55 protein-coding genes and 1 tRNA gene (2 of these 56 cut by a window edge) are annotated in these 57,671 nt (G+C 33.5%); 31 read left to right on the top strand and 25 right to left on the bottom strand.

The features are described from left to right. From ACE01P_RS06620 to ACE01P_RS06610, 3 genes are all read left to right on the top strand, one after another. Positions 1-206 carry the final stretch of a TatD family hydrolase gene (locus ACE01P_RS06620; protein ID WP_379695525.1) on the top strand. It extends 574 nt beyond the left edge of the window, so 206 of the gene's 780 nt are visible here — the last part of the coding sequence; its start codon lies beyond the left edge, outside the window; its stop codon occupies positions 204-206. A 63-nt stretch (positions 207-269) separates the two neighbouring features. Then, complete coding sequence (locus tag ACE01P_RS06615) at positions 270-1,406, top strand: 1-acyl-sn-glycerol-3-phosphate acyltransferase (protein WP_379695523.1); 1,137 nt, start codon at positions 270-272, stop codon at positions 1,404-1,406. Next, positions 1,396-2,424: an asparaginase gene (locus tag ACE01P_RS06610; RefSeq protein WP_379695521.1), complete on the top strand. Its 1,029-nt coding sequence runs from the start codon at positions 1,396-1,398 to the stop codon at positions 2,422-2,424. The genes ACE01P_RS06615 and ACE01P_RS06610 overlap by 11 nt, the downstream gene beginning before the upstream one ends. A 214-nt stretch (positions 2,425-2,638) precedes the next feature. Here the strand turns inward: ACE01P_RS06610 and ACE01P_RS06605 are convergent, their stop codons facing one another. After that, positions 2,639-3,880: an MFS transporter gene (locus ACE01P_RS06605; RefSeq protein WP_379695519.1), complete on the bottom strand. Its 1,242-nt coding sequence runs from the start codon at positions 3,878-3,880 to the stop codon at positions 2,639-2,641. A 90-nt stretch (positions 3,881-3,970) separates the two neighbouring features. Here ACE01P_RS06605 and ACE01P_RS06600 point away from each other — a divergent pair, with 90 nt between their 5' ends. Both ACE01P_RS06600 and ACE01P_RS06595 read left to right on the top strand, forming a co-directional pair. Further along, on the top strand, positions 3,971-4,840 hold the full coding sequence (locus ACE01P_RS06600; protein WP_379695517.1) for a LysR substrate-binding domain-containing protein: 870 nt from the start codon (positions 3,971-3,973) through the stop codon (positions 4,838-4,840). 61 nt (positions 4,841-4,901) lie between these two features. After that, positions 4,902-4,988 (top strand) — tRNA-Ser (locus tag ACE01P_RS06595). Positions 4,989-5,053: 65 nt separating this feature from the next. Here the strand turns inward: ACE01P_RS06595 and ACE01P_RS06590 are convergent. Continuing rightward, the gene (locus tag ACE01P_RS06590; RefSeq protein WP_379695515.1) at positions 5,054-5,431 is read right to left on the bottom strand and encodes a hypothetical protein; all 378 of its coding nucleotides are present in this window, start codon (positions 5,429-5,431) and stop codon (positions 5,054-5,056) included. 194 nt (positions 5,432-5,625) lie between these two features. On the opposite strand from ACE01P_RS06590, the gene ACE01P_RS06585 reads away from it, so the two are divergent. From ACE01P_RS06585 to ACE01P_RS06575, 3 genes are all read left to right on the top strand, one after another. Beyond that, positions 5,626-6,414: a hypothetical protein gene (locus tag ACE01P_RS06585; RefSeq protein ID WP_379695513.1), complete on the top strand. Its 789-nt coding sequence runs from the start codon at positions 5,626-5,628 to the stop codon at positions 6,412-6,414. A gap of 260 nt (positions 6,415-6,674) precedes the next feature. Further along, positions 6,675-8,114, top strand: coding sequence for a hypothetical protein (locus ACE01P_RS06580; protein WP_379695511.1), 1,440 nt, complete (start codon positions 6,675-6,677; stop codon positions 8,112-8,114). Between the two features lie 6 nt (positions 8,115-8,120). Then, positions 8,121-8,384, top strand: coding sequence for a hypothetical protein (locus ACE01P_RS06575; RefSeq protein WP_379695509.1), 264 nt, complete (start codon positions 8,121-8,123; stop codon positions 8,382-8,384). A 90-nt stretch (positions 8,385-8,474) separates the two neighbouring features. Here the strand turns inward: ACE01P_RS06575 and ACE01P_RS06570 are convergent, their stop codons facing one another. After that, a complete protein-coding gene (locus ACE01P_RS06570) occupies positions 8,475-8,861 on the bottom strand; it encodes a helix-turn-helix domain-containing protein (RefSeq protein ID WP_379695507.1) in 387 nt (128 codons plus the stop codon). Between the two features lie 157 nt (positions 8,862-9,018). Here ACE01P_RS06570 and ACE01P_RS06565 point away from each other — a divergent pair, with 157 nt between their 5' ends. Together ACE01P_RS06565 and ACE01P_RS06560 are read left to right on the top strand one after the other, a co-directional pair. After that, positions 9,019-9,594, top strand: a complete 576-nt coding sequence (locus ACE01P_RS06565) for a hypothetical protein (RefSeq protein ID WP_379695505.1) — start codon at positions 9,019-9,021, stop codon at positions 9,592-9,594. Continuing rightward, on the top strand, positions 9,594-9,929 hold the full coding sequence (locus tag ACE01P_RS06560; RefSeq protein WP_379695503.1) for a hypothetical protein: 336 nt from the start codon (positions 9,594-9,596) through the stop codon (positions 9,927-9,929). Before ACE01P_RS06565 ends, ACE01P_RS06560 begins: the two co-directional genes overlap by 1 nt. 11 nt (positions 9,930-9,940) lie before the next feature. On the opposite strand, the gene ACE01P_RS06555 is transcribed toward ACE01P_RS06560, so the two are convergent. The 3 genes from ACE01P_RS06555 to ACE01P_RS06545 all read right to left on the bottom strand — a co-directional run bounded on the left by ACE01P_RS06555 (position 9,941) and on the right by ACE01P_RS06545 (position 12,375). Beyond that, the gene (locus tag ACE01P_RS06555; RefSeq protein ID WP_379695501.1) at positions 9,941-10,447 is read right to left on the bottom strand and encodes a GNAT family N-acetyltransferase; all 507 of its coding nucleotides are present in this window, start codon (positions 10,445-10,447) and stop codon (positions 9,941-9,943) included. Between the two features lie 79 nt (positions 10,448-10,526). Further along, positions 10,527-11,486 (bottom strand): nitrilase family protein, encoded by a 960-nt coding sequence (locus ACE01P_RS06550; RefSeq protein ID WP_379695499.1) that lies wholly within the window; start codon positions 11,484-11,486, stop codon positions 10,527-10,529. 67 nt (positions 11,487-11,553) lie between these two features. Continuing rightward, positions 11,554-12,375, bottom strand: a complete 822-nt coding sequence (locus tag ACE01P_RS06545) for a DUF6597 domain-containing transcriptional factor (RefSeq protein ID WP_379695498.1) — start codon at positions 12,373-12,375, stop codon at positions 11,554-11,556. Between the two features lie 169 nt (positions 12,376-12,544). Between ACE01P_RS06545 and ACE01P_RS06540 the strand changes: the two genes are divergently transcribed. The 7 genes from ACE01P_RS06540 to ACE01P_RS06510 are packed head-to-tail and all read left to right on the top strand — an operon-like array spanning position 12,545 to position 18,672. Beyond that, entirely contained in the window at positions 12,545-12,907 is a 363-nt protein-coding gene (locus ACE01P_RS06540; RefSeq protein ID WP_379695496.1) for an S-adenosylmethionine decarboxylase family protein, read from the top strand. Between the two features lie 3 nt (positions 12,908-12,910). After that, positions 12,911-14,137, top strand: coding sequence for a DUF4178 domain-containing protein (locus ACE01P_RS06535; protein ID WP_379695494.1), 1,227 nt, complete (start codon positions 12,911-12,913; stop codon positions 14,135-14,137). A 6-nt stretch (positions 14,138-14,143) separates the two neighbouring features. After that, the gene (locus ACE01P_RS06530; RefSeq protein ID WP_379695492.1) at positions 14,144-14,329 is read left to right on the top strand and encodes a hypothetical protein; all 186 of its coding nucleotides are present in this window, start codon (positions 14,144-14,146) and stop codon (positions 14,327-14,329) included. A gap of 14 nt (positions 14,330-14,343) precedes the next feature. Then, entirely contained in the window at positions 14,344-14,559 is a 216-nt protein-coding gene (locus ACE01P_RS06525) for a DUF350 domain-containing protein (RefSeq protein ID WP_223707051.1), read from the top strand. Continuing rightward, positions 14,552-16,072, top strand: a complete 1,521-nt coding sequence (locus ACE01P_RS06520) for a polyamine aminopropyltransferase (RefSeq protein ID WP_379695490.1) — start codon at positions 14,552-14,554, stop codon at positions 16,070-16,072. Before ACE01P_RS06525 ends, ACE01P_RS06520 begins: the two co-directional genes overlap by 8 nt. Next, the gene (locus ACE01P_RS06515) at positions 16,047-17,675 is read left to right on the top strand and encodes an NAD(P)-binding protein (RefSeq protein WP_379695488.1); all 1,629 of its coding nucleotides are present in this window, start codon (positions 16,047-16,049) and stop codon (positions 17,673-17,675) included. Before ACE01P_RS06520 ends, ACE01P_RS06515 begins: the two co-directional genes overlap by 26 nt. Beyond that, positions 17,653-18,672 (top strand): hypothetical protein, encoded by a 1,020-nt coding sequence (locus tag ACE01P_RS06510; protein WP_379695486.1) that lies wholly within the window; start codon positions 17,653-17,655, stop codon positions 18,670-18,672. Before ACE01P_RS06515 ends, ACE01P_RS06510 begins: the two co-directional genes overlap by 23 nt. Positions 18,673-18,819: 147 nt before the next feature. On the opposite strand, the gene ACE01P_RS06505 is transcribed toward ACE01P_RS06510, so the two are convergent. The 3 genes from ACE01P_RS06505 to ACE01P_RS06495 all read right to left on the bottom strand — a co-directional run bounded on the left by ACE01P_RS06505 (position 18,820) and on the right by ACE01P_RS06495 (position 21,692). Further along, positions 18,820-19,575: an SGNH/GDSL hydrolase family protein gene (locus ACE01P_RS06505; RefSeq protein ID WP_379695484.1), complete on the bottom strand. Its 756-nt coding sequence runs from the start codon at positions 19,573-19,575 to the stop codon at positions 18,820-18,822. A 66-nt stretch (positions 19,576-19,641) separates the two neighbouring features. Continuing rightward, the gene (locus ACE01P_RS06500) at positions 19,642-20,424 is read right to left on the bottom strand and encodes a DUF3050 domain-containing protein (protein ID WP_379695482.1); all 783 of its coding nucleotides are present in this window, start codon (positions 20,422-20,424) and stop codon (positions 19,642-19,644) included. Positions 20,425-20,513: 89 nt separating this feature from the next. After that, entirely contained in the window at positions 20,514-21,692 is a 1,179-nt protein-coding gene (locus tag ACE01P_RS06495; protein WP_379695480.1) for an acyl-CoA dehydrogenase family protein, read from the bottom strand. Between the two features lie 166 nt (positions 21,693-21,858). On the opposite strand from ACE01P_RS06495, the gene ACE01P_RS06490 reads away from it, so the two are divergent. Then, entirely contained in the window at positions 21,859-23,634 is a 1,776-nt protein-coding gene (locus ACE01P_RS06490) for a helix-turn-helix domain-containing protein (RefSeq protein WP_379695478.1), read from the top strand. A 20-nt stretch (positions 23,635-23,654) separates the two neighbouring features. Here the strand turns inward: ACE01P_RS06490 and ACE01P_RS06485 are convergent, their stop codons facing one another. Next, positions 23,655-23,798: an rSAM-modified peptide gene (locus tag ACE01P_RS06485; RefSeq protein ID WP_379695476.1), complete on the bottom strand. Its 144-nt coding sequence runs from the start codon at positions 23,796-23,798 to the stop codon at positions 23,655-23,657. Between the two features lie 49 nt (positions 23,799-23,847). Next, a complete protein-coding gene (locus ACE01P_RS06480) occupies positions 23,848-23,982 on the bottom strand; it encodes a hypothetical protein (protein WP_379695474.1) in 135 nt (44 codons plus the stop codon). A gap of 585 nt (positions 23,983-24,567) precedes the next feature. On the opposite strand from ACE01P_RS06480, the gene ACE01P_RS06475 reads away from it, so the two are divergent. The 8 genes from ACE01P_RS06475 to ACE01P_RS06440 all read left to right on the top strand — a co-directional run bounded on the left by ACE01P_RS06475 (position 24,568) and on the right by ACE01P_RS06440 (position 32,731). After that, positions 24,568-26,124: a vitamin K epoxide reductase family protein gene (locus ACE01P_RS06475; protein ID WP_379695472.1), complete on the top strand. Its 1,557-nt coding sequence runs from the start codon at positions 24,568-24,570 to the stop codon at positions 26,122-26,124. Positions 26,125-26,192: 68 nt separating this feature from the next. Further along, positions 26,193-26,375 (top strand): hypothetical protein, encoded by a 183-nt coding sequence (locus ACE01P_RS06470; RefSeq protein ID WP_379695470.1) that lies wholly within the window; start codon positions 26,193-26,195, stop codon positions 26,373-26,375. A 69-nt stretch (positions 26,376-26,444) separates the two neighbouring features. Continuing rightward, positions 26,445-26,579, top strand: coding sequence for a hypothetical protein (locus tag ACE01P_RS06465; RefSeq protein WP_379695468.1), 135 nt, complete (start codon positions 26,445-26,447; stop codon positions 26,577-26,579). Between the two features lie 67 nt (positions 26,580-26,646). Next, positions 26,647-26,838, top strand: coding sequence for a hypothetical protein (locus tag ACE01P_RS06460; protein WP_379695466.1), 192 nt, complete (start codon positions 26,647-26,649; stop codon positions 26,836-26,838). Between the two features lie 311 nt (positions 26,839-27,149). Then, positions 27,150-29,342, top strand: a complete 2,193-nt coding sequence (locus ACE01P_RS06455; RefSeq protein ID WP_379695463.1) for a peptidase domain-containing ABC transporter — start codon at positions 27,150-27,152, stop codon at positions 29,340-29,342. 2 nt (positions 29,343-29,344) lie between these two features. Beyond that, positions 29,345-30,634, top strand: a complete 1,290-nt coding sequence (locus ACE01P_RS06450) for an HlyD family secretion protein (RefSeq protein ID WP_379695460.1) — start codon at positions 29,345-29,347, stop codon at positions 30,632-30,634. A gap of 34 nt (positions 30,635-30,668) precedes the next feature. Next, on the top strand, positions 30,669-32,321 hold the full coding sequence (locus ACE01P_RS06445) for a S41 family peptidase (protein ID WP_379695458.1): 1,653 nt from the start codon (positions 30,669-30,671) through the stop codon (positions 32,319-32,321). 26 nt (positions 32,322-32,347) lie between these two features. Then, positions 32,348-32,731, top strand: a complete 384-nt coding sequence (locus ACE01P_RS06440; RefSeq protein WP_379695456.1) for a hypothetical protein — start codon at positions 32,348-32,350, stop codon at positions 32,729-32,731. Between the two features lie 50 nt (positions 32,732-32,781). On the opposite strand, the gene ACE01P_RS06435 is transcribed toward ACE01P_RS06440, so the two are convergent. Genes ACE01P_RS06435 through ACE01P_RS06425 form a run of 3 tightly spaced genes read right to left on the bottom strand, consistent with a single transcriptional unit; the run spans position 32,782 to position 34,650 of the window. Continuing rightward, the gene (locus ACE01P_RS06435) at positions 32,782-33,489 is read right to left on the bottom strand and encodes a tRNA1(Val) (adenine(37)-N6)-methyltransferase (protein ID WP_379695454.1); all 708 of its coding nucleotides are present in this window, start codon (positions 33,487-33,489) and stop codon (positions 32,782-32,784) included. A 60-nt stretch (positions 33,490-33,549) separates the two neighbouring features. Continuing rightward, positions 33,550-34,074: a ribosome maturation factor RimM gene (gene rimM / locus ACE01P_RS06430; RefSeq protein ID WP_379695452.1), complete on the bottom strand. Its 525-nt coding sequence runs from the start codon at positions 34,072-34,074 to the stop codon at positions 33,550-33,552. A gap of 15 nt (positions 34,075-34,089) precedes the next feature. Further along, on the bottom strand, positions 34,090-34,650 hold the full coding sequence (locus ACE01P_RS06425) for a 30S ribosomal protein S16 (protein ID WP_144215896.1): 561 nt from the start codon (positions 34,648-34,650) through the stop codon (positions 34,090-34,092). Positions 34,651-34,841: 191 nt separating this feature from the next. Here ACE01P_RS06425 and ACE01P_RS06420 point away from each other — a divergent pair, with 191 nt between their 5' ends. Next, the gene (locus ACE01P_RS06420) at positions 34,842-35,339 is read left to right on the top strand and encodes a DUF6252 family protein (protein WP_379695450.1); all 498 of its coding nucleotides are present in this window, start codon (positions 34,842-34,844) and stop codon (positions 35,337-35,339) included. A 98-nt stretch (positions 35,340-35,437) separates the two neighbouring features. Here ACE01P_RS06420 and leuB read toward each other — a convergent pair whose 3' ends face one another. The 6 genes from leuB to ACE01P_RS06390 form a co-directional block, all read right to left on the bottom strand. After that, entirely contained in the window at positions 35,438-36,493 is a 1,056-nt protein-coding gene (gene leuB, locus ACE01P_RS06415) for a 3-isopropylmalate dehydrogenase (RefSeq protein ID WP_379695447.1), read from the bottom strand. Positions 36,494-36,609: 116 nt separating this feature from the next. Beyond that, positions 36,610-38,130: an alpha-isopropylmalate synthase regulatory domain-containing protein gene (locus ACE01P_RS06410; RefSeq protein ID WP_379695445.1), complete on the bottom strand. Its 1,521-nt coding sequence runs from the start codon at positions 38,128-38,130 to the stop codon at positions 36,610-36,612. A 115-nt stretch (positions 38,131-38,245) separates the two neighbouring features. After that, positions 38,246-38,842 (bottom strand): 3-isopropylmalate dehydratase small subunit, encoded by a 597-nt coding sequence (gene leuD, locus ACE01P_RS06405; protein ID WP_144215886.1) that lies wholly within the window; start codon positions 38,840-38,842, stop codon positions 38,246-38,248. Positions 38,843-39,031: 189 nt separating this feature from the next. Next, the gene (gene leuC, locus ACE01P_RS06400) at positions 39,032-40,426 is read right to left on the bottom strand and encodes a 3-isopropylmalate dehydratase large subunit (RefSeq protein ID WP_379695443.1); all 1,395 of its coding nucleotides are present in this window, start codon (positions 40,424-40,426) and stop codon (positions 39,032-39,034) included. Between the two features lie 529 nt (positions 40,427-40,955). Then, complete coding sequence (locus tag ACE01P_RS06395) at positions 40,956-41,876, bottom strand: helix-turn-helix domain-containing protein (RefSeq protein ID WP_379695441.1); 921 nt, start codon at positions 41,874-41,876, stop codon at positions 40,956-40,958. A 256-nt stretch (positions 41,877-42,132) separates the two neighbouring features. Then, positions 42,133-42,936, bottom strand: coding sequence for an SDR family oxidoreductase (locus tag ACE01P_RS06390; RefSeq protein ID WP_379695439.1), 804 nt, complete (start codon positions 42,934-42,936; stop codon positions 42,133-42,135). 344 nt (positions 42,937-43,280) lie between these two features. On the opposite strand from ACE01P_RS06390, the gene dnaE reads away from it, so the two are divergent. Together dnaE and ACE01P_RS06380 are read left to right on the top strand one after the other, a co-directional pair. After that, positions 43,281-47,819 carry a DNA polymerase III subunit alpha gene (gene dnaE, locus ACE01P_RS06385; protein WP_379695437.1) on the top strand — a complete coding sequence of 1,513 codons (4,539 nt, stop codon included), beginning with the start codon at positions 43,281-43,283 and terminating at the stop codon, positions 47,817-47,819. Between the two features lie 177 nt (positions 47,820-47,996). Continuing rightward, the gene (locus ACE01P_RS06380) at positions 47,997-48,962 is read left to right on the top strand and encodes an outer membrane beta-barrel protein (RefSeq protein WP_379695435.1); all 966 of its coding nucleotides are present in this window, start codon (positions 47,997-47,999) and stop codon (positions 48,960-48,962) included. Positions 48,963-49,068: 106 nt separating this feature from the next. Here ACE01P_RS06380 and ACE01P_RS06375 read toward each other — a convergent pair whose 3' ends face one another. From ACE01P_RS06375 to ACE01P_RS06360, 4 genes are all read right to left on the bottom strand, one after another. Beyond that, positions 49,069-50,064, bottom strand: a complete 996-nt coding sequence (locus ACE01P_RS06375; protein WP_379695433.1) for a Gfo/Idh/MocA family protein — start codon at positions 50,062-50,064, stop codon at positions 49,069-49,071. A gap of 320 nt (positions 50,065-50,384) precedes the next feature. Continuing rightward, positions 50,385-52,493 (bottom strand): prolyl oligopeptidase family protein, encoded by a 2,109-nt coding sequence (locus ACE01P_RS06370; RefSeq protein WP_379695431.1) that lies wholly within the window; start codon positions 52,491-52,493, stop codon positions 50,385-50,387. Between the two features lie 145 nt (positions 52,494-52,638). Continuing rightward, the gene (locus ACE01P_RS06365) at positions 52,639-54,846 is read right to left on the bottom strand and encodes a TonB-dependent receptor domain-containing protein (RefSeq protein ID WP_379695429.1); all 2,208 of its coding nucleotides are present in this window, start codon (positions 54,844-54,846) and stop codon (positions 52,639-52,641) included. Positions 54,847-55,006: 160 nt separating this feature from the next. Continuing rightward, positions 55,007-55,360, bottom strand: a complete 354-nt coding sequence (locus ACE01P_RS06360; RefSeq protein WP_379695427.1) for a hypothetical protein — start codon at positions 55,358-55,360, stop codon at positions 55,007-55,009. Positions 55,361-55,585: 225 nt separating this feature from the next. Here ACE01P_RS06360 and ACE01P_RS06355 point away from each other — a divergent pair, with 225 nt between their 5' ends. Continuing rightward, positions 55,586-56,290 (top strand): porin family protein, encoded by a 705-nt coding sequence (locus ACE01P_RS06355; RefSeq protein ID WP_379695425.1) that lies wholly within the window; start codon positions 55,586-55,588, stop codon positions 56,288-56,290. Here ACE01P_RS06355 and ACE01P_RS06350 read toward each other — a convergent pair. Further along, a complete protein-coding gene (locus ACE01P_RS06350) occupies positions 56,285-56,719 on the bottom strand; it encodes a hypothetical protein (protein ID WP_379695423.1) in 435 nt (144 codons plus the stop codon). The two genes, ACE01P_RS06355 and ACE01P_RS06350, sit on opposite strands and share 6 nt — an antisense overlap. A gap of 496 nt (positions 56,720-57,215) precedes the next feature. Here ACE01P_RS06350 and ACE01P_RS06345 point away from each other — a divergent pair, with 496 nt between their 5' ends. Continuing rightward, a protein-coding gene (locus tag ACE01P_RS06345; protein WP_379695421.1) for a bifunctional UDP-N-acetylmuramoyl-tripeptide:D-alanyl-D-alanine ligase/alanine racemase crosses the window boundary here: on the top strand, positions 57,216-57,671 show its 5' end (the start). It continues 2,016 nt past the right edge of the window; only the first 456 of its 2,472 coding nucleotides appear in the window; the start codon lies at positions 57,216-57,218; its stop codon lies off the right edge, out of view.

Below are 57,671 nucleotides of genomic sequence, written 5' to 3'. Positions count from 1 at the left end.
ATCAGTTTTTAAATCAAATCGATTTGAAACATATCGTTTTGGAAACAGATTCGCCGTATTTAGCACCAATTCCTTATAGAGGAAAAAGAAACGAAAGCAGTTATTTGGTCAACGTTATTGCTAAATTAAGCGATGTATATGGTGTTTCTGCAGAAGAAATTGCAGCAATTACAACCCAGAATTCCAAAGACGTTTTCGGGATTTAACCGTTACCTTACAAAACTTTAATTTTTTTTTTGTTCTTTTGCCCACTTAAACCCAAATAAATAATGCAGAGATTTGATGCCATTCGACCGTTTTATGATTCCGAAATAAATGAAGCACTTCATGGTGTTGTCAATCATCCGATGATGAAAACCATGATGAACTTTACTTTTCCGGACGTGGAAGATGAGGTTTGGAAGGAACAATTGAAGAAAACACATTCTATTCGTGATTTTCAATGCAACTTTATTTATAATACAATTCAGAAAGTTCTAGAAAAAAGCTCTGAAGGTTTAACAACTTCAGGTTTTGAAAAACTGGAACCTAATACTTCATATTTGTTTATCTCAAATCATAGAGATATTCTTTTAGACACGACTTTATTAAATGTATGTTTGTTCGAACATGGTTTGGTAATGACAGCTTCTGCAATTGGTGACAATTTGGTTAAGAAAGCTTTCTTGGCAACTTTAGCAAAATTAAATAGAAACTTTTTGGTTTTAAGAGGATTAACGCCTCGTGAAATGTTGCAAAGTTCAAAATTATTGGCAGAATATATGGGGCAATTATTGCTTCGCGAAAACCGTTCGGTTTGGATTGCACAAAGAGAAGGAAGAACAAAAGACGGAAACGACGAAACCAATCCAGGAGTTCTAAAAATGATCGGAATGGGTTCTGACGAAGAGAACTTAATGGATTATTTCAAGAAATTAAAAATCGTTCCAGTTTCTATTTCGTATGAATATGATCCAACCGATGTTTTGAAAATGCCACAATTAATGGCAGAAGCAAACAACGAAGTTTACGTAAAAGATAAAAACGAAGATTTCATGACCATTTTAAGTGGTATCATGGGAACTAAAAAAAGAATACACATTTCTGTTGGCGATGTTCTAGATACAGAAATCGATCAGATTGTGGCGGAGAATGACAATGCAAACAAACAAGTTCAAGCTTTGGCACAAACAATTGATGATGTGATTTTGAAAAACTACCAATTATGGCCGACTAACTTTATTGCTTACGATATTTTAAACGAAACAGACAAATTTGCTCACAAGTACAAAGAGAGCGAAAAACAGCTTTTTGAGCGTCGTTTAGAAATGAGAATCGGAAGCGATAATCCTGTGACAAGACAAGGGTTTTTAGCAATGTACGCTAATCCTGTTGTCAATAAATTAAAATACCAAGATGTCATCTAAAGCAAAAATATTATTGATTTATACCGGAGGAACCATCGGTATGAGCAAAGACTTTGAAACTGGAGCGCTTAAGGCTTTCAATTTTGGTAAATTAATTCAGAAAATTCCAGAAATTAAACAATTGGATTGTGAAATCGAATCAATTTCATTCGAACATCCAATTGATTCTTCAAATATGAATCCTGAAATGTGGACTAAAATTGCCACAATCATTGAAGAAAGTTACGCTTCTTTTGATGGATTTGTAGTTCTTCACGGATCAGATACGATGTCGTATTCGGCTTCGGCATTGAGTTTCATGTTGGAAAATTTAGCAAAACCAGTTGTATTTACAGGTTCGCAATTGCCAATTGGAGATTTGCGTACCGATGCTAAAGAAAACTTGATTACAGCGATTCAGATTGCATCACTTTTAGAAAACGGAAAACCAGTTATCACAGAAGTTTGTTTGTATTTTGAATACAAATTATACCGTGGAAACCGAACTTCTAAAGTAAATGCAGAACATTTTAGAGCTTTTACGGCACCAAATTATCCAGAATTGGTAGAATCTGGAGTTCACTTAAAATTGAACAGACATTTATTTCTTCCTGTAAATAAAAACGCAAAACTAATCGTTCACAAAAACTTAGACAATCACGTTGCGATCATTAAAATGTTTCCTGGAATGAGCGAGATTGTTCTAGCTTCAATTCTTGCAACTTCTGGTTTACGCGGAATTGTTCTGGAAACTTACGGTTCAGGAAACGCACCAACCGAAGATTGGTTTTTAAATCTAATCGAAAAAGCCATCAAATCGGGAATGTACATCGTAAACGTAACACAATGTTCAGGTGGAAGCGTGAATATGGGACAATACGAAACCAGTACAGCGCTTAAATCTCTAGGAGTTATTTCTGGAAAAGACATTACTACAGAAGCAGCAATTACCAAATTGATGTATTTGCTTGGACATGATATTCCGCAAAAAGAGTTCAAAGATATTTTTGAGACTGCTCTTCGCGGGGAGATTTCGTAAATTAAAAATTCCAATATTAAAAAAATCCAAATTCCAAACTTTGTTTAATGCAAAATTGGAATTTTTCTTTTTTAATGAATTAACGTTCAGTTTGTCATTTCGACGAAGGAGAAATCTCCACAAGTAACTCCGCTCCAATAAATCAATTCTTTGTCAAGCTCCACGTGAAGATTTCTCCTTCGTCGAAATGACAAGATTGTGAAGAATTCGAATTTTAATTTTTGGAATTTGTATAAGTTACCGGACAAGTTTCCAAATCGTCAATTGCTTTATTTTTTTTGTAATACAAATAAACAACTACAGAAATAATACATATAATTCCCTGAATCGCAACGGTAGCTCTTACGCCTAAAAAGTGAGAAACATAACCTATAATTAAACTTCCCACAGGAATCATTCCCTGATACGCCATCATATAATAGCTGATACTTCTTGAACGCATATTGACTGCGCTATGAGTCTGAATATAAATGTTGATCGAAGAAGTTTGTCCCATCATACCGATTCCGCTCAGAGTCATACAGATAAGAGCAATGGTAATACTGCTTGAAACTGCTAGAATAATTACGCTGAAACCAAGAAGTAAACTTGCTGAAATCATTAATTTGCCCATGTTTTCAGCGGATTTTAGATTGGCTAAATAAATGGCAGATAAAACAGAACCAATTCCGGCAGCACTTTCGAACCAACTGAAAGTTTGTGCGTTTCCGTTAAAAATATCTTTGGCAAAAACAGGCATCAAAGTATTAAAAGAAATGACAAATAAACTGCTGCAAGTTAACATCATAAGCATTCTGGCCATCTCTGTTTCTTTCTTTACATAATCCAAACCTTCCATAAGATCGTCCATCATATTCAGCTTGTTTTCTGCTTTAATATGCGGAGTGATTTTCATCATCATTAATGAAATCAAAACAGGAACATAACTCACGAAATTTCCAATAAAACAGATATCTTCTCCATATTGGTGCAAAATAATCCCCGCAAGGGCTGGACCTGCAATACGTGCAAAGTTGTTTAAAGTAGAGTTAAGCGCTACAGCATTTGGAAGATCTTCTTTATTGTCGACAATATCGATCATCATCGTTTGACGACATGTCATATCAAAAGCATTAATAATTCCTTGAATAAGGCTCAAGGCCAATATGAAGTTGATATTGTATATTTTAAGATAAATTAGCAAAGCCAAAGTTCCTGCCTGAAGCATTGCTAAAGATTGCAAGAAAAGCATTGTTTTGTGTCTGTCATAACGGCCAATAATACTTCCTGCCAAAGGCGCTAGAAACAAAGACGGAATCATACTTAAGAAAGTCGCCAAACCTAATAAAAAAACAGATCCTGTGATGCTGTAAACCATCCAGCTTACGGCTGTTTTTTGCATCCAAGTTCCGATAACGGATACGGATTGACCGTAGAAAAATAATTTGAAATTTTTTGATTTTAAGGCTTTAAACATGACTCTAAATATTTAATACAAAGGTCGGGATTATGATAGCATTAGAAAAATTAATAATTTTACTGATAATAAGTACTAAAACTTATCAATATGGAGATTTATCAACTGCAGTATTTCATTAAAACAGCTGAGGTTTTGCACTTTACTAAAGCTGCAGAGTTGTGTTTTGTGACACAATCGGGTCTTTCGCAGCAAATTAAAAAACTCGAAGAAGAGCTTGGTTTGCCTTTGTTTAAGCGAATCGGAAAAAAAGTTCAATTGACAGAAGCGGGTTCTGTTTTTTTAATTCATGCCAAAAGAGTAGTAGAAAATGTAGAAAACGGAAAACAGGCAATTGAGGATTTAAACGAAATGATCGGCGGAGAATTACGCATTGGTGTGACCTATATTTTTGGTTTATTGATTCTGCCTGTCGTAAATGCATTTGCAAAGCAATACCAAAACCTTAAGATTATTGTAGAATACGGAACGACAGAAGTTTTAGAAGAAAAATTACTCGACAACGAATTGGATTTAGTGTTCGTTATTTCGTCACACGAAATTGAAATGCCGATTCAGAAAGTGCCTTTGTTTACTTCAAATATGGTTATGGTTGTTTCTAAAAATCATGCTTTGGCAAATCTGGATAAAATTGCTTTTAAGAAAATTGAAGATATTCCGCTGATATTGCCAGGAAAAGGATCCAATTCGAGAGAATATGTCGAACAGTTGTTTAAGAAGTTTAATATGAAACCTAAAATTTCGATAGAACTTCAATCTATTCATGCCTTATTGCAAATGGTAGAAAATAGCGATTGGGCTACAATTGTTGCCGAAATGGCTTTGAAAGACTGGGGAAACTTAAGAGCTATTCAAATTACGGGAGTTTCCACAAAAAGAGAGTCGTACATGCTGACGATGGGAGGTTACCAGAAAAAAGCGGTAAAATTGTTTATGGAAGAATTTAAGAAAAGCATCTAAAAGGAACTTAGATTTTACTTTTGTAAAGTCAGATTTTTTTGTGTTATTTGCAGACCAAAATAGAAAGGTGTCCGAGTGGTTTAAGGAGCTAGCCTGGAAAGCTAGTATATGGGTAACTGTATCGAGGGTTCGAATCCCTTCCTTTCTGCGAATAAAATTAGAAACCGCAATTTCTTGAAAAATGAAATTACGGTTTTTTTTATTGTAGAGTTGTTATTTTTTTACTGCAGGAACTTTTACACTTTTGACCAAAGCGCACTTTATTAATGTGGCTGTATCCCCACCATTATTATTCCATACGCATTTGTCTGATTGCCAATATAACTTATGAATGAAACATGATTTATCTGTGCTTTGTACCTTTTGATACTTGCCATTACCAGTAAATAATTGTACCCAATCGTTTTTTTCAACGACAAGATTAGGAAAGAAAAAAATATGACGAAATTCGTTAGAAACATTTTCTTTAGAATCAAAGGTTCTGTCTACCAAGGCATATCCTTTTAGATTAATTTTTTCAGTAGCTTGAAGCCAAACTAATTCATTATTAGTATTTTCTGAGTTTATAACACTGTGTAAATTTAAGCTCATATATTCTGTAGTATTAAAATTATTTTTTGAAAATTATGTAAATTCATTTATCTATGGTAACGTAAAAACACCTTTTTTTCTTGTAAATTTTAATAACCTGTTTTTAGTAAAAATGTATGATTTTTTATGACAGAAGTCTAAGGTTATTAATTTTATATTTGAATTCATTTTAAATATTTAACCTAATAAAGAGTATGAATAAATTATTACGCAAAATACCACTACTAGTTTGGGCTGTTCTTTTGTCCATAATTTCATTTTATGTTGTAAAAGAGAACCTTATAACAGGATTTAACTCAGAACAAACAAAAATTTTTTCAGGTTTGTTATCCTTTATCGGTCTAATACTTGTTGCTGTTAATATCCAAAAGCAATGGAAAAATGAACGTATTAAGACCGAATACTTAAATCAGCCTAATTTTATTCTCAAAGGATTTGGTGGTGAGGAATTTAATGAAAGTGGTCCTGTATTGTGCCCCAATTCTGATCAATGTACGGAAGATCATTGGGTTGATATTATACAAACAGGAAATTTAGCAGCAAGGGATCTAAAAGTTGCATTATTCCATATTGATGAAGCAAAAGTAAGTATTGATATATCAGAGCGTTGGCTTTCAGAGGAACGACTTGGAAAAGATGATGATTTTCAGTATAAACTTCCACAATTTAAAATCCCTATCTCTTTTTTTAATAAATCTAAAACAACATGTTTTTTATTGTTAATGGATTATCGATCAGAATACTCAGGAATTAGATATAAAAGAATATATCAATTATGTTCAATATCAGTTATGAATGAAAAAAATTTAAAAGCGAATGACTGGAAAGGGCGAATTAGTTTTTATAGTAATTCTTTGATTTCAACTACTGATACTGATAGTATAACATTAAAGGAAATATTGCTAAACTACTGGTTTAAGTTTGCTAGATGGTCCAAATTAAAAAAAGATTACCCGCATGAGGAGTGGTTAATCAACATATAATAATTGAATTTTATCTTTTTTAATAAGTGCCCACTCAATTTCATTAATTGAAATTGAGTTTTTTTTGTCATAAAAACAGGTGTTTTTACTTGCTTAAATCTTATGTTAAGATTTATATATTGGCTTATTATTTAATGGTTGGTTTTATTGATTACGAAAAACCATAGCGCAAGTATTTGTGCCTTTTTTATATTTGAATCTAAAAAATATATTGAAACAGAAAAAAGCATTTGATAATTTTAATACTTAAATTACAAGTAATGGCTAAAAATGAGAATGAATTACAATATTTGAATAATGAGAGATTGAAACTTTGGGAAAGATTAACCCAATTAGAAGAAGAGATTAATAAAAAAACATCAGATTTTGAAAAAGAAGCTAAGCAGTCCTCCAAAATGGCTTCAGAATATAAAAATAAAAGTAATGATGCTAAAAATACTGCAGTAAAAAATGTAGAAATAATAAATGATAAATTACAAGAGGCTAAGGACTGTCTTGTAAATATTGAGTTAATCAAAACGCAATCAGAGGATAGGTTTAAAAAAATTGACGAATTTAGCGCAAATTTGGATCTTAGATCTCAAAATATCGAGGATAATCTGAAATTATTAGAAGAGAATTTTGAGAATAATGATGAGTTTGTTGAACATTTAGAGACTTTTCAAGAGCATTTTGATAAGGGAAATGAAATTCGTAGCAAAATTGAAACTCTTCAAAAATCTATTCAGTCAAAGAAAAAAGAAATTGATAATGTTTACAGACAAATATTTGGATTCTCTGACATAGAGACAAATGAGGAGGGAGAAGAAATTGAAACAAAATTTGAAGGTTTAAAAGAGCAACTTGACAGTACTTATGAGAATTTAGAAGAAAATTTTTCTAAACTAGAAAAGGAGATTAACAATATTAGAAAAGAGACGTTGATTAGTTATAATTCTTTTGTGGAAGAAAAAGAGGCTAATTATAAGGAGAAAATGGTTACTTGGGATAAAGATTATGGTTCCGTTTTAGAAAAGATAAATAAACTACTTCCAAATGCTCTAACCACTGGTTTATCGTATGCTTATTCTGAAAAAAAAGAAAGCGAAGTGGAAGATAGTGAAAGATTCGCTAAAAATTTTAAGTATGCTACTTTTGGGTTAATAGGGATGTCATTTATACCATTTATATTAAGTATATTTTTTATATATGAAGGTAAAACTTTGGCACAGGTAATTGAGTACAGTCCAAGATTTGTTTTAGCAATTATACCTATGTATATACCAATTTTATGGATGGCATATTCATCAAATAAAAAACTCAATCTTTCAAAAAGATTAATTGAAGAGTATACTCATAAAGAGGTTTTGGGCAAAACTTTTGAAGGTCTTTCGCATCAAATAAATAATATTGAAGACAAAAATGTTCATGCAGATTTAAAAGTAAAATTATTGTACAATATATTGAGTATCAGTTCTGAAAATCCAGGAAAATTAATTTCAGATTATAATAAATCAGATCATCCATTAATGGACGCATTAGATAAAAGTGCAAGTTTATCTGATGCGGTTGAGAAACTTGAAAATATTCCAGGGTTATCTAAAATAGCTAAAATTCTTGATAAAAAAGCGAGGCGAATATTAAAAGAACAAGCAGATAAAGTGGATGATACTTTAGGAGAAGTGGTAGGAGAAGTACTGGAAAAACCAGATTTAAATTAATAGATTATGGCTAATTTAATTTCTATAATTTACGAAAGACCTATCGAAAAATTAATCGAAAAACTTAATGTTTTATTGCTAAACGAAGATGGTTATTTAAAAGGTGACAAAACAATGGGAAGTTTTCAAGTAAACTCAACGATTGGCTTATTTAAAGGGACATATCAAGTTAAAGATAAAACTATAAATATTTTACTTCAAAAAAAACCATTCTTTATTAGCAGTAAACTTATTGAAATTGAAGTAAAAAAATATTTGGATAAAAATTAATATAAAATTACTTAATCAAGCAAGCAAAAAAGAGACCTCTATTATAAGATCTCTTTTTTGTTTTGTGTAAACATATATTTTATAAAACTTTTATTTCCCTTTCAACAACTTCTCCAAATATTCATTTTTATCTTTTTCAGCTTGCACTAAACGTTCATAAAGTTCTACAACTTTATCTAAAGGATTAAATGTACAATCATTATAGTGCTTGTTGAAAGCTCCATGATCGTAAATATTATTAAAATAATTAATCACATTTTCTTCAGAAAAATTTTGAATTGCTTCTACAGTTACGCCAAGTGCTTTTGCAACTTCTTTCAGTTTTTCTTCGTCAATGGTTTCGCTGTTTTCCATTATCGAAACGGCTTGCTGATTTGTTCCTAAAGCTTGTGCCAACGCTTCTTGCTTCATGTCTTTAAGTTCACGAATTCGGCTAATTTTGCGTCCTATATGATTTGGTTTTATTGCTGTACTCATAAATCAAAGGTATTTAAAATTCTTGTAGAACATAGATTTTAGTAAAAAACAGGCTCTTTTTTGTAAGATACGGTTTTCATTTTTTTAACAAAAGTACAGCTTTTTGAATGAGTTTTTATAGATAAACCTTATCTTTAAAATAGTAAACGAATGATTTATGAGATTAGTAATAGGTTTTACAATAGTTTTACTTTTGTCATCCTGTGCATCATTTTCTGATAAAATAGTGAAGGAAAATAAACAGGCATTGTCAGAAAATGATTTATCGAAAATGGAAGGCAAATTTGAACTGTTTCCCGATTTAAAATACGATGAAAGAGGAAATGAGCAGACAATAGATTCTCAAGAATCTAAAGCACGATACAATCTCAATTATTTTGTGAAATCTCAAAAAAAAGAATATGTTTTTTCTAATTCTTATATTGTTGAGGTAAAGCTTTTGGATAAAAAACGACTGCAATTTATTACCAAAAAAGAAGATTCAATAATTGAAAATATTGAATTGGGCGGAAAACTAAAAAATGGATTTTTCTATTTGGATAATAAATACTTGAAACGCAATGGGATTCCATATCTTGCTGGAGGTTATGATAATCATAAAACTAGAATCGGACTTTCAAAAGACGACGGTCTTTTAGTCAATTATGCTTACGACAATTCTGGAGCCATATTATTTATGTTTTGGGCAGGCTCTTCATATAATTTAGGATATCATTATAAAAGAATAGAATAATGTACAAATACTATTTTCGTCCTGGATATCAATCCAAAGATCTTTTGATTGAAGTTTTTGATGGTGCAGAAAATGAAACGTTTGTTTCTGATTTTTTTTCCGCTATAAGCGAAATAAAACCTGAAATGGCAGAGGTTTCAGATTTATGGATGAATGATGAAATTCTAATAACGTATGATTCTGAAATAGGACAATTTACACTTTCAAAAGATATTTGGGGTTTTGCTTTTGTGATGGCCGAAAATAATCAGAATGGTTTAAATCTTCTGAATTCGATTTTAGAAAAAGCCACACTTTTTGAAAAAGTTGAGGTTGATTTTGAAAAGTATAAATAACAGAGTTTTTGCTACAATTTGATTTCAAATAAACTAAAAGAACCTTCTTTATAATGTTCTGGTAATTCTGGTGTCCATTCAATTGTACTTATGCCTTTGTATTCGAAACCGCAACTGGTGTAGTATTTGTTTATTCTTTCGTTACCGCTGTGTGTATCTAAACGAATGTATTGTTTACCATTTTCTATAGCATAAATTTTTGCCCATTCCACAATTTTTTTGACATAAGATTGTCCTCTAAATTTTGGATTTGTAGCAATGCGATGCAAATAAACTGCTGGATCTGAAGCGGCTTCTTTCCAGATAATTTTATCATTAAAAGTAAGAACAAAAGTGCAGACAACTTCATTTTCTTCTTTGATAATAAAATGGCGGTTTTCTGCAATTTCTTTTTCAATTAGAGATTTTTCAAAACCTCTCCAGCTTTTATTATTGACTGTTTTTTGGTAAGAAGTAGCTTCGTTATAAATATCGAAAACAGCATCGATATCATTATTTGTTGTTTTAAGGAATTGCATTTTAGGATATTTTATTCTGTAAATTATGCTATAGCAAAGGTAGATTTTTAAGAAGTAAAAGTTTTCTTATTTCTTGGTTTTAACTTTTCTCATCGATGTTTAACCAAACGACATTTTGCTCCGATTGATGATCTTGCCCTATAATATTTTTGTATAAAACAGGTCTTCTAGCTTTTATGTAGCGACTTCCTCCAGCCTTTACACATTTCTCGGGAGTAAGTATTGCGGTTGCAAAAGAATCTTCAAAAGAACGGCATTCGGCAACGATATCTCCAAAAGGATCAATAATCATTGAACATCCATTTTTTAACTGATCGTCATCCATGCCAATTGGATTTGAAAATATTGCATAAATGGCATTGTCATAAGCTCTTGCAGGCAGCCATTTCATTAACCAGTCGCGGCCTTTCATTCCATCAAATTCTAATCGTAAAGGAGTGGGATCGGTTTCTCGGTTTTCCCAAAGCTGAGACGAAACAAAACCAGCGCCAGGGCGGGTAGAAGGAGTGCACATTGTAACATGTGGCATAAAAATAATGTCAGCACCTAGAAGTTTTGTAGCGCGTACATTTTCAATAATATTATTGTCGTAACAGATTAAAATACCACATTTCCAACCATCAATTTCAAAAATACAATATTCATTTCCAGGAGTTAGATAAGGATTTATAAACGGATGAAGTTTTCTGTATTTTGCTACCAAACCATTTTTGTCCACACAGACATAGGCTTTAAATAAATTGTCATTTTTATCTTTTTCGAAAAGTCCGGCGAGTATTACGATGTTGTTTTTCTTAGCAATTTCGATCAATTTTTGAGTACTTTCTCCGTTCGGAATTAATTCTGCGAAGTCTAACATTTGTTCTTTTGATAGATTTCTTGCAAAAGTATACCCAGTAATAGAACATTCATGAAACGAAATCACATCACATCCTTCTAAAGATGCTTTTTGAGAAAGTTTTTCAATTACTGATAGATTATAACTTTTATCGCCACTTTTATTTTCAAATTGGGCCGTGGCTATTTTTAGATTTTTCATTTTTGTAGAATTATTAGAAGCCAAAAATAGGATGAGCAGTATTCTAAAAATTGTACAAAACCGACATTTAGAGCATAGCAGGAGAAAATCTTTCGATCAGATTATTGGTTAATTTTTTGGTGCTATACAAATATTCTCTAGGAGTTATTCCAGTATGTTTTCTAAATTCTTTTATTAGATGTGATTGATCTGAAAATCCAGCATCATAAACAATTGAAGTTAAATTGGTATCAGAAGGTTTGTTTTTTAGCAGTTTCAAAAAATGATGTAATCTCACAATACCCCCAAATTTCTTTGGATTTAATCCAACGCATTCTTTAAATTTTCTCTCCAATTGTCTTTCTGAAAAGCCTGTATATTCAACCAATTGTTTTACAGAAAAATGCCCCTGATTAGAAATAATGAAATGTAGCGAATTATTTATTATCAATTGATTATAAGTTGTATTTGCGACAATCAGCGAACTGAAAAAATGATTTAAAAATGCTAGTCGTTCTTGATTATTTTGTTCTGATAATTTTTCTTGAAGTTCTGCTGCTTTTTTTCCAAATAGGTCTTCAACAGGAACAATTGAATTACGAAGTTCATTTGCAGGAATTCCTAATAGCTGATTTATTCCGTTAGGTTGAAAAACAACAATTATAAGCGTTATCTGGTTTTCCGAATAAAGATCTTTAAAAGTGTCAAGCTGTCCGTATAAAAATGAGGCTGGCAAATATTCTTTTACTTCATCTTTAATTTCAGAAATTAATCTGTTTTTTATAGAGAAAACGATCCCATTATTACCGTCAGAAAACAAACGGAATTTTTGCACAGCAGTTTTAACATTATCTAAAAAAAGATAATGTTTAATATAAGGAGCTAATTCTTTTGATGGTAAAACCTGCATGATTCCAAAATTAGCTGTTTTTCTTGATAAAACTAAAGAGGTAGCTCTTTAAAACGATAAAAAATCATAAATATATAGTCGTGAAAAGTTGTTTTTAAAATACGGTTTTCCACATTATTTTGTTCTAGAAATATTATATATTTGGCTCCTGCGTAATATAAATAACTTGATGGATTTACCTCCTTATTCGCCAGGATTGCATAAACTGGTTACTCTACATGTCGGCCAAATTTCGAAGCTTACCGATAGCAAAGGTTTTGTTGCAGTTACCAATTCTATTTTGGAAAAATACGAACTTGAGAAGGTTGGGGCGGTTGTTCACGATTTTGAAAATGATAGTTTTACGATTTCGTACTGCCTGAAAGAATCGCACATTTGTATACACACTTGGCCAGAATACAATCAGCTTACTTTAGACGTTTATTTATGTAATTATCTTCAGGATAATGCAGCAAAAGTACGCGCAGTAATGGCCGATTATGTGGCTTATTTTGAAGCAGAAATTATTAAGGATTTTGAAATTAACCGATAAAATATGAAGATTCCTTGTTACGATTGTAATACAGAAACCGAATTAGAGGTTGGTTTTGAGGCAGTAAATTTTGTTTGTCCTACATGTTTCAGCGTTTATAGCGTTGATGATGAAGGGAGATTTCGAAGAAAATCGCAGTATAAAGCGCCTTTCAATGATTGTCCTCTGGAAATTGGCGATACTGGTTTCTTAAAAGGAAGCGAGTATATGGTAACAGGTATTTTAAGGAAAAATGTATATCCTAATTATGCTTGGACAGAGTTTATTTTGCAAAACAAAGAAAAAGAATTTCTTTATCTATCGCTTTCAAATGGGCATTGGATGATGCTTACCGAAATGGAAAAGATTGACGACATCAAAAAAGGAGTTAAAGTTCTGAAGTATGATGGAAGAGATTACGACTTATTTGAACATTCAGACGCTGACATAATAAATGCAAAAGGTTTTTTTGATTTTCAGCTTCCGAATAAAAGGATTCATTTGGCCGAATTTATAAACCCGCCCTATATTGTTTCGGTAGAACGAATGAACAATGTTCAAACCGCTTTTCATGGAGAATATGTTCGCAAAGCTACAATTCAAAGAGCATTTAAAGAAGCGGATTTGCCGTATCAGTCGGGTATTAGCATGATTCAGCCCACTCGTTTCGATCTTAGAAATACAGCAGTTATTTTCTGTCTTTTTGCTTTGCTGATTATAACGGCAAACTGGTATATTTATAAAGATCAAGTTGAGCAGAATGTCTTTAATAGCAGAATTAAATTCAGCGAATTTGACAATAAAGAAATGACAAGTCCGTCGTTTGTCTTAAATGGCGCATCGGCACCTATGACGATTAAGGTTTCGACTGGAGTTAACAATTCTTGGGCAAACTTAAATGTTGCTTTAATAAACGAAGATACCAACGACGAAATTTACGCCAACAAAGATATTGAATACTATTACGGATATTCTGATGGAGAATCTTGGACCGAAGGAAGTCAGTCTGAGAAGTTTAATATTTGTGGAGTCGAAGGCGGAAAATATCATCTTTTAATAACGCCAATGAAAGCTCCAGAAGATCTTGGCAATAGCGAAATGGAAGTTAGCGTTGTTTGGAACGAACCTTCAAACAGAAATGCTTGGCTGGTTATTATCGGAATGATCGTAATTTATTTTATAGTGCGTTATTACAGAAATCAATTTGAAAAAAAGAGATGGGCAGACAGCTCCTACTCGAATTACGAATAAATTTATATGAAAAGAATTTTTGATTTCTTCAGCTATAATTGGGTTCCATTGGCAATTGGGTTCTTTTGCTTTGGAGTTTATATGTATTTTACTCTTGCAGGAAACCGAATCTGCGATTGTGAAACGACAGAAAATTATAAATCGACAACAACGGGAAACCGTTCATCAATTAACCGTTTTTATCATAAATAAAAAAATCAATTAATATGGAATTAATTCACGCTCAACCAATAGTAAATTCAATTATTTATTCTCTTTTAGGAATTGTTATTTTGCTAATCGGTTATTTTATTATTGAAAAACTGACTCCAGAAAACACTTGGAAAGAAGTTGTAGAAAAAAATAATGTTGCTGTTGCGATTGTCTTGGCAGCGTTTATCATTGGAATTTCCATGATTATTAGTGCCGCAATTCATGGGTAAAAAGTTTCTTAGGTTTGAATTTCTTTTACTTTTTGCCGTATTTATAATTGCCACTTGCGGACTAATTTACGAATTGGTTGCAGGAACTTTGGCAAGTTATTTATTGGGCGATTCGGTAAAACAATTTTCGTTTATTATTGGGGTATACCTGTTTTCGATGGGTATAGGCTCATTTTTTTCAAAGTTTTTTCATAAAAATCTACTCAACACTTTTGTAGAAATCGAAATCTTGGTCGGCCTTATTGGAGGTCTGAGCTCTGTGGTTTTATTTCTATTGTTCGAAAATGTCGGGTCTTTTCAGTTCATTTTATATTTATTCGTTTTCGTAACGGGTTTCTTGGTCGGATTGGAGATTCCGCTTTTAATGAACATTTTAAAAGACAGAGTCGAATTTAAAGATCTCGTTTCGAATGTTTTTACGTTCGATTACATCGGAGCTTTGTTGGCTTCAATTCTGTTTCCGTTAGTTCTAGTTCCGAAACTAGGAATCATGGGAACTTCTCTATTCTTCGGAATGATCAATGTAAGTATTGCGATTGTTTTGTGCTTTTTGCTGAAGAGAGAATTAAAAAACGTTTATTTTCTAAAAGCGAAAGCCGTTTTCTCATTTGTATTATTATTGGCTGTTTTTGTTTTTTCGAATGATATTCTCGCCTATTCTGAAGGAAAATTGTACGGAGAAAATATCATTTATACCAATTCAACACCTTATCAGCGTATCGTTTTAACGCATAATAAGAGCGATTACAGGCTTTATTTGAATAATAACCTACAATTTAGTTCTGCTGACGAATATCGTTATCACGAGGCTTTGGTGCATCCCGTAATGTCGATGGCAAAAAACGTTAAACATGTTTTGGTTTTGGGAGGAGGCGATGGATTGGCAGTTCGTGAAATCCTAAAATACAAAGACGTTGAAAAAGTAACGTTGGTCGATTTAGACGAAGGAATGACGAAGTTGTTTAAAACCAATACAGTTTTAACCAATTTCAATCAAAATTCGCTGAACAATCCAAAAGTTACTGTAATCAACACAGACGCCTATATTTGGGCAAAAAACTGTAAAGAGCAATTTGATGTTGTAATAATTGACTTTCCAGATCCGTCCAATTATAGTTTGGGGAAATTGTATTCGCTGAATTTTTATCAGACCATAAAAACCATTTTAAAACCCGATGCTGCGGTAGTGATTCAAACTACTTCGCCATATTTTGCGCCGAAATCTTTTTGGTGTATCAATAAAACCGTAATGCAAGTTTTTCCGCAGGTCGATGCGTATCATGCGTACGTTCCTTCATTTGGAGAATGGGGTTATACAATCGCGATAAACGGTTTTGGAACCACTTTTAACTCCGTAAACCGAAAAGCAGACAAATTGAAATTCTACAATTATCAATTTGACCGTTTCAATTATTTTACAAACGATATGATTTCGAATGAAATTGAAATTAATCGTTTAGACAACCAGATTTTAGTACGCTATTTTGATGAAGAGTGGGGAAAACTGCAATAAATCCAGAAGGAATTTCATAAAAGGAGTTGGCGCTTCTTTGCTTTTAATTCCGTTTCTGCAGTTTTGTTCAGATAAAATTGCGGTGCTGATGATTCGTTTATCTGGAACCAAACATTTACTCGGACATCGTTTGTGGATTAAAGATTTTCCGAAACCGACCAAACAAATCCAAATTCCATATTTGATTGTTGGTGGTGGAATTTCGGGTTTGAGTGCTGCGCGACAATTTCAAAAAAGAGGAATTTCAGATTTTTTAATTTTGGAATTAGAAAACCATTTAGGAGGAAATTCTTCAAATGGAGAAAACAAATATTCTAAATATCCTTTAGGAGCGCATTATCTGCCTTTGCCAAATTTTCAAGATAAAGAATTGCTTCAGTTTTTAGAAGAAGAAAAAATAATTCTGGGTTATACCGAAAAAGGTTTCCCTATTTTTGACGAATTGCAATTGACTTTCGCGCCAGACGAACGTTTGTTTTATAAAAATAATTGGCAGGAAGGCGTAGTTCCAAAAAGCGGAAATTTAGTCTCTGATGATTTAGAATTTGATCAATTTTTCAAAAAAATGGATGTTTTTAGAACGGGAAAAGGAGAAGATCAAAAGTATTTATTTGACATTCCGATTTACCTTTCTTCTAAAGATGAAAAAACGAGAAGTCTAGATAAAATCACAATGAAACAATGGTTTAAGGAAAACAATTTTACTTCAGAACCTTTGTTTAATTATATCGATTATTGCTGTAAAGACGATTTCGGATTGGGAATTGAATACGTTTCAGCTTGGGCTGGAATTCATTATTTTGCAGGAAGAAAACAAGACAGCACGCCTGAAAAACACGACAGCGTTTTAACTTGGCCAGAAGGAAATGCTCGTCTTGCTAATCATTTAAAAAAATATACTCAGGATAAATTTCTGAAAAATCATTTGGTTTATGAAGTGAAAATCGAGAACCAAAAAGTTGTTGCAAAAGCGTTTGACGATGCAACGAAAGCTTCAGTTGAAATTATTGCTGACAAAGTAATTATGTCGTCTCCGCAATTTGTAAATCAGTATTTAATTCCAAATCGAAAGGCATTTACAAAAGATTTCCATTACACGCCATGGCTTTTGGCAACTTTAATTGTGGATGAACTTCCTGATAATAATAGTTTCCCATTGTCTTGGGATAATGTCATTTACGGTTCTAAAGGTTTGGGTTATGTTTACGATCAGCATCAGACTTTGAATCAAGTTCAGGATAAAAAGGTGATTACGTATTATTTCAGTTTTTCTTCGGCAGATCTGAAAAAGACTAGAAAAGAACTTTATAAAAAAGACAAAGAATACTGGAAACAGTTTGTTTTGAATGACTTGAAAATTGCTCATCCCGATATTGAAGAATATACAGAAGATATAGAAGTTTTTCTTTTAGGTCACGGAATGATTTCGCCTGCGCCAGGATTTATTTTTGGTGAAGCGAAAATGCAAGCCAAGCAAAATATTGAAAAGAAGATTTATTTCGCACACACGGATTTGTCTGGAATTTCGATTTTTGAAGAAGCTTTTCATCAAGGAATTAATGTTGTAAATGAGATTTTAGATGGAACAACCGTGGATTCATAAAGCCAAAACTGATTTAACTTTTATTATCGGACCATCTTTTTTTGTGTTGGCGATAATCTTCATTTTTCAAGATTATATTACTGAAATTGAAGAGAATTATTCTTTCTACACTTGGCTTTTTCTGATTGTTTTTATAGACGTAGCACACGTTTACGCGACTTTATTTAAAACGTATTTTGTTGCCGATGAATTTCAGAAACAGAAACGCAGACTGATTCTTTTGCCTCTTTTTTGTTTGGTTACCGGAATTATGCTTTTCTCTTTCGGGAGTTTAGTTTTTTGGTCGTTTTTGGCTTATGTAGCTGTTTTTCATTTCATCAGACAGCAATATGGCTTTATGCGATTGTATGCGAGAAAAGAAATTAAAACTAAAATTTCGGTTTGGATTGATAATTTAGCGATTTATGCTTCAACGGGATATCCAATGTTGTATTGGTTTTTTTCGTCTAAGCGAAAGTTCAACTGGTTCGTAGAAAATGAATTTTTCAGGTTTGAAAATCAATTGATTCTACAAATTCTGTTTTGGATTTATATTGGAATTTTGATTTTATATATTGTTTATACTGCTGTAAAATCAATTCAAAATCAGTTTTTTAATATTCCAAAGAACAGCATTATTCTAGGAACAGCACTTTCTTGGTATTTCGGAATTGTTTATTTTAATGACGATTTGATTTTTACTTTATTGAATGTCGTTTCGCACGGAATTCCATATATGGCTTTGGTTTATTTTAAAGAAATTGATGGAAAATCGGAATCTGAATTGGGAAATTTGTCTTTTTTAAAACAATACAAAGGTCTTTTGATTTACATTGGAATCCTTTTAATAATTGCCTTTTCGGAAGAATTTCTTTGGGAACTTTTTGTTTGGAATGAAAATATCAGCGTAACCAATTTTGACTTTTCGAGTTGGCAGATTTTATTGGTTCCATTACTGACGGTTCCTCAGTTTACGCATTATTTATTGGATGGTTTCATTTGGAAATCGAAGAAGTAGGTTTGGATTTTTAGTTCTAATGAAAACAAAAACTCCTAATCTAGCCCCGATAGGAGTGATATCCTTTTATGGCGGGGTTCGCCATAAAAGATATAACGGATAGCGGGACTAAATTTGTTTTGAAAACGAATGTTCTGCTGCTAAAAACTAATCATTCAAAGCGCTTTTTATTTTCGGCATCATCTTGTAAACAAACATTTTATAAGCAGCTTCTGAAGGATGCAAACCATCTGAAGCAACCAAACTTGGATTGTTAAGTCCTTCGCGCGTGATTTCTGTAATCGATACAAAAGCAATTTGATTGTTGCTGCAATAGTTCTCTGCAAAAGTATTGTATTGGTTAATTTCTGTTGAAATCGTACTGCTTTGGTTTCCTGCAATTGCTTGCCCGAATGGCGTGTACGCATAATCAGGAATAGAAATTACGACAACATTTTTTCGGTCGCCTTTTGCCAGCATTATCGCTTTGTTGACCAATTCTGGGAATTCTTTTTCGTAAACCGAGAAACTTTTGTGCTGATATTGATTGTTGACACCAATTAAAAGCGTTACCAAATCATAATTGGCTTCTAGATTTTGAGAATCAATTGCCGAAATTAAATTGGTTGTTGTCCAGCCCGTTGTAGCAATAATTTTGAGCGAAACCGTGCTGGAATACATGGCATTTAAACTTGTTTTGAGCTGTTCAGGAAAACGGCAAGTCGCACAAACGCTTTGACCAATAGTATAACTGTCGCCTAAAGCTAAATAATTTACTTTGCTGGCAACTGGAGGTTCTGGTGTTTTGGGAGGAGTTACAACTGGTGGAGTTGTAGTAGGAGTGGAGTTGTTTTCTTCGGCGTTGCAGCTCAAAAGAAAAACTGAAAATATAACGGTAACTATTTGTTTAAAATGTGGTTTCATAATTTGTTCAAATTAGATTTAGTCGCTTTAAACAAATAGTTACGTTAAATATATGGGTTTGGATTTTTAAACCATTTCGGTTTTCATCACGATTTCTTCTTCGATGGCGTTCCAAAGTGCGATGCGTCTTTCTAGAGCAAGAATCGAAACTTCTTCAACTTCTTTCCATTTTTGAGCATCATCCTCACATAATTCTGTAATCATTTGCATAGCCATTGGACCGTGTTCGTCGGCATCCAATTCGATGTGTCTTTCAAAATAGTAAAGCAATTTTGCTAGATCTGTATCTGGAAGATTTTTTTGGAAATTCTTCAAAATCTGAGTAAACATACTTGGGATCAAATCCTCTCTTCCAAAAGTAAAGGCGGCAGCAATTTCGTGTGGTTTTCCTTCTTCGATAACTCTAAAAGTAAAGTCTAAGAATGATTTTACGTTTGGATGCAATGAACTTTGTTTGATGGCAACAAATATATTATGAAGCGAATGTACTTCTGATAAAAAGCTTAAAACTCCTGTTGTATTGGCTCCACAAGCTTCCATTGCTTCTAGATACATTTCGTAGTGGCTTTGTCTTCTTCCGTCAATTGTTAAATCGGTTTCTTCAGCAAGAACAATTTCGTTAATTAAATATCGAGTTTCTGGATTTTTAGTAGCAAACCAAGGCGTTGTTGTGCAAGTAAGTTTGGCTTGTAAGGCTTTTAAAAGTGACATAAAATCCCAAACAGCATAAACGTGCGTTTCTAGAAAGCTGTGCAAGTCATCTATGTTTTGAATCTTATTGTATAAAGAATGGTTTAATAGTTGGTCTTTTTGGGTTTGTATGCTTTTGTTTATCGTTTCGATATTCATTTTAAAAAAATTTTGATGCAAAGATAAAAAGCTTCTCTGTTAGAAGAAGCTTTTTAGATTGTTTTTGTATATATTTTAATAATTATCAATTATTTAAACGCTGGAATTCCGGTTACATCCATTCCAGTAATCAATAAATGGATATCGTGAGTGCCTTCATAAGTAATAACACTTTCTAGGTTCATCATATGACGCATAATTGAGTATTCGCCAGTGATTCCCATACCTCCAAGCATTTGTCTTGCTTCGCGTGCAATGGTAAGCGCCATGTTTACGTTATTGCGTTTTGCCATAGAAATTTGTGCAGTTGTAGCTTTTCCTTCGTTTCTTAAAACACCTAAACGCCAAGTTAATAATTGTGCTTTTGTGATTTCGGTAATCATTTCAGCAAGCTTTTTTTGTTGCAATTGAGTTCCTCCAATTGGTTTTCCGAACTGAATTCTCTCTTTTGCATATCTTAAAGCTGTATCATAACAATCCATTGCTGCTCCGATTGCTCCCCAAGCAATTCCGTAACGAGCTGAATCTAAGCATCCAAGCGGAGCGCCTAAACCAGATTTGTTTGGCAAAAGGTTTTCTTTTGGAACTTTAACATTATCAAAAATTAATTCTCCTGTTGCAGATGCACGAAGCGACCATTTGTTGTGAGTTTCTGGAGTTGTAAAACCTTCCATGCCACGTTCTACGATTAAACCATGAATTCGGCCTTCTTCATTTTTAGCCCAAACAATAGCAATATCTGCAAAAGGCGCATTTGAAATCCACATTTTTGCACCATTTAAAAGATAGTGATCGCCCATATCTTTAAAATTGGTGATCATACTTCCTGGATCTGAACCGTGATCTGGTTCTGTCAAACCAAAACAACCGATAAATTCTCCTGTAGCCAGTTTTGGCAGGTATTTCATTCGTTGTTCTTCATTTCCGTATTTCCAAATTGGGTACATTACCAATGAAGATTGAACAGATGAGGTAGATCTTACACCAGAATCACCTCTTTCAATTTCTTGCATAATCAAGCCGTACGAGATTTGATCTAGCCCTGCGCCTCCATATTCTACTGGAATATAAGGACCGAAACCACCAATTTCGCCAAGACCTTTTATAATTTGTTTAGGAAATTCTGCTTTTTGAGCATATTCTTCTATAATAGGAGAGACTTCTCTTTTAACCCATGCACGCGCTGATTCGCGAACTAATTTGTGCTCGTCTGTTAACAAATCGTCTAAGTTATAGTAATCTGGAGATTGAAATAAGTCTGGTTTCATGTTATCTAATTTTAGCAAAGCAAATTTAAGCAATAAAAATATAACAAATAACGACTAAATTGTTATATTTTTATTTAGCAAAAATAAAATTAATAGGAATTTGGCAAATTAATTGTAGTTTATTGATAATTTATAGACTATTTTTGAATTCCAAAAACAAACTTTAATGAGGCTGATCATCTCTTTTTTCTTTTTACTACTCACGCTTGCCAATGGAGTCGCACAGACGAACGGAAAGCTTACAGAAGAAAAGTACTTAGAATTACAGAATAAAATCCGTTTTAGCGCAAACGGAAGTTATGATGAAGGTTTGACTTATGTTGATCAGATGCTTAAGTCTAAAAATGATATCCATATGGCTTTTGCTTATGGAGCAGGGTCTTATTTGTATCAATTAAAAGGAAATGCAGATAAGTCCGAAAAAATGTATAGAGAGTCAGTCAAGCATTTAAATAAGATTCCAGACTCAAATGATAAAACAAAACTTCACGCTTATTTATGCAATTATAGAGGGTTAACTTATTGGAAAAGATCTAATTATGGTAAAGCTCTCAGCAGTTATCAAGAAGGAGTTAAACTTTCTTCTAAGATAAATGATGTTGTTCAAATTGTAAAATTTAAGGCAAACATCGCTTTATTAAATGAAAGTGTTGGTAATTATCAGTTATCGATAAAAATCTTAAGACAGAATGAAATATTTCTAGATAAAAATGAGAGTTTATACGAAAAAGAACAGTTTCAGAATGCTAAAAGTAATACCTATACCAATCTTGGAAATTCTTATGAAGGATATTACAATAAAAACCGTGAAAAGACTTATTTATTAGATTCTGCTGAATATTATTACAAGAAAAGTATCGCCTATTCTGATAAATTCATCGACAATAAGATGACTTCTAAACTTAGTTTAGGAAATATTTATCTATTTAAAAAGGACTTTACCAATGCAGAAAAGATTTATTATGATATCTCTTTTTACGCTAAGCAGACTAATAATGAAGCAGTATATCAAGTTGCTAGTTATAATTTAGGAGATCTTTATTACTCCATTAAAAAATATGATAGAGCCCTTATATTTTTAAAGAAGGTAGATTCTATTAGTCAAAAAAATAAAACGATCGATCTTAGTTTTTTTAAGTCGAACTATATTCAAGCCAAAATTTACAGCATTAAAAATGAGCCGGAATTGGCTTATAAGCACTCTAAGCTATATTTGGATTCTTATGAGAAATATGAAGGGAATCTAAGAGAAGAAACTTTAGAAGTTAACTATAAACTAGGCACTGCAGATCTTAGCCAAGAAATGGTTAGTGTTCAGGAGAAATATAAATATGAGGTTTTTTGGAATAAAGCCTTGAAAATATTTTACGTAATTCTGGTTGTCGGAATTGTATTTTTCCTCATCAAAAATATTAGGGATAAAAATAAAGCCCAAAAGAAAATGAATGCTTTAATTGAAGAGTTTAAAGCTAATCTGGAAAGAAAAGAACTTGAAAAAACAGAAATAGAAAATGTTCCTGCTGAAGAAATTGCGGTTGAAGTTGTAGAAAATGAAGATGTTACTCTGAAAAAGGAAAACGCAAACTTAAGTATTGATGAGGCTAAGGAAAATAAAATTGTAGAAAAACTACTTGCCCTAGAAGAAAAACTAGAATACTTAAATGCTGATTTTACACTTTCGTACGCAGCTAAAAAAATCAAAACCAATACAACTTATTTGTCTTATGTCGTGAATAAAAGATTCGGAAAATCTTTTAGCGAATATTCGAATGAGTTAAAAATTAATTACGTTATTAATCAGATGATTACCAATCATTTATATCGTAAATATTCTACGCAGGCAATTGCAGAAAGCGTGGGGTTTAAAAATGCAGTTTCTTTTGCAAAATCATTTCGCAAAAGAACTGGAGTGTCTCCAGCTCAGTTTGCGAATAATATTTAGTAAACGTAGTTTCTACCTTATTATGTGTTTCCACCACCACCCAATTTTTTTGGATCGTTTGGATCAATAGGTCCTTCTTCATCTCCTCCTTTAATTGTTTTTTGTGCTTTTCTAGAAATTGTATCTAGTTGAAAATCTTCTAATGTTAATGTGCTATTTTTCATGATTTTAAATTTTTTGGATTAGTTTTTAAAATGTTTAATTGAGCTTTAGTTACATATTGCCACCACCACCACTTTTACCAGGATCAACATCTGGCTCTTGAGAACCTCCTTTGATTGCTTTTTGGTCTTTTTTAGAAATTGTATCTAGTTGAAAATCGTTGAATGTTAATTTTGAATCTTTCATGATATTTTATTTAAATTAAAAAAAATTAGTACTATAAATCTTTCATAAATATTTTCGGCAGTTTTATCAAATGCGACAAAAAAGCGGCGCTCAAATTGGTTTATGTAAAAAAAATTAGGTTTATGTTGGTTTAAAAAAGCAGTATGGATAAAGGGCTTTTTGTAAGTTAATTCTGTTTTTTAAAATTATACTGCTAAGCTTTTTTTGGAAGTTTTTTGCTGTTTTTGAGGGGCAATTTTCGGACTATTTTATGTCAGTTTTGGAGCCTCTTTTTATGATTTTTTTCTTGTAAAATCATTCGTTTTTATTGACCTATTTTTCATGTTTATTAATGTTTAGATTATTAACTATTCAAAACTAGATAAAAAGCAAAACCGTTAATCGAAAATACACTTTCTGAGCTTTTTAATGGAAAAATAAACACGTAAAGTATTGTAAAACAATATATTGTGATGGGTACTATACTTGGTATAATTTATAAATTGTATGTGGTATAATTAATAAAATGTATGTGTTCATGTGATTTTTATCAATAAAAACCCCAATCTTTGCAGTGTAATTATGATTTAAAAACGATCAAAAACGATGTTAAAACTGGTCCAAAAATTTCTGCAAATCAATCGCTACTCAGACATCAAAAATGAGTTCAAGGATCTGTTTTTGTCTCATCCAAATTATCCGAGTTTGTTTGCCATTACAGATTCGTTTGATTTGCTTTCTGTGGAGAATGCAGCAGTAAGAGTTTCGAAAGAGCAGATTGAAGATTTGCCTTCAAACTTTTTGGCGTATTTTAAGGACGAATTAATTTTGGTCGAAAAGATTAAAAGCGGTGTTAGAATCACAACCACAAAAAAAGGAACGCAAAAATTATCTTATGATAAATTCCTTTTGGACTGGAATGGTGTTATTGTTGCCATTGAGCCAAACAATGTAGTAGCAAGAGAGAATCTAAAAGTGGAATATAATTGGTTGAAATATTTTATGCCACTTGGACTTGTAGCAGGATTGTCTTTTTTCTATAATCGTTTTGATCTTTTTAGCGCTTCGTTTTTGGTAACATCGGTTCTTGGTTTAGTTGTAAGTATATTTATTGTGCAAGAGAAATGGGGAGTTAAAAACACAGTAATTTCTAAATTTTGTAATTTAAGTTCTAATTCTTCTTGTCACGCTGTAATAAGTTTCAATGATGATATTGCCAATAGATGGTTGAGTTTTTCAGATTTGCCTTTGCTTTTCTTTAGTTCAAGTATCGTTGCAATATTAGTTCAGCCTTTAAGCTCATCTATTTTTGTTGGATTTTTAAGTCTGTTGGCTATTCCAATAATAGTATGTTCTATCTGGATTCAAAAATTTGAGATTCAAAAATGGTGCATCATGTGCCTAGCAATATCATTTTTAATATTGGTTCAGAGTATTGTTTGGTTTTCATCAGATCTTTTTACGTTGAGTTTTAGTTTCAATGAAATTTTTCCTTACGTATTTTCTTTATTGCTTTTAATCCCAATTTGGGCAGCAGTTAAAGTGATGATCAGAAAAATGCTTGACAATGAAAGTTCTTTAAAAGAGCTGAAAAAATTTAAAAGAAATTATTCGTTATTAAACTTCTTATCTAAAAAGGTAAAATATACAAAAGGATTTGAAGATTTAAGAGGTTTGACATTTGGGAATAAAAATGCAGGAGTAAAACTTTCTGTAATTCTTAGCCCAAGCTGCGGACATTGTTATAAAACTTTTCAAGAAGCTTTTGATCTAGTATTGAAGTTTCCAGACAAAATATTTTTGAACGTTCTTTTTAATATTAATCCAGAAAACAACGACAATCCTTATAAAGCTGTTGTTGAAAGACTTCTAACTATAAACAGAACAACACCTGGAAAAACAGTTGAAGCAATTTCAGATTGGTATATAAAAAGAATGCCACACAAAAAATGGCTTAAAAAATGGAATGTTGATTCTGTAAGCATGATGATAAATCAGGAAATTCAGAAACAATACGATTGGTGCTCTATGAACAATTTTAATTATACACCGATTAAAATTGTAAACGAAAGGCTGTTTCCAAATGAATATGAATTGAACGAGTTGAAATATTTCTTAAATGATTTTGTAGAGGAAGTTCAAGTTTTGGAAAAAATAGCTTAAGAAGAATAAACAGAAGTTTCGACTGTTAAAAATAGAAACGGTTAACCCAAATTAAAAAACCTGCAGACATGTTAAAGAACATTTTGAAATTGAAAGGTGCAGTAGAATTGACTGCGAGTGAGCTAAAAACAATAAATGGAGATCATGCTCCAATTTGTGAGGACGGATTTAAAGCTAAAAGATGTACAGAATTTGGGACTGTGCCAGCATACTGGAACTGCATACCAAATAATTACGTTGGAAGCTGCTAAAGAAGATTTTTTGAGCATCAAGTTGTTGAATATTTGAGGCTTAATCCCAGAAAACGTAAATAACTAGTTATGTTAGAAAAAATTTTAAAAAGCAAAGAAACAAGAAAGCTGACAAAAAAAGAGCAGAAAAACATTTTGGGTAGTGAATATTCACAAGAGCTCAATTGTAATGATGCCGGTGTCGAGAAATATTATGCTTGCTAATTTTAATTTTAAAATAGTAACAGAGAAAAACGACTCTATTGCTATCTAAAAAGAATGGTACTAAATTATGCTAAAAAAGATTTTAAACCTAGAAGGTGTTCAGTTCATTAACAAAAGTGATCAGAAAACCATAAAAGGAGGAATTCCAGAATGCTGGGTTTATGCTTTGCAAGCAGGATGCATTTTAATACCGCCAGGCGAAACTTGTCCGCTAAATACATCATCAGGTATTTGTGATACAAGTCGTCTTTGTTGTTGATTTTTAACTTTTTTAAAAGTAACCGATATAGCCTTATTTAGAATTTAGTCATGTTTTTTTTGAATGTATAGGCGCTCGATCGTGGAACATTGAGCATATTCTCAGTATTGATGATTGGTACTGAGATTCTTAGGAGTTGGCCGCTGGGTTAGTTTTATTTGGTTAGGGTAACCGCGGCCATGTCCTAAAGAAATTGTGTTGCTAAAATTTGTTTTTAAATATGAAACAGAGAAGATTTATATCTTCTCTGTTTTTTTATGGATTAACAAGAATTTTTTTTCTTAAATTGGTCGGGAATAAATCAAACTAAATTGAAAAAATTCACTCATTATAGACAAGCAGATCGCAAAGATTGTGGCCCTACATGTTTAAAAATTATTGCTAAATATTACGGTAAAACAATCAATATTCAGGAGTTGAGAGATTTTAGCGAAACAACTCGTGAAGGAAGCAATTTGCTTTTTCTTAGTGACGCTGCCGAGAAAATCGGATTTAGAACTCTAGGTGTAAAATTGTCTATAAAAAGAATTGAAGAAGCTCCGCTGCCTTGCATTCTGCATTGGAATAAAGACCATTATGTGGTGCTTTATAAAATTAAAAAAGGCAAATATTATATTTCAGATCCTGCTTTTGGCCTTTTAGAATACAATAAAGAAGAGTTTGCGAAGTTTTGGATCGGTAATAATGCTGATGAAGAAACAAAAGAAGGAATCGCATTATTGATAGAAGCAACACCTAAGTTTTTTCAATCTGATTTTGATAAAGAAGAGAATTCAGGACTCGGTTTTAAATTTCTTTCCCAATATCTATTTCAATACAAATCATTTCTTATTCAGCTTGCTATCGGACTATTTGCGAGCAGTTTACTCAATCTGATTTTTCCGTTTTTGACTCAAAGTATTGTCGATGTCGGAATCCAAAATCAGAATATACATTTTATTTATTTAATTCTCTTTGCAATGCTTTTCGTTTTTGCAGGAAGAACAGGATTAGAGCTCATTAGAAGCTGGATTTTACTTCATTTATCGACTCGGATTAATATTTCTCTTATTTCAGATTTCTTCATCAAATTGATGAATTTGCCTATTTCTTTTTTTGACGTAAGAATGACAGGAGATATTATGCAGCGCATAAACGATCATCGGCGTATCGAAAAAATATTAACCACATCTTCGCTTAATGTTCTCTTTTCTGTGATTAATATGTTTGTTATGGGAGCTGTTTTAGCCTATTTCAATCTGCAAATTTTTTTAGTCTTTTTTGCGGGAAGTTTACTTTATTTTGGCTGGATCGTTCTGTTTTTAAAAAGAAGAGAAGTATTAGATTATAAGCGATTTGCGGAAGTTTCAAACGAACAGAGCAAGGTGATGGAACTCATAAACGGAATGCAGGAAATTAAGCTTCATAACGCCGAAAAACAAAAGCGTTGGGGTTGGGAATATGTTCAGGCAAGACTTTTTAGAGTTTCGATAAAAGGACTGGTTTTAGAACAGACGCAGACCATTGGTTCTTCAATTATAAATGAATTAAAAAATATATTTATCATTTTTCTATCGGCCAAATTGGTAATCGATGGTTCTATAACTCTCGGTATGATGCTTGCCATAAGCGCCATTGTAGGGAGTTTAAATGGCCCGATTACGCAATTAATCGAATTTGTAAGAGAATTGCAGGATGCAAAAATTTCGTTGGCCAGATTGTCTGAAATTCATGAAAAAGAAGATGAAGTGCAACAGGAAATTAGCCAGACCAATGATGTTCCGCAAAATGTAGATATCGAAATTAAAAATCTTTCTTTTAGGTATTTAGGTTCAGATACTCCGGTTTTAGATAATTTAAGTTTGTTAATTCCGTGCAATAAAGTGACTGCGATAGTCGGCGTTAGCGGAAGCGGAAAAACAACTTTAATGAAACTGCTTTTGAAGTTCTATGAACCCGAAAAAGGAGAAGTTCTTATTGGAAATGCACAGCTAAAAAATATATCGCAAAGTGCCTGGAGATCTAATGTTGGCGCGGTAATGCAAGAAGGTTTTATTTTTAGCGATACCATTGCCAACAATATTGCTTTTGGAGTGGATAAAGTTGATAAAGAGAAATTGCTCTATGCAGTAGATGTGGCAAATATTAAAGAATATGTCAGTGAATTGCCTTTGGGTTTTAATACCAAAATAGGAGCAGAAGGGCTGGGAATGAGCACCGGACAAAAGCAGCGTTTATTAATCGCAAGAGCGGTTTATAAAAATCCTGAAGTTTTATTTTTTGATGAAGCGACTTCGGCATTAGATGCCAATAATGAAAAGGAAATTATGAAAAAGCTCGATGTTTTTTTCAAAGATAAAACCGTGGTTGTAATTGCGCATCGACTGAGTACGGTTATGAATGCAGATCAGATTGTGGTTTTAGACAAAGGAAAAATCATCGAAATCGGAAGCCATTCAGCATTGGTGGAACAAAAAGGGAATTATTTCGAATTGGTAAAAAATCAACTTCAATTAGGAAATTAATCATGAACGAAGATACATTTGAATTAAGAAGCGAAGAGGTTCAGGATATCTTGACCAAAGTGCCACATTGGATGATACGATGGGGAACTGTTTTGATATTTGCCATTATTATCATGCTGTTTTTTGTTTCTTGGTTTGTCAAATATCCCGATGTTGTGAAAACTGAAATTGTAATTACAACTAATATTCCGCCAGAGAAAATAGTGTCAAAATCTTCTGGACGCATTGAAGCCATTTTAGTTAAAAACAAAACACTGGTTTCTAAAAACAGCACATTAGCTATTATTGAAAACACGGCCAATTACAAAGATGTTTTTCTTTTAAAAAGTATTGTAGACGGTTATAATATTAATAATCCAAAAAAAGAATTTCCTTTCGATGTTTTAAAAAATACACAATTGGGAGAGATTGAAAGCGCTTTTGCTATTTTTCAAAAAGATTATCAGGCGCAGGAACTGAATAAAGATCTGCATCCTTTTCAAGTCGAAAGGAGCGCGCAGCAATCTGAAAAAATTCAAATAACAGAAAGATTAGAGATTCTGCAGCAGCAGAAAGGAATTAACGAAAGAGAATTGGAACTTCAAAAAAATGAAGTTGCCCGTTTTGAAACCTTATTCAATAAAGGTATTGTTTCGGCTCAGGAAATGGAAGTTAAAAAACTAACTTTTCTTCAAGCGCAAAAGAATTATAGAAGCTTATTGTCGTCAATTTCCCAATTAAGGTCTTCTTTGATTGACAACACAAAATCGAGTCAGAATTCGCAAATAAATAGCACTAAAGAAGAAGCTAATCTTGGGCGCAGTGTTTCACAATCTTTTTATCAGTTAAAAAAAGTAATACGCGATTGGGAATTGGCCTATGCGCTGAAATCTTCAATCAGCGGTAAGGTTACTTTTCTGCAGGTTTGGAATGAAAATCAGACCATAAATGTTGGCGATAATGTATTTTCTATTATTCCAGACGCAAAAAATAGTTTTATTGGAAAAGTGAAAGCTCCAGCTTTGAATTCTGGAAAAATAAAAGTAGGGCAAAGAGTCAACATTCGTTTGGCAAATTACCCGGATCGCGAATTTGGCGTGCTGAAAGGCGAAATCAAAAATATTTCTCTAGTACCAGATAAAGATGGAAATCTACTGATTGATGTTGCACTTCCAAAAGGACTAAAAACATCTTACGATAAACAGATCACTTTTCAGCAGGAAATGAAAGGAAGCGCAGAAATTGTAACCGAAGATTTGCGCCTTATTGAACGAATTTTATATCAATTTAAAAACATTTTTGAACAAGTTTAACCAATAACGATAACTAACCAGCCACAAATTTTAAATGAAAAAAACACTACTCATTGCTTTTGTATTATTATTTCAATTTTCTTTTTCTAAACCAATAACCGAAATCCAAAAGTTAGCGACAGCTTGCAAAGTCTGGGGTTTCTTAAAGTATTATCATCCGAATGTTGCTGATGGAAGTAAAAATTGGGATGATCAGTTGTTTCAGATTTTACCGAAAGTAGAAGAAGCGAAGACTTCTGAGGAATTTTCGTTAGTTATTGAAAACTGGCTTTCTTCGTTGGGAGAAGTTAAAGCGAATGAAACAAGAAAATCTCTTCTGAAAAAAGAGTATTTCGATAAGAATTTTGATTTGTCTTGGATTAGTAAAAATGATTTGTTTTCTAAATCTCTTTCTCAAAAATTAAAATTTATTGAAGAAAACAGAATTCAAGGCAAACAATATTACGTGAATTTTGAGCTTAATACAGGAAATACACCTCTTCAGTTTAATAACGAAATAAAATATGCTGATTTTAAATGGACGGATAAAAATTTACGTCTTTTAGCTGTTTTTAGATATTGGAATTACATCGAATATTTTTTTCCATACAAATATCAAATGGATGAAAATTGGGATAAAGTGTTGACAGAAATGCTTCCAAGATTTTATGCGCCAGATTCTGAAAAAGATTTTGATTTGGCAATGCGCGAAATTTCCATAAAACTAAATGACACTCATGCTTCGACTAGCATGCCTCAATTATTCGAATATTTTGGAGATAAATTTATTCCGGCTGATGTTAGTATTATAGATGAAAAAGCAATTGTAGTTAGCTTAAAAAATGATTCTTTAGCAAAAGTTAGCGATATTAAAATTGGGGATGTATTTACGAAAGTTAATGGAAAAACGATAGCAGATCTTTTAAAAGAAAACAGAAAATATGTTGAAGGATCTAATGAACCATCTGTTTTAAAAAATGCTTATTGGACTATTTTTAATGGAAAATCAGATGTGGTAGAAGTAGAGTTTATTCGAAATGGAAAGTCTGAAGTGAAATCTATTAAACGCTACAAATATCAAGATTTAAAAATTAAGTTTCCAAAACAGGAAAAATGGAAAATTTTAGAAGGAAATATTGGCTATGTTAATTATGATGCATTAGAAGAAAGTGATGTTCCAGATTTGATATCGGCATTAAATAACACAAATGCTGTTATTTTTGATAATCGAGAACGCCCGCACGATGTAATGTATGCAATTTCAGATTGGTTAAATTCGGAGCCGAAAGAATTTGTAAAATTCTTAGATCCAGATGTGAGTTATCCAGGGCGTTATTTATGGAGAAACGAAATTTTAAAGTGTGGAAAAAATAATCCAGAGCATTACAAAGGAAAAGTAATTGTTTTAATAAATGAAAAAGCAGTAAGCCATGCAGAGCTTAACGCGATGAGTTTGCAAACTGTTCCGAAAGTTAAAGTAATTGGAAGTCAGACAGGCGGTGCAGATGGTGCAAATTATAGATTTTTAATCATTAAAGGATTTAGTTCGTCGTTTACTTGTTTTGGTGTTTTTTACCCAAATAAGAAAGAAACACAACGAATTGGAATTGTTCCTGATATTGAAGTAAAACCAACTATTTTAGGAATTCAGCAAGGAAAGGATGAGGTTTTGGAAAGAGCTGTTCTTTTTGCTAAAAATGGAAAATAATGATTTATAATTTGCAAAATCAATATATGAAAAAGATCATCTTTTTTGCTTTAATGCTTTTAGGGGCTTTAAGTTATGCTCAAAAATTAGATTGTAGTAAATTTAAGAATATCAAATTTGGCGCGCCAGCATTTCCGAATGAATATATTATTCGAAAAGATTCAATTCAAGAAGGTTATATGGATGGAAAGGTGCAAACCGTTTGGACTGTCAAATGGTTAACAGGTTGTAAAGTTGAAGCAGTTTGTGTTAAAAATTTCGGATCACCAGATATTAAAGTTGGAGACCGATATATTTCTGAATTTATTGATATCTCTGATGATTGTTTCACCGTTTCGATGCTTTATTTTGATGGTCAAAATCCAAACGGAATGGATTTTACGCGAGGTTTTTGCATCATGAAAGATTAACTTCTAAACTATAATCTTTGTCAAAGTTTTAAACTTTGACAAAGATGTTTTTACATCTTTAAATAAAAATCTTTAGTCAGTTCAATATATTCTGGGGTATAAACATGACGATCGATTTCGATAATTAATTCATCGATTTCAATTTCAGCAGTTTCATTTCGGCTAAAAGCCAATAAACTACGTTTGGTTTCAGATTTTGGAGTGCCTTTTACTCGGGTAATTTTTGAGGGATATAATTCGAATTCTTTTGCTAAAGCCGTAAATTTTTCTTCTTCTTTGAAAGGAATAATTATAGCCAGAATTCCATTTTCTGAAAGTAATAAATCGGCAGCTTCAACAATCTCTTCAAAAGGCATTGCATCTTGAAAACGAGCTAAATCGCGTTGTTCGTTTTCAGTTTTATAATCTTCAGCATAAAAAGGCGGATTCGAAACAATCAAATCATATTCGTCTTCAGGTTCTTCGATAAACTCATCCAAACCAGCATGAAAACAGAATAATCGATCGCCCCAAGGAGAAGTTTCAAAATTTTCTACAGCTTGTTCGTAAGCGTCTTCATCAATTTCAAGCGCATCAATTTGTTCCGCATGACTTCTTTGTGCCAGCATTAAAGCAATAATTCCAGTTCCAGCACCAATATCCAAAACACTAAACGGATTATGATGAACAGGAGCCCAAGCGCCAAGTAAAACACCATCTGTGCCTACTTTCATAGCGCAACGATCTTGATTGATAGAGAATTGCTTAAATTTAAACATGATGAAAATTTTTAAGTTCAGTTAGAAAACTGAACACTTAAAACTGTGACTGAATACTTCTTAAAGGTACATTTCCACAAGACCTTCAGGAAGATCCATGATTACTTTTTTGTTCTCGCGATCAATTTTCACAAGGAAATTATCGATCATTGGAACTAAGATTTCAACTTCGCCATTTAAAACTTCAAAAAGAGGCTGAGCAGTTGAATCATTTATAGAAGTTATTTTTCCGAAAACGCCTAAACGTTTGTCTTCGATTTCAAAACCAATAACTTCGTGGAAGTAAAATTTGTTGCCTGTAAGTTTTGGCAACATAGTTAAAGGAAGATAGATAGCGTTTCCAACAAGTGCGTCTGCATCTTCTTCGTTGTTTACATCTTCAAAACGAACTCTTAAAAAATCGTTTTTGTGTAAAGAACTAGTTTCAATAAAAAAAGGAACCAAGTGTTTGTTGTGTTCAACAAACACTGATTCCAGATTTTCGTATAACTCAGGTTCGTCTGTGTCTAAATAGATCAGAACTTCACCTTTGAAACTAAATTTTTTAGCGATTTTACCTAAATAAAAACAGTCTTCTTTACGCATTATCGCTAAGTAAAATTATGCTTCAGTTGTTTCGTTATTCTCTTCAGCAGCAGGAGCTTCTTCAGTAGCTTCAGCAACTTCTTCTGTAGCCTCAGCAGCTTGTGCAGCGGCAGCAGCTTCAGCTTGAGCAGCAGCGGCATCAGCAACACGTTTAGCGTTAACTTCTTTCTCTGCTTTTAATGCTGTAGCTTTAGCATCAGCTTTAGCTTTAGATAAACCATCTTTTTTAGCATCAACTTTACCAGCTTTTGCTTCTAACCATGCAGTTAATTTAGCATCTGCTTGCTCTTGTGTTAAAGCACCTTTACGAACTCCTCCATCAAGGTGGTGTTTCAATAAAGCACCTTTGTAAGAAAGGATAGCTCTTGCAGTATCAGTTGGTTGAGCACCATTGTGTAACCATTTAACTGCGCTGTCAAGGTTTAACTCAACAGTTGCTGGGTTAGTGTTTGGATTGTAAGTACCGATTTTCTCTAAGTATTTACCATCTCTTTTTGAGCGTGCATCTGCAGCTACTACCCAGTAAAAAGGTTTTCCTTTTTTACCGTGTCTTTGTAATCTAATTTTTACTGACATAATCTAATTGATTAAATTTTGAGGTACTCGACCTCTGTTAATTAAGGGCGCAAAGATATAATTTTTTTACGAAAAACACGTTTTAAAAGTCATTAAATATATCGGAGCTGTTTTTTTAGCATTTTTTTGACTTTTTAATTGAAGTATTGGGCTCTTAAATGCAATACTTTTGTATCAAATTCATTTTAAATATGAAAAAATACTTTTACTTTTTATCGTTTTTACTTCTGTTTGTGTCCTGTGAAGAGGATATAAAATTTAATAATCCAGCTTTTCAAACCTTAAAAGACAATACTTTTTGGCGGGCTCAAGTTTATCAAGCCGGAGCAGAATCAAATGGTTCTTTTATTATTGAAGGTGCTTTAGGCTTAGAACAAATAAGTTTTCAGCTTCCTGAACCATTTGAAAAAACATTTGTTTTAGGTGTAGATGATGCTACAAAAGTGATTTATAAAAACAGGTATAAAGGGCAAGAAGCAGAATTTAGTACAGGAGCAGGTAAAGGAAATGGAGAAATCATCGTTACAGAATATAATACAGTTGAAAACACTATTTCTGGCACGTTTAAATTTACAGCAGTTAATGCTGATTCTGGAGCCGAAAAACAAACAATGCATTTTTCGGAAGGCGTATTTTACAAAATTCCAATAACACCGCAAGAGAATTTTAATCTTGTCAATTCTAATTAAAAAAGGGATCAGCTTTATGTTGATCCCTTTTTTGTTGTTTTTGTTTCAGGTTTCACGTTCCAACAACTTGAAACTTTAAACCTGAAACAAATAAACTATTATATGTTAGCAGCTAACCAGTCACCAACTTCTTTAGTACCGTAAGCTTTTCCTCCGTTAGCTAAATCTTCAGTAACTACTCCAGCTTCTAAAGCTTTGTTTACAGCATCTCTCATTGCTTTTCCTTCTTCCATCAATCCGAAGTTTTCGAACATCATAGCAGCCGATAAAACAGTAGCCATTGGATTTGCAATGTTCAATCCTGTAGCTTGTGGATATGAACCGTGAATAGGCTCAAATAAAGACACTTCAGCTCCCATAGATGCAGAAGGCATTAATCCCATTGAACCAGAAATTACAGAAGCTTCGTCAGTTAAGATATCTCCAAATAAATTCTCAGTAATTAAAACGTCATAAGAATTTGGCCACTGAACCAAACGCATTGCAACAGCATCAACAAACTCGTATGAAACTTCAACTTCTGGATAATCTTTTTCCATAGCTTGAACCGTTTCTCTCCACAAACGAGAAGTTTCCAAAACGTTTGCTTTATCAACGCAACATAGTTTTTTAGAACGTGTCATTGCTAATTCGAAACCTTTTTTAGCTAAACGTTGTACTTCAGCTCTTGTGTAAACACAGTTGTCGAAAGCAGTGTCGCCACCGTCTTTTCTTCCTTTTTCACCGAAGTAAATTCCACCAGTTAATTCTCTTAAGAAAACTAAATCAGTTCCTTCGATTCTTTCTCTTTTTAAAGGAGATTTATCTAATAAAGAAGGGAATGTAAAAGTTGGTCTTACGTTTGCAAACAAACCTAATGCTTTACGCATTTTCAACAAACCTTGCTCTGGACGTACCGGCGCAGAAGGATCGTTATCATATTTAGGGTGACCGATCGCTCCAAAAAGAACGGCATCAGCATTTTTACAAACTTCGTGTGTTGAATCTGGATAAGGTTCACCTACTGCATCAATTGCGGCAGCACCAGTTAAGGCTGGTTTCCAAGTAATTTCATGTCCAAATTTTTGTGCAACAGCATCTGATACTTTTACCGCTTGATCAATTACTTCTGGTCCAATTCCATCTCCGGCTAAAAGGGCTATGTTTAATTTCATTCTATATTTTTTTAAAAGGTTTAAAGGTTCAAAGGGACAAAGGTTCAAAGGGTGTTGGGATTAAAACTATATTTTAGCCTTTGTCCCTTTGTCCCTCTGAACCTTTGTTCCTATATTTAAGTTATAATGTTAAGCATTTTCTGCGTTGCAATAATCGCTGCAACGGTTTGATCTGAATCTAATCCGCGGGTTTTGAATTCTTTTCCGTTGTTTACCCATGTAATAATGGTTTCGCACAACGCATCAGAACTACTTCCTGGCGGGATTCTTACGGCATAGTCAATCAGTTTAGGAAGCGTTAGTTTTTTGCTTTTGTAAATTTTCGATAAAGCATTCATAAAAGCGTCAAACTGACCGTCTCCTTGCGCGTTTTCTTCGATTAGTTCTCCGTTTAAATTTAAAGATAAAGTCGTCGATGGGCGCATTCCTTTAGAATGAACCAGCATATAAGAATTTATGGTAATTTTTTCTTCGTAAGTATGGCTGTCCAAAACATCAGAAATAATGTATGGAAGATCTTCCTTAGTTACGGTTTCTTTTTTGTCGCCCAATTCGATAATTCTTTGAGTAACCAATTTCAGATCTTCGTTGTTTAATTTTAAACCTAATTCCTGAAGGTTCTTTTCGATATTGGCTTTTCCTGAAGTTTTTCCTAGAGCATATTTTCTTTTTCTTCCAAAACGTTCTGGAAGAAGATCATTGAAATAAAGATTGTTCTTGTTGTCTCCATCGGCGTGAATTCCAGCTGTCTGAGTAAAAACGTTATCTCCTACAATTGGCTTATTTGCAGGAATTCTATAACCTGTAAATGTTTCAACCAATTTGCTTACAGAATACAATGAAGTTTCTTTTACGTTGATCTTTACTTGTGGTAAATAATCGTTGATAACTGCAACGGTACTTTCAAGAGGTGCATTTCCAGCACGTTCTCCCATTCCGTTTACCGTAACGTGAAGTCCGTTGATTCCTGCTTTTATTGCTTCCATTACATTGGCAACGCTTAAATCGTAATCGTTATGTGCATGAAAATCAAAGTGGATTTGCGGATATTTCTCTTTAATTTTCGAAATAAATTCAAAAGTTAAAGACGGAATTAAAACCCCTAAAGTATCAGGGAGTAAAACTCTTTTAATTGGCTGAGTTGATAAAAACTCCAAAAATTGAAACACATATTCAGGAGAATTTCGCATTCCGTTGCTCCAATCTTCCAAATAAACATTGGTTTCAATGCCATTTTCTTTTGCTAAAGCAATAATTTGGGCAATTTCAGAAAAATGCTGTTCAGGAGTTTTTTTCAACTGATGCGTTAAGTGATTCATTGAGCCTTTGGTCAACAAATTTTGCACTTTAGCACCAGCTTTTTTCATCCAATCGATTGAAACACCGCCGTCAACAAAAGTCAGAACTTCAATTCTGTTGGTGTATCCTTTTTCTTCAGCCCAAGAAGTAATGCCTTTTACAGCTTGAAATTCTCCTTCGCTTACGCGCGCCGAAGCAATTTCAATTCTATCAATATTTAATTCCTCCAACAATAATTGCGCAATGGTCAGTTTTTCTGCAGCAGAAAATGATACTCCTGAGGTTTGTTCACCGTCACGAAGCGTCGTATCCATTATTTCAATTTTTCTTTTTTCCATATTGATATTCTATATTTCTTTAATTTCGAAATGATAGCAGGTTTGTATTATTAATTTAGAAAGACCCGAGAGGTTTTGAAGCCTTTCGGGTCTAATAGACTGAATGATATTGCTATTAGTAAGGAAGTTTATCAGCGAAAGCTTTAATATCTTCTTTCATATCTTGTAAATAATCAATATCGTCAAAACCATTAATTAGGTTATTTTTTTTGTAACCATTAATAGCAAAAGACTCTTGCTCACCAGTTGACAATAAAGTAATTGTTTGGTTTGGAAGATTGATTTCTAATTCTGTATTTGGATCAGCGTCGATAGCTTTGAAAATATTAGCTAAAAATTCTGGGCTAATTTGTACTGGCAAAACACCAATGTTTAAACAGTTTCCTTTGAAGATATCTGCAAAGAAAGAAGAAACTACAGCACGGAATCCGTAATCGTAAACTGCCCATGCAGCGTGCTCTCTAGAAGATCCAGAACCGAAGTTTTTTCCTCCTACAAGGATTTTTCCGCTGTAAGTTGGGTTGTTTAAAACGAAATCTGCTTTTGGAGTATCGTCTCCATTGTATCTCCAGTCTCTGAAAAGGTTGTCTCCAAAACCTTCACGTTTTGTAGCTTTCAAGAAACGAGCCGGGATGATTTGATCTGTATCGACGTTCTCAATTGGCAACGGTACGCCGCTGCTTGTAAGTATATTAAATTTATCGTATGCCATTGTAATTTTTGATTTTAGATTAACGATTTCTGATTTTAGATTTGTTGGAATTTAAAATAGTAGGCGTTAATTTTTTTTGTAAAATGTAAATTGAAATTTTAAAGAGTTTTAATGGTCAACGAAATCTGAAATGCTTCGCCAGTTCGCTTTCGCTCGTGTCAAAAATCGTTAATCATCATTCTTAAATCTTTAAAAAAGCTCTCTCGGATCTGTTAGTTTTCCTGTAACAGCAGCGGCAGCAGCCATAATTGGACTTGCTAATAAAGTTCTAGAACCAGGACCTTGACGACCTTCAAAGTTTCTGTTTGAAGTACTTACTGCATATTTACCAGCAGGAACTTTATCATCGTTCATTGCTAAACAAGCAGAACATCCAGGCTGACGTAATACGAAACCAGCTTCTGTTAAGATATCTAAAATTCCTTCTTCTTTAATTTGCGCTTCAACAACGTGAGATCCAGGAACTAACCAAGCCGTAACATTATCCGCTTTTTTTCTTCCTTTTACAATTTCAGCGAAAGCTCTAAAATCTTCAATACGTCCGTTTGTACAGCTTCCTAAGAAAACGTAATCGATTTGTTTTCCGATCATTACGTCGTCTTCGTTGAAGCCCATGTAAGCTAAAGATTTTTTGTAAGTTTCCTCACCACCTTCAACTTCTTTTGCATTCGGGATATGTTTTGTAATACCAATTCCCATTCCAGGGTTAGTACCATAAGTAATCATTGGTTCGATGTCTTCTGCTTTGATATTTAATTCAGCATCAAATATAGCGTCAGCATCTGTTTTAAGTGTTTTCCAATACTCAACAGCTTTAGTCCAAGCTTCTCCTTTTGGAGCATATAATCTTCCTTCTAAGAAATCGAAAGTAGTTTGGTCAGGAGCGATCATTCCTCCACGAGCACCCATTTCGATACTTAAGTTACAAACTGTCATACGACCTTCCATAGTCATGTTTTCGAAAACATCACCAGCGTATTCGACAAAGTAACCTGTTCCGCCAGAAGTAGTTAATTGAGCAATAATGTAAAGCGCAACGTCTTTTGGTCCAACACCTTTACTAAGTTGTCCGTTTACGTTGATACGCATTTTCTTTGGTTTTGGCTGCATAATACATTGAGTAGAAAGCACCATTTCAACCTCAGATGTTCCGATACCGAAAGCGATAGCTCCAAAAGCACCGTGAGTAGACGTATGTGAATCTCCACATACAATAGTAGCACCAGGCAAAGTAATTCCATTTTCAGGACCAACTACGTGTACAATTCCATTTTTTTGGTGACCTAATCCCCAGTGAGAAATACCGTATTCAGTTGCATTGTCTTCAAGAGCTTTTAACTGATTAGCAGATAAAGGATCTTCTACTGGTAAATGTTGGTTTATAGTTGGTGTATTGTGGTCTGCAGTTGCAAAAGTACGTTCTGGGTATAAAACGTTAACGCCTCTTGATTTTAATCCTAAAAAAGCAACAGGACTCGTAACTTCATGAATGAAATGGCGGTCAATAAAAAACACATCTGGCCCATCTTCAATTTTACGCACAACATGTGAATCCCATACTTTGTCAAATAATGTCTTACTCATTTTTTATTTTTTTTAATTGTAATTTCTATAACCACAGCAATCTCCTGTTCATTATAATAGCAAAACAAAAGTAAAAAAAGATAAAAAAGCGTCAATTTCAATATTTCATTATATACGATACCCAAACTAAAATACAAATTGCCAATTGGCTTTTGCAACTTCAAATTTGATGGAAAAATGATTTAGAAATTGATTTTGTTTTTCTTTTTTACTCTTGATTTTGTTTGATTGCTTTTTGTTTTAATAGTTTGCAAATTTATCTCAAAAGCACTATAAAATATAAGTTTTTGTTTGAAAATATGTAACAAATTAAATAAAAATAGTAATAATTATCAATTTTGATTTCTCTTGAAAATGGATGTTTTTTTGCTTTTTTTGAGGTTTTAAATCTGTATTTTGAGTGTTATTTAGAATCAATAAAACAGCAAAATACTACGACATCCAAAAGATGAAAATTTATAAAAAATTAGGACTTTTAACACGAAAATTAAAGTCCTAGAAAAGTATTTTTTGAAGAGTTTTGTATGACTTAATTCAGGGAGTTTTTGAATTCCAAAGGCGTCAAGTTTGTTTTCTTTTTGAATAATTTGCTAAAAGACTGAGGATATTCAAAACCCAATTGATAGGCTATTTCTGCCACCGAAAGATTTGTAGTAATCAAGAAGTCCTTTGATTTTTCAATCAGTTTGGAATGGATATGCTGTTGCGCATTCTGTCCAGTTAAATTTCGAAGCATATCGCTCAAATAATGACTCGAAACATTAATTTGTGAAGCTAGAAATTCTACCGAAGGCAATCCTTTTTTTAAAGTTTCGGCATTACTAATGTAGTTGTCTAAAGTTTCTTCAACTTTAAGTAATAAATCGTGGCTGATGGTTTTTCTTGTAATGAATTGACGTTTATAGAAACGATTGCTGTAATTCAGTAGCACATCAATATAAGAAACAATCACGTCCTGACTCATTTCGTCAATTGCGGTATTGAGTTCGTTGTCAATGCTTTTTAATAATCCGATAATGATTGTTTTTTCGCTGTCAGAAAGATGAAGTGCTTCGTTGGTGTCATAAGAAAAGAAACCATATTTCTTGATGTTTTTTCCTAAAGGGTAATTTCGAATAAAATCTGGATGAAACAAAAGTGTATAACCGCCATATTCGGCGCCTTCTTCGTTTTCAGTAAAAATTAACTGATTAGGAGAAGCAAACATAAGTCCACCTTCATTAAAATCATAATAACCTTGACCGTAACCCATTTTGCCATTGGTGGAAAATTTATACGATATTTTATAGAAGTCAAGCATAAAAGAAAAATTTGCTAAATCTTCATTTATAACCAATTGCGTATTGTCTACCAAACTAATCATCGGATGAAGCGGTTTTGGCAGTCGAAGCAAATTATGAAATTGCGAGATAGAAGAGATTTTTGCTGGATTGTGGTTTTTCTTTTCCATGATATAAAGATATTAAAAATTGAAAAGTAATCAGGTTTTTCTAAAGTAGCTTCGGAGAAGCGAAATATTTATAGAAATCGTATTTAGTATTGAGGGTAAAGCTCCAGCGGAGCGAAATATACCTGTATTGCATTGAATATTTCGCTCCGCTGGAGCTTTTTTGTCGCCGAATGATTGAATTTCTATAAATATTTTGCTCCGCTGGAGCTTAATAATAGAGTGTGTTACATAGTTTTAAAAACACTCTCAAGAATTATTATGCTCCCAAAAATTGTTTTCCAAACTCAGTACGAAAAGCTTCGTCTCCTAATTCTAATCTTTGTTTATAAAGCGCTTTTGCGTCTTCTCCAGCAACATATCTCAGTTTTGTTTTTCCGTCTGTTGCGGCTTCATAAACGACATCGGCAATTTGTTCTGGTGTTGATGCCATTTCAAACATGGTTTCAACATTTGCAAATAAGCTTTTAGTCATTGCTTCGTATTCTGGCATTGCGCCTGTGTCGAGTGAACCGTGAAGGAATTCTGTTTTAATTCCGCCTGGAGAAACCGTTTTAATATTTATTCCGAACGAATTTAATTCAAAAGCCATGCTTTCGCTCCAGCCTTCTAATGCCCATTTTGTTGCGTGATAAACCGAGCTTAAAGGAAAAGCAATCAATCCGCCGATCGAAGTTGTCGAAATAAATAAACCGCTTTTTCTTTCTCTGAAATAAGGAATAAAAGCGTTTGTAACACGAATTACGCCCAATAAATTAGTGTCTAATTGTTTTGTGATTTGAGCATCTGAAAGACTTTCCAATGGTCCCATCAATCCATAACCAGCATTGTTGTAAACGACATCGATATCACTTAATTCAAGTGCTTTTTTAACTGTGGTTTGAATTTGATCATAATTGGTAACGTCTAAAGGCAAAAGCGTGACATTTTTCAATTGAGAAAGTTCTGTTTCTTTTTCAGGAGTTCTCATGGTTGCGATTACATTCCATCCTTTTTGTTGGAATAATTTTGCTGTTGCTTTTCCTAAACCTGATGATGCGCCTGTGATAAAAATTGTTTTCATGATTATTATTTTTTAATTGTTATAATTTGATGAAGCAAAGTTCAGGATACACCACAGTTTAAAAGTGTTCATTTTGGAGCAATGAGTGTTCAAAATGAATAATCGAATATTTTAAGAGAAAATGAATAGAATTAAATGACTTTTTTGAGGTTTTTAATGCTCTTTCATAATCATGTTAAAAATGCTTTTGTTAACAACTTTCATTTCGTTATTTCTGTAAAAAAAGCGTAAATTTGACTTCCTTCCATTTTTCATTTCGCATTTTGTTATGTTTCATGTTGTCAATGTTTTGCAATGTGAACGCTTTGGAATTTGGGACTTAAAATTTTGATTTTTACAACTCTATGTATTTAATATTCGATACCGAAACAACCGGATTACCAAAACGCTGGGATGCCCCAATTACAGATTCTGATAACTGGCCTCGCTGTATACAGATCGCTTGGCAGCTTCATGACGAAATGGGACAGCTTATCGAGCATCAGGATTATTTGGTAAAACCAGAAGGATTTAATATTCCGTACGACGCTGAACGTATTCACGGAATCTCTACTGAATTGGCTGAAGCCGATGGAATCACCTTGGCCGAAGTTTTAGAGAAATTCAATATTGCATTAAGCAAAACCAAATATATTGTTGGTCAGAATTTAGGATTCGACGTTAATATTATGGGAGCTGAATTCCATAGAATGGGAGTGGAATCTCAAATGAGTTCTATGCCAGTTCTGGATACTTGTACTGAAGTTACGGCTTCTTTATTACAGCTTCCTGGAGGTCGTGGAGGAAAATTCAAACTTCCGACTTTGACCGAATTACACAGCTATCTTTTCGATCAACCTTTCGCGGAAGCGCACAACGCAACTGCCGACGTTGAGGCAACTACGCGTTGTTTCTTAGAATTGGTTAGAAGAGAAATTTTTACAAAAGAAGAGCTTGACGTTCCGAAAGAGTATTTCAAAGAATTTCAAGAAAGAAATGCGGAGCCATTTAAGCTTATTGGTTTAAAACACATCAACTTAAAAGCGGCTTCTGATAAAATCAGAGAACAGCTTAAAGCGCTTGCTGGAGAAGGTCAGCAGACTGTTGTTTCAGAAGAAGAAAAAGCTGATTTTAAAGCAGCAAAATTCGCGCATTTACACAATCATACTCAATTTTCGGTTTTGCAATCGACTATCGGAGTTGGGAATATTGTGGCCGCTTCCGCGAAAAACGGAATGCCAGCCGTGGCTATGACAGATACAGGAAACATGATGGGAGCTTTCCATTTTGTGAGTGCTGTTATGAACCACAACAAAGCGGCTTCTGGAAAAAATAAAGCATTGGTTGAAGCAGGAGAAGAACCAACAGAAACTGAGGTGAAACCTATTGTAGGTTGTGAATTTAATATCTGTGACAATCACTTAGATAAAAGCAAAAAAGACAACGGTTATCAAGTTGTTTTAATGGCTAAAAATAAAGCAGGATATCACAACTTAGCTAAAATGGCTTCGATTGCCTATACTGACGGATTTTATTATGTTCCGAGAATTGACAGAAAGATCGTTGAGCAATACAAAGGCGATATCATGGTTTTGTCTGGGAATTTATATGGAGAAATTCCGAGTAAAATCTTGAATATTGGTGAAAACCAAGCCGAAGAAGCTTTGATTTGGTGGAAAGAACAATTCGGCGAAGATTTCTACTTGGAAGTTATGCGCCACAATCAGGAAGATGAAAATCGTGTGAACAAAACCCTGATTGAGTTTTCTCAAAAACACAATGTCAAATTAATTGCGACTAATAATACTTATTATTTAAATAAAGAAGATGCCAATGCGCACGATATTTTATTGTGTGTAAAAGACGGTGAAAAACAAGCTACGCCAATTGGTCGTGGTCGTGGTTACCGTTACGGACTTCCAAATCAGGAATACTATTTCAAGTCGCAAGACGAGATGAAAAAGCTTTTTGCTGATTTGCCAGAAGCGATTATTAATATTCAAGAAATTATAGATAAGGTTGAAGGATATTCGCTTTATCGTGATGTATTGCTTCCAAAATTCGAAATTCCTGACGAATTTATGGTGCCTGAAGATGAGGAAGATGGCGGTGTTCGTGGAGAAAATAAATACTTGCGTCATCTTACCATGGAAGGTGCAAAAAGAAGATATGGCGAAATTACAGAATCGATTCAAGAACGTCTTGATTTTGAATTAATGACGATTTCGAATTCAGGATATCCGGGTTATTTCTTGATTGTACAGGATTTCATCGCCGAAGCCAGAAAAATGGACGTTTCGGTAGGACCTGGGCGTGGTTCTGCAGCGGGTTCAGCCGTTGCCTATTGCTTAGGAATTACCAATATTGACCCAATTAAATACGACTTACTTTTTGAGCGTTTCCTAAATCCTGACCGTGTATCGATGCCCGATATTGATATCGACTTTGATGACGAGGGTCGTGGACGTGTAATGGAATACGTAATCAACAAATACGGTCAAAAACAGGTGGCGCAGATTATCACTTATGGTAAAATGGCAACCAAATCGGCGATTCGTGATACGGCTCGTGTACTGGATTTACCATTATTTGAAGCCGATAGAATTGCAAAATTGATTCCGGGAATGATGCCGTCAAAATGGAATTTAGCGCGTTTTATTTCGGAGAGTGAAGAGGAAGTTAAAAAAGCCCTTCGTTCGGATGAATTTGACAATGTAAAAGAATTAATTGCGATTGCCAATGAAGATGATTTGGCAGGAGAAACCATTCAACAGGCAAAAATCCTTGAAGGATCGATGCGTAATACGGGAATTCACGCCTGCGGGGTAATCATTACACCGTCGGATATTACGAATTACGTTCCTGTAACGACTGCAAAAGATTCGGATTTATATGTAACACAGTTCGATAACTCGGTTGCAGAAAGTGCCGGATTGCTGAAAATGGACTTCTTGGGTCTGAAGACCCTTACGCTGATAAAAGATACCGTAAAACTGGTAAAATACAGAACCAATATTGATCTCGATCCCGATACTTTCCCGATTGATGATGAAGAAACGTATGCGCTTTTCCAAAGAGGTGAAACCGTTGGAATCTTCCAATACGAGTCGCCTGGGATGCAGAAATACATGAAGGATCTGAAGCCGACGGTATTTGGAGATTTAATTGCCATGAACGCATTATATCGTCCGGGACCTTTGGAGTATATTCCTTCTTTCGTTCGAAGAAAAAATGGTGACGAAGAAATCAAATACGATTTAGATGCCTGTGCCGAATATTTATCAGAAACTTACGGAATTACAGTTTACCAAGAGCAGGTAATGCTTTTGTCTCAGTCTTTGGCAGGATTTACAAAGGGTGAGGCCGACGTCTTGCGTAAAGCGATGGGTAAGAAACAAAAAGATGTACTTGATAAAATGAAGCCGAAGTTTGTTGAACAAGCAGCAGCAAAAGGCCACGATGCCAAAGTTCTAGAGAAAATCTGGAAAGACTGGGAAGCCTTTGCGAGTTACGCCTTCAACAAATCGCACTCGACTTGCTATGCTTGGATTGCGTACCAAACGGCGTATTTGAAAGCGCATTATCCTGCAGAATATATGGCAGCGGTACTTTCGAATAACATGAACGATATCAAACAAGTTTCGTTCTTTATGGAAGAATGCAAACGTATGGGATTACAAGTTCTTGGACCAGACGTAAACGAATCTTACTATAAATTCACCGTAAATGATGACTATGCCGTTCGTTTCGGAATGGGGGCGATTAAAGGAGTGGGTTCTGGAGCTGTAGAAACGATTGTAGAAAATAGAAAAGACGGAAGATATAAATCGATTTTTGATTTGGCGAAGCGAATAGATCTTCGTGCAGCCAACAAAAAAGCGATTGAGAATTTGGCATTGGCTGGAGGTTTTGATTCTTTTGAAGGAACAACCAGAGCGCAATATTTTCATGATGATGGTGACGGAATTACATTCTACGAAAAAGCAATGCGTTACGGATCGAAATTTCAGGAAAATGAAAACTCATCTCAGGTAAGTTTGTTTGGAGAAGCCAGCGAAGTACAAATTGCCGAACCAGTTGTGCCTCCGTGTGAAGATTGGAGCACAATGGAAAAATTGGCAAAAGAAAAAGAAGTTGTCGGAATCTATATTTCGGGACATCCGCTTGACGATTTCAGGTTTGAAATGAAATATTTCTGCAATAACAAATTGGAATCGCTGAAAAGTATGAATGAATTTGTTGGGAAGAATTTACACTTTGCAGGAATTATCAATAACGTTCAACATCGTGTGGCTAAAAACGGAAAAGGTTGGGCAGCATTCAACTTAGAGGGCTACGATGAAAGTTATGAGTTTAAGATTTTCGGAGAAGAATATTTAAAATTCCGTCATTTCTTAATTCAAAATAATTTTGCCTTTTTGAAGATATTGATCAAAGACGGATGGGTAAATCATGATACAGGTAAAAAAACAGATCCTAGAATGCAGTTTGTTGAGATTCGACAATTGCAGGATATCTTGGAGGCTTTCGCCAAAAAGCTAATTGTTTTGCTCAATATTAAAGATCTTCATCCTGAATTTATTCATAAACTGAGTCATTTATTTAATGAAAACAAAGGAGATAATTCTGTGACTTTTGAAATCATGGAATTAGAAAAAGTGAAAAAATTGGTTGAGGTTGAAACCCCAACAGATTTTGCAGATTCTGAAGATGCTGTTTTTGAAGCTGATAATGAAAACGAAGATGCCGCCATTGAGGATACAAAAATACAAGAAGTAAATGAGGTCGAAGAGATAAAAGTAGTGACCAAATTGACCATGCCAAGTCGTCGTTTGAAGATTAAAATTTCAACTGAATTATTGCAGGAATTGGAGAAAATGCAGATTAATTTTAAATTGAACTAAAAAATTAACAGTTAAAATTTAAACACATGTTAATTTTTTATGTTAAAAATATGCATGCATAATAGTTTTTTAGTAATATTGCCCAAAATTACAACGTTTTCGTTCCAAGTCTAACTTCGCAAACTATAAGAATATGTTAAAATACTCTAAGTTTGTATAAATCAATAAATCAAAATTATGAAAAAGAACCTATTTTTATTAGGACTATTAGCTTGCTCTATGGTTTCAGTAGCGCAGACAACAGAAAAGCCAGAAAGCTGGTATTTCAAATTAGGAGGATCGTATTTCAATCAAACAGCTTCAACAGAGTTTCCAGAAGTAGGAGGACAAGCTCCAAATAGAGATGTATATTCAGGTACTTTAACAAGTAATAAATTGGTTTCAAGAGAAAGTATAACAGGTTCTTTTGGACAAGGATTCAGAAGTGGTATTACAGCTGGTTACCGTTTCTCTACTCGTTTAGGAGTTGAGATGTCTGCAAACTATTATATCAGTAATAGCAAAACAATGGCTCAAACAACAGACAGACTTTATGGATACGATCCAGCTACTACTGCTGCTACATACATTAGTTTTACAGCTGAGGGACAAATCAAAGCATTCGATTTAGCGCCTTCTATTGTAATGTTTTTAGGTGATGCGCATGGTTTTGAACCATATACTAAAGTTGGAGTTATTGTGCCAATTCATGGTACATTAGATATTAAAACAGATAGAGAGCTTTTGACTTACGTAGGTGCTAATCAAGTAGCTAAAAATAATATCTATTCTAAAGATGTAGTGAAACCAAATCCAACAATTGGTTTTATGGCTGCAGTAGGAACATCTTACAAATTAGGAAAACATATTTCTGCTTTTGCTGAGTTAGAGTACAGAAACTTTACTGTTCATGGTAAAAGTAAAGAAACTACAGAATATACTGTAAACGGACAAGATGCACTAGCAACTAGAAATACATCTCAAAGATATACTAACTATCATGAGAAATTAGATGTAAATTCTAATAACGCATTATTTAATCCAAACACAGCGACAAGTGATGCGACTGATACTACAAGACCAAATGATAAAATGGACGAGTTAAGCTCTTACGTGGGAATTTCAGGTTTAGGATTAACATTAGGGATCAAATACAGCCTATAATTTTCCATTTTTTTATAGTTTACAAAAAGAGGATATTCGAAAGAATATCCTCTTTTGTTTTTACTAGTGAGATTGCTTCGTTCCTCGCAATGACAAACAGTGAAACCTATTTAGAAGCTTCTCTAAACTCCTTCAAAACCTGATCAATAACCCAAGTTGTTCTGGCGCCAGAAGTTCCTTTTGACGAAGAAGCACCTTCGTTTCCTAATAGTTCAGCAATAACAGTTTCAATAAATGGCTGTTGAATATGAAGCGGATTTTCTATTGTAATCGTTTCTTTTTCTCCATTTGAATATTGAATATGAAGCGGGTCATTTCCAAAAGTAGAGAAAGAGATTTTTCCTTTGTCTCCAACAATTTCAGTATTGTCATAACGTTCAAAACTCGCAAAATTCCAAATTCCTGAACCGTGAATTCCGCTTTCGAATAAGAAAGACATCGAAACAGCATCTTCAGCTGGATAAGCAAGTAGTTGAGAAGTCGCATGTCCGCGAACAGATTTTATCGGACCTAAAACAAAATCTAAGAAATCAAGGGTGTGACAAGCCAAATCGACAAAAATTCCTCCTCCAGAAATATGAGGTAAAACAGTCCAAGGAAGATTGATTTCGTCGTCATAACGCTCCTCAAAAGGATGGTATAAAACACAATTGACGTGTCTAATTGTCCCTAATTTTCCTTCGTCGATTATTTCTTTAATTTTTAAGAAACGAGGCAAAGCTCTTCTGTAATAAGCAACAAACAAAGGAACATTGTGTTCTTTACAAGCGCTGATCATTTCGTTGCATTCTTCAAAAGTCAAGGCCATTGGTTTTTCAACGTAAACAGGTTTTCCTGCTTTGGCACATAAAATAGTGTATTCTTTATGAGAAGATGGAGGAGTGGCAATATAAACGGCATCAACTTCTGGATCATTAATTAAATCTTCAGCATTAGAATACCATTTTGGAACATTGTGGCGTTTTGCATAATCTTCTGCAAGTGCCGCGTCTCTTCGCATCACAGCAACTAAAGCAGAGTTTGGAGCTTTCTGAAAAGCAGGGCCGCTTTTAACTTCGGTCACGTTTCCACAGCCAATAATTCCCCATTTTATAATTTCCATTGTTTAAGTTTTAAGTTTCTCAAATTTAGTATAAAAGCTTTGTATAAAAAAGTTAGCCACAAATTCACGAATTTATTTTAATCTATTTGGATAAAAAATGTTGTGTTTAATTGCGCGAATTTATTTCACGCAGATTTTAAATGATTTAAGCAGATTCACACGGATTTTTTTTTAATTAAATCGACTTAGATCTGCCTAAATCTGCCAGATCTGCGTGAAACAAAAAAAGATAATTCGTATAATTCGTGGCAAAAAAAAGCCACGAAATTCAGAAAAATAATTCGTGAATTCGTGGCTAAAAAAAAATTAAGTTTAAAGGTTTACTTTTTCGGTAAAGCTTTAAAACCCATATTGTAAAGCGTGAACGCTTGGATGTCTACATTTTCTTGAATTGTAGCGGCAACAGATTTTCCTGCTCCGTGACCAGCTTTAACATCAATTCTAATTAAAACCGGATTCTCTCCTGTTTGTTTTTCCTGCAATTCAGAAGCAAATTTAAAACTGTGTGCTGGAACTACACGATCGTCGTGATCTCCAGTAGTTACCATAGTTGCAGGGTAATGAGTTCCTTGTTTTACATTGTGAACTGGAGAATATCCTTTTAAGTATTCAAACATTTCTTTGCTATCTTGAGCAGTTCCGTAGTCAAAAGCCCATCCTGCACCAGCTGTAAAAGCATTGTAACGAAGCATGTCCATAACTCCAACAGCTGGCAAAGCTACTTTCATTAAATCAGGACGTTGTGTCATAGTTGCACCAACCAATAAACCTCCGTTAGATCCTCCGCGAATAGCCAAATAATCAGATGAAGTATATTTTTGAGCAATTAAATATTCTGCAGCAGCAATGAAATCGTCAAATACATTTTGCTTTTGAAGTTTCGTTCCCGCATCGTGCCATTTTTTACCATATTCACCGCCACCTCTTAAGTTAGCAACAGCATAAACACCTCCATTTTCCATCCAAACCGCATTACCAATGCTGAAGCTTGGAGTTAAAGAAATATTGAATCCGCCGTAACCATAAAGGATTGTCGGGTTTTTACCGTCTAGTTTTGTTCCTTTTTTATAAGTAATAATCATCGGAACTTTTGTGCCGTCTTTTGAAGTATAGAAAACTTGTTTAGACTCGTAATCTTCGCTTTTGAAATCTACTTTTGGTTTTTGATACACTTCAGATTTGCCAGATTTTGGTTCCAAAGAATAGATGCTTCCTGGAGTTGTGTAATTGGTAAAGCTGTAGTATAAAATTTTATCTTCTTTTTTACCGCTAAATCCTCCCGCAGTTCCAACAGCAGGAAGTTTGATTTCACGAACTAATTTTCCGCTGTAATCATATTGCTGTACAAAAGAAACCGCATCTTTAGTATAATTAGCAAAGAAATAACCGCTACCAGTTGAAGGCGACAAAATATCTTTAGTTTCTTTAATAAAATCTTTCCAATTCTCAGGTTTCGGATTGGCTGCGTCAACAGTTACAACACGTTTATTAGGAGCCTTAAAATCGGTTTCGATAAACAGTTTGTTTCCTTCATTTTCGATAACGCCATTGTCGCTGTCAAAGTTGTCTACAATTGTAACAATCGGACTGTTTGGCTTAGTTAAGTCTTTAATGTATAATTCGTTACCGTAAGTCGAATTAGCAGCTGTAATTACTAAAAAGCGATTGTCTTCGGTAACATAACCGCCTACATATCTTCTTTTTTGGTCTGCGCCAAAAATTACTTTATCGTCTTTTTGAGAAGTTCCCAGTTTATGGAAATATAATTTGTGCTGATCCGTTTTAGCAGATAATTCACTTCCTTTTGGTTTATCATAACTAGAGTAGTAGAATCCTTCATTTCCGTGCCAAGAAACACCGCTGAATTTTACATCAACCAAAGTATCTTCTAGAATTTTCTTAGAAAGCGCATCAATAATAATAACTTTTCTCCAGTCGCTACCACCTTCAGAAATCGAGTAAGCGGCTTTGTTTCCGTCTTTAGAAAAATTTAAACCGCCAAGCGAAGTGGTTCCGTCTTTAGAAAAGGTATTCGGATCTAAGAAAACTTCTTCTTTTCCGTTTTCATCTTTTCTGTAAACAACAGATTGATTTTGAAGTCCATTATTTTTAGAATAATAAGTAAATTTTCCTTCTTTGAATGGAGCTCCAATTTTTTCATAATTCCAAAGCTTTTCCATTCTTGCTTTAAGTTCATTTCTAAACGGAATTTTATCTAAATAGCCATAAGTGACTTCATTTTCAGCTTTTACCCAAGCACCCGTTTCTGCAGATTTATCATCTTCTAACCAACGGTAAGGATCGCTTACTTTGGTATCAAAATAAACATCAACAGTTTGTCCTTTTTTAGTTTGCGGATATTGCATTTTACCTTGCCCAAACGAAATTCCTGCGGTTGTTATAGCCATTAATAAAAATGTTTTTTTCATAGTTAGTTTTTATCTGTTGTAACAAAAATAGCACTTTTTGTTGTGAAAATTTAAGAAGAAAAAATAAACCATATAAGTTATATAAGTTCATTTAATTTAAAGCACCGCTTATTTTTACTTATATGACTTATATGGTTTAAAAATGTTACAGATTAAAATTAACTCCCAAAACGATGTTTCTTCCAATATTCGGAATACCGTCTGTTTTTAATCTTGAAAGGTGAGCAATATATTTTTTATCGAATAAATTGTTTCCGTTTAAGTTAATGTCGAAAGCCGTTTTACCAAGTTTAACTGTTCCTCCAAAACCTAAATTTACTAAAGTATAACCTTTAGAGGCTGTTTCAAAACCGCTCACATTATCTTGATTGAAAGTCGAAGAAACATTCAAAGAAGCAAAACCTTCGCTCAGCCAATTTTTGATGTTAAATTCTGTTCTTAAAGTATTGTTCCAATTGTTCGCAGGAATTAAAGGCAAGTAATCTTTGTTGTCTTTTTTACCTGTAACGGTTTCAAAACTAGTTTCAAAATGTAACCAATCTAACGGGTGAGGGTGAAAGTGCAGACCAACTTCTCCACCGTACAATTGTGCATTATCTTGAATATAAGCAAAAACATCATTGTCATCTCTAACTTCTCCCGTTGGTGAAGTATAAATGTAATTGTTTACGTGGTTGTAAAATCCGTTTACGAAAAACTCAAAATGTGTGTTTTTGTATTCTAAGTTCAAATCAGTCTGAACGTTTTGTTCTGTTTTTAAATTAGCATTTCCAACTTCATAACGATTTGTTCCTTCGTGAACACCGTTTGAAGTTAGCTCAGCTAAGTTTGGCGCTCTAAATCCTGTTGCTACATTTAAACGGAAAGTCAAAGGCTCAGCAAATTTTGTTTTGTATCCTAAAGAAGCATTAAAACTATCAAAAGAACGATCTAAAGCTTGAAAATAACCTTCTTCGCCTTCAGTTCCGTGCGCGATAGAAGTAATATTTCTGTTGTCAAAACGCAATCCAGCTTGAATAACGCTATTGTCCCATTCGTAGTTAGCAGTTCCAAAAACACCAAAATCATTAGTTGTAGCATCCGGAATCAAGTATTCTTCACCAGAATTTTTGTTGGTCTGATGCATTCCTTGAACACCAAAAATAGTTTCAATTTTTCCGAATTTAGGAAAATGGTATTTTGCATTATAATTGAAAGTATTCAATTTCATGTGTAAAGAAGCTTCATTGCTGTCTTCAAACTCGCTTCTGTCATTGGCAATATATCCTAAGTCAACGTCTAATTTTGAGTTTTCAAAGAAAATAACATTGTTTAAACTCAATAAATGATTATAAATTCCTTGTCTAGGAAATTGAGTGTCTTTACTTGAAGATTGTTCTGCGATTCCATCTTCTGGAATTCCAATGTCTAATTTGTTAAAGTTGTATCGTACAACGCTAGAAAAAGTCGAATTGCTGTAACCAATTCCAGTTTTAAAATCAGTTTCGTTGTAACGTGAATTAGTTACGCGATCACCATCAGCAATTTTGTAATCAGAATGTGTGTTGTAGCTTCCTCTTGCTAAGAATTTCCAGTTTTCTGTAGACGTTTTTAAACCGATAGAAGAATTGCTTCCTTGAGTATTAGTGAAATATTTTTGGCTGAAATTAGCTTTAAAATCACCAGCGTCAGCAAATTTTTCAGGATTGAAATATAAAACACCTCCTAAAGCATCAGAACCGTATAATAAAGATGCAGGTCCTTTAATAACTTCAACACTTTCAATTCCGGCATCATTTAAACCCAAACCATGTTCATCTCCAAACTGCTGGTTTTCGATGCGAACACCTTGAGAATAAACCAAAACACGGTTACCGCTAAGTCCGCGAATTACAGGTTTCCCGATAGAAGTTCCTGTAGAAATCTGAGAAACTCCCGGAATTGTCGCTAAACCTTCAATTAAAGTTGAAGTTCCTTTTTGCTGTAAAGTTTTAATGCTTTCGTGCTCGATTTTCATTACGTTTTGCGATTGCAATTTGTTGAAAGGAGTTGAAACCACAACTTCATCCATTTCTAAAATAGATTCTTCAAGAGTAATGTCTAGTGTGTTGCTTTTTAGTAATTTGGCAATCGTTTTGTTTTGATTGGCATATCCAACATAAGTAAAAGCAATGCGAAGGCTTCCGTTTGGAAGATTATTCAATTCATATTTTCCGTTTGCGTCTGTTGTTGTTCCTTTATGTAATTCAGGAGCATAAACAGAAACTCCAGGCAATGGATTATTTTGATTATCGGTTACAGTTCCAGAAACCGAATTTTGAGCAGTAAGCATGCCCGAAAACCCTAAAACAAGGGCAATTATAAATTTTTTCATTTGAAAATGATGCTATAGTTAATTTGATTTTTCTTCGAATAAAAACCAAAATGAACGGCAAAGCATTCTGATCCCAATTTTAACCAATTAGGATGAGGAAACTCAACGGTTTTTGAATTTTAATTAAAAGAAATGTGATGTTTTTTCGAATGATCGAAAATTAAGAAACTACAGCAACAGGTGGCCCCCGTAAGTAATATGAGGTAGTTGAAATTGAAAAAATCTTCTCTGAAAATGGGAAGAAATAAGGTGTTTCTCTATCAAATGAATGAAATTCAAAAGAGAAATTTTGCGGAAGAATAAAAGATTCAAAAGCAAAATGACAGACAAAACAAACGTCATAGTCATGATGCTGATGTGTTATTTCACCACTCGGATCATTGTAATTATGATGACACTGTTTTTCAGAAAGCTGTTTTACAATATGCTCATAACTGTGTATCGACTGAAACAATATTGAGAACAATATTGTGACAGCAAAAGATAAACTTAATATGAGCTGTTTTTTCTTCATGCATTGCAAAGGTATAAAAGATAAAAAGAAAATAGATGAATTTTTTGTTCCAACAAATTGATTTATTGAAAATAATGCAGCAATTAATTTTATTCTCAGTCAAAAAGAGAATATTTTCACTTTGTATCTTTACTAGAGAAAGCATTATATTATATTTGTATGTGAAATAAATAGGCGTAAAAAAGCGTTTATTTGTAATCATCTTTTTAAAACCCAAACCACGATATGCGAATTATTTTTAGCTGCTTATTTTTACTCACTTTTTTTAACTCTTTTGCGCAAGAAGAAGTTAAACCTGAGGTAAAACCAGTTATAAAAATAGATTCTCTGTATCGAGAAGATCAGTTTTATTTTGGGGTAACCTATAATATGTTTACTGATATTCCAGTCAATTTCAAACAGAACAAATTTTCTCTCGGACTTTCTGGAGGTTTCTTGCGTGATATGCCCGTTAATAAATCTAGAACAGTCGCAATTGCAGCAGGTTTAGGATTGAGCTATCAAAATTACTTTCAAAATCTAACGATTGCTCAGGGTCCCACAGGCAACATAATATACGGTGTGAACAATTCTAGCGAATATGTTTCTAATCGTTACAGACAATATTCTGTAGATCTTCCGATAGAATTTAGATGGAGAAATTCGACTTTTGAAAGCACTAAATTTTGGCGTATTTATGGAGGTGTAAAATTGAGTTATATATTTTCAAGCGTATCTATTCTTGATGATGGCGAAAAAACATATAAAATAAAAAATAACGACGCTATCAATAAATTTCAATACGGCCCATATCTTGCAGCAGGATATAATACATGGAATCTTTATTTGTATTATGGTTTAAGCCCTTTATTCAATTCGGCGACGACTCTGTCAGGTGAAAAAATCAATATGAAAACCTTAAATGCGGGCTTGATTTTCTATATTTTATAACCACAGATATAAAAACAGAAGCTGAGGCATTATTCCAACAAACAACCCGATTAATATTTCTTTAGGCGTATGCGCATTCATTTCTAAACGTGATGAAGCCACAACTCCAGACAATAAAATAAGCAAAGCTGACCAATACGGATTATGGAGTTGAAGATGAATGTTTAAACCGATAACAAAAATCGTTAAACCTGAAATCGCAACCATATGAAGACTTGCTTTTGTTTTGAAAAGCACACATACCAATGCTAAAATTGTGCTGAATAAAGCAGCTAGAAAAAAGAAATGAAGCTCAGGATAGCGCGTAATTACAATACTTCTTTTGACCAATAAAATATATAAAAAACACTGCAGAATAAGCGGAATAGTTCGTTCTGAAGTTTGGCTCAACATTATCGATTTTACATGTCCAGTTGATTTTAACAACAAATAGAATAAAATTGGGACAATTATATTTATCACCAAAATTTGGGTTAAAACAAAATACTTCTCTTGCCTGCTAAAAACATCGTCTTTGTAAAATAAGTAAAACATTGTCGCATATAGCGATATGAAAATCGGATGTAATATATAGGAGAAGAGTGGAAGTAATTTTTTCAAGACGCCTGAATTTGTGGTGTAAAAACAAATATACTCAATAAATGTTTTCTGCCACTAATTACACTAATTACACTAATTATTTTTTTGCTACAGATTTCGGCATAAAAAGCATTGTAATCAATGATAATCTTTTAATCTGTGGCTAAAATTTTTCACGCAGATTTAGCAGATCTGGCAGATTTTTTTTTAAAATTAATTCGTGTGAATTCGTGCAATTCGTGGCAAACCTTCTTTTTCTGCACTTTCAAATAAATCGAATAATTAGTGAAAATTTGGGAAATTAGTGGCAAACCTTTTTTTAAATTTGAAAAAAAGAAATTACTAAATGAGCATAAATTTAAAAAGCCTGGTTTCAGTTCTCAATGCCAAATGGATTGGCTCCGATGCTGATGTTTTAATCGATCATATTTCAATTGACAGCCGTTCTCTGCAAAACGGATCGCAGACTTTATTTTTTGCGTTGGCCGGCGTTAATAATGATGCTCATTTGTTTATTCCTGATTTAATAGATAACAAAGTTCAGAATTTTGTAGTTCAATATATTCCAGAAGGTTGTGCGGATAAAGCTAATTTTTTGGTTGTTGAAAATACGCTTCAGGCACTTCAGGAATTTGCGACATATTACAGGAATCTTTTTCATTTTCCAGTTATCGGATTAACAGGAAGCAACGGTAAAACGATCGTAAAAGAATGGCTTAATTTCTTGTTGAGTCCTGATTATAATATTATTAGAAGCCCTAAAAGCTATAATTCTCAGGTTGGAGTTCCACTTTCTGTAATT

It is taken from the genome of Flavobacterium sp. HJSW_4, from assembly GCF_042436695.1.
Lineage (GTDB): Bacteria > Bacteroidota > Bacteroidia > Flavobacteriales > Flavobacteriaceae > Flavobacterium.
This window is presented reverse-complemented; position numbering and strand designations above follow the sequence as displayed.

Bases quoted from the DNA above. Each gene is read 5' to 3' on its own strand.
- ACE01P_RS06360 (WP_379695427.1), bottom strand. From the start codon at position 55,360: ATGAAGAAAAAACAGCTCATATTAAGTTTATCTTTTGCTGTCACAATA.
- ACE01P_RS06375 (WP_379695433.1), bottom strand. From the start codon at position 50,064: ATGGAAATTATAAAATGGGGAATTATTGGCTGTGGAAACGTGACCGAA.
- ACE01P_RS06560 (WP_379695503.1), top strand. From the start codon at position 9,594: ATGTACAAATACTATTTTCGTCCTGGATATCAATCCAAAGATCTTTTG.
- ACE01P_RS06420 (WP_379695450.1), top strand. From the start codon at position 34,842: ATGAAAAAATACTTTTACTTTTTATCGTTTTTACTTCTGTTTGTGTCC.
- ACE01P_RS06585 (WP_379695513.1), top strand. From the start codon at position 5,626: ATGAATAAATTATTACGCAAAATACCACTACTAGTTTGGGCTGTTCTT.
- ACE01P_RS06490 (WP_379695478.1), top strand. From the start codon at position 21,859: ATGAGGCTGATCATCTCTTTTTTCTTTTTACTACTCACGCTTGCCAAT.
- ACE01P_RS06440 (WP_379695456.1), top strand. From the start codon at position 32,348: ATGAAAAAGATCATCTTTTTTGCTTTAATGCTTTTAGGGGCTTTAAGT.
- ACE01P_RS06545 (WP_379695498.1), bottom strand. From the start codon at position 12,375: ATGCAGGTTTTACCATCAAAAGAATTAGCTCCTTATATTAAACATTAT.
- ACE01P_RS06480 (WP_379695474.1), bottom strand. From the start codon at position 23,982: ATGAAAGATTCAAAATTAACATTCAACGATTTTCAACTAGATACAATT.
- ACE01P_RS06615 (WP_379695523.1), top strand. From the start codon at position 270: ATGCAGAGATTTGATGCCATTCGACCGTTTTATGATTCCGAAATAAAT.
- ACE01P_RS06435 (WP_379695454.1), bottom strand. From the start codon at position 33,489: ATGTTTAAATTTAAGCAATTCTCTATCAATCAAGATCGTTGCGCTATG.
- ACE01P_RS06510 (WP_379695486.1), top strand. From the start codon at position 17,653: ATGGAACAACCGTGGATTCATAAAGCCAAAACTGATTTAACTTTTATT.
- rimM (WP_379695452.1), bottom strand. From the start codon at position 34,074: ATGCGTAAAGAAGACTGTTTTTATTTAGGTAAAATCGCTAAAAAATTT.
- ACE01P_RS06525 (WP_223707051.1), top strand. From the start codon at position 14,344: ATGGAATTAATTCACGCTCAACCAATAGTAAATTCAATTATTTATTCT.
- ACE01P_RS06470 (WP_379695470.1), top strand. From the start codon at position 26,193: ATGTTAAAGAACATTTTGAAATTGAAAGGTGCAGTAGAATTGACTGCG.
- ACE01P_RS06575 (WP_379695509.1), top strand. From the start codon at position 8,121: ATGGCTAATTTAATTTCTATAATTTACGAAAGACCTATCGAAAAATTA.
- ACE01P_RS06425 (WP_144215896.1), bottom strand. From the start codon at position 34,650: ATGTCAGTAAAAATTAGATTACAAAGACACGGTAAAAAAGGAAAACCT.
- ACE01P_RS06590 (WP_379695515.1), bottom strand. From the start codon at position 5,431: ATGAGCTTAAATTTACACAGTGTTATAAACTCAGAAAATACTAATAAT.
- ACE01P_RS06505 (WP_379695484.1), bottom strand. From the start codon at position 19,575: ATGAAACCACATTTTAAACAAATAGTTACCGTTATATTTTCAGTTTTT.
- ACE01P_RS06605 (WP_379695519.1), bottom strand. From the start codon at position 3,880: ATGTTTAAAGCCTTAAAATCAAAAAATTTCAAATTATTTTTCTACGGT.
- ACE01P_RS06570 (WP_379695507.1), bottom strand. From the start codon at position 8,861: ATGAGTACAGCAATAAAACCAAATCATATAGGACGCAAAATTAGCCGA.
- ACE01P_RS06520 (WP_379695490.1), top strand. From the start codon at position 14,552: ATGGGTAAAAAGTTTCTTAGGTTTGAATTTCTTTTACTTTTTGCCGTA.
- dnaE (WP_379695437.1), top strand. From the start codon at position 43,281: ATGTATTTAATATTCGATACCGAAACAACCGGATTACCAAAACGCTGG.
- ACE01P_RS06515 (WP_379695488.1), top strand. From the start codon at position 16,047: ATGAAGAGTGGGGAAAACTGCAATAAATCCAGAAGGAATTTCATAAAA.
- ACE01P_RS06450 (WP_379695460.1), top strand. From the start codon at position 29,345: ATGAACGAAGATACATTTGAATTAAGAAGCGAAGAGGTTCAGGATATC.
- ACE01P_RS06485 (WP_379695476.1), bottom strand. From the start codon at position 23,798: ATGAAAAATAGCACATTAACATTAGAAGATTTTCAACTAGATACAATT.
- leuD (WP_144215886.1), bottom strand. From the start codon at position 38,842: ATGGCATACGATAAATTTAATATACTTACAAGCAGCGGCGTACCGTTG.
- ACE01P_RS06465 (WP_379695468.1), top strand. From the start codon at position 26,445: ATGTTAGAAAAAATTTTAAAAAGCAAAGAAACAAGAAAGCTGACAAAA.
- ACE01P_RS06460 (WP_379695466.1), top strand. From the start codon at position 26,647: ATGCTAAAAAAGATTTTAAACCTAGAAGGTGTTCAGTTCATTAACAAA.
- ACE01P_RS06610 (WP_379695521.1), top strand. From the start codon at position 1,396: ATGTCATCTAAAGCAAAAATATTATTGATTTATACCGGAGGAACCATC.
- ACE01P_RS06475 (WP_379695472.1), top strand. From the start codon at position 24,568: ATGTTAAAACTGGTCCAAAAATTTCTGCAAATCAATCGCTACTCAGAC.
- ACE01P_RS06390 (WP_379695439.1), bottom strand. From the start codon at position 42,936: ATGAAAACAATTTTTATCACAGGCGCATCATCAGGTTTAGGAAAAGCA.
- ACE01P_RS06535 (WP_379695494.1), top strand. From the start codon at position 12,911: ATGAAGATTCCTTGTTACGATTGTAATACAGAAACCGAATTAGAGGTT.
- ACE01P_RS06500 (WP_379695482.1), bottom strand. From the start codon at position 20,424: ATGAATATCGAAACGATAAACAAAAGCATACAAACCCAAAAAGACCAA.
- ACE01P_RS06555 (WP_379695501.1), bottom strand. From the start codon at position 10,447: ATGCAATTCCTTAAAACAACAAATAATGATATCGATGCTGTTTTCGAT.
- ACE01P_RS06550 (WP_379695499.1), bottom strand. From the start codon at position 11,486: ATGAAAAATCTAAAAATAGCCACGGCCCAATTTGAAAATAAAAGTGGC.
- ACE01P_RS06395 (WP_379695441.1), bottom strand. From the start codon at position 41,876: ATGGAAAAGAAAAACCACAATCCAGCAAAAATCTCTTCTATCTCGCAA.
- ACE01P_RS06355 (WP_379695425.1), top strand. From the start codon at position 55,586: ATGCGAATTATTTTTAGCTGCTTATTTTTACTCACTTTTTTTAACTCT.
- leuB (WP_379695447.1), bottom strand. From the start codon at position 36,493: ATGAAATTAAACATAGCCCTTTTAGCCGGAGATGGAATTGGACCAGAA.
- ACE01P_RS06365 (WP_379695429.1), bottom strand. From the start codon at position 54,846: ATGAAAAAATTTATAATTGCCCTTGTTTTAGGGTTTTCGGGCATGCTT.
- ACE01P_RS06530 (WP_379695492.1), top strand. From the start codon at position 14,144: ATGAAAAGAATTTTTGATTTCTTCAGCTATAATTGGGTTCCATTGGCA.
- ACE01P_RS06540 (WP_379695496.1), top strand. From the start codon at position 12,545: ATGGATTTACCTCCTTATTCGCCAGGATTGCATAAACTGGTTACTCTA.
- ACE01P_RS06445 (WP_379695458.1), top strand. From the start codon at position 30,669: ATGAAAAAAACACTACTCATTGCTTTTGTATTATTATTTCAATTTTCT.
- ACE01P_RS06380 (WP_379695435.1), top strand. From the start codon at position 47,997: ATGAAAAAGAACCTATTTTTATTAGGACTATTAGCTTGCTCTATGGTT.
- ACE01P_RS06370 (WP_379695431.1), bottom strand. From the start codon at position 52,493: ATGAAAAAAACATTTTTATTAATGGCTATAACAACCGCAGGAATTTCG.
- ACE01P_RS06600 (WP_379695517.1), top strand. From the start codon at position 3,971: ATGGAGATTTATCAACTGCAGTATTTCATTAAAACAGCTGAGGTTTTG.
- ACE01P_RS06580 (WP_379695511.1), top strand. From the start codon at position 6,675: ATGGCTAAAAATGAGAATGAATTACAATATTTGAATAATGAGAGATTG.
- ACE01P_RS06495 (WP_379695480.1), bottom strand. From the start codon at position 21,692: ATGAAACCAGACTTATTTCAATCTCCAGATTACTATAACTTAGACGAT.
- ACE01P_RS06565 (WP_379695505.1), top strand. From the start codon at position 9,019: ATGAGATTAGTAATAGGTTTTACAATAGTTTTACTTTTGTCATCCTGT.
- ACE01P_RS06410 (WP_379695445.1), bottom strand. From the start codon at position 38,130: ATGGAAAAAAGAAAAATTGAAATAATGGATACGACGCTTCGTGACGGT.
- leuC (WP_379695443.1), bottom strand. From the start codon at position 40,426: ATGAGTAAGACATTATTTGACAAAGTATGGGATTCACATGTTGTGCGT.